This window comes from Desulfuromonas sp. TF (genome assembly GCF_000472285.1).
Taxonomy (GTDB): Bacteria; Desulfobacterota; Desulfuromonadia; order Desulfuromonadales; family ATBO01; genus ATBO01.
The window spans coordinates 322,455-380,125 of the sequence record NZ_KI421421.1 but is presented as its reverse complement, the minus strand read 5'-3'; the positions used below and the strand labels follow the sequence as shown (position 1 = coordinate 380,125).

Below are 57,671 nucleotides of genomic sequence, written 5' to 3'. Positions count from 1 at the left end.
TTTCTTTTACTAAATATAAGCCTAGACCACACCCATCGGATTTTGTTGAGAAATCAATTTGGAAAACCTTATCTAAATAAATGTCAGAAATGCCGCAACCTTCGTCTCTTATTTTAAACTGAATTGTATTTCCGGAACTTTCATACACATGAATGCATATAGTTCCACCGTCAGGCATTGCCTGTACCGAATTCTCAATTAAATTCCTTAAAAGCAAAACTAATAAATTATAATCACAGTATATTTCATCGATACTACTATCGTAATAAATTTTAATTTTTACTTCTTCAAACGATACTATTTCAATGGCTTCATTTAAAATACTTTTTAAACTCGATTTCTTCTTCCTGACAGATAAATTATTATGCATAATAGCTCTTAGCTTGAAAAGATCTTGACCCATAATAGTAGATCTTTTTTCAATGTTTTTGAGATATTTAAACAATCTACTATTTTCGACATCACCTTCAATATCTTTAATCAAAGCACAGGCAAGCTGATGAATTAATGTATTACTATTATTTAGATCATGGATAATTGATCTTGTAAATAACTCAATGTCATTAGGGAGGCTTAAACTGTTCTCAATTTCTTCATTTCGCTTAATAAGTTGATGAATTATCGAATCCTTTTCTTTAATTAATTCTTGATTCTGTTTCTCAATTTGTGAAACATATAGGACGTGTTCTATCCTTTCAATAAGATCTTGATTACTATAAGGCTTTAAAATGTAGTCGCTTGCGCCAGCCTTCATTATGCCAGTTGCAATCTCCTCCGATCCCTTCCCAGTCATAATAATAACAGGGATTAACTTGTTATAGACTTTAATTTTGTTCAGGAGACTTACACCATCCATACCTGGCATCATATAATCAGCTAATACTAAATCTACATTATTCTCTTTAACATAATTAAAAGCTTCAATTGCTTTTGAAAAAGTTATAACATTGTAATTATGTGACCTTAGAACCATTCCTGTTAATTCAATCATTATGCGTTCGTCATCTACTACTAATATTGTATATCTATTTGCCATATAGAATTCCATTTTTTACTTATTTAGGAAATAACCGTATGTTTCTCTATATAGAAAGAAAAAAGCCCCAAGGTCATCTAACTCTTTTAGGGGCTGCTACATACCTAATATAATTTCCGCCACAGACTAGCGGGCAAGCGCTGACGCAAGTATGCCCATGGTTATAAATTCTTCCCTCACTATCAAAACGAACCATATGTTAGCCTCTGCTTCTGCCCAGAAACTCAGGCGGCTCCCCTGCTGGGGCGATCACTTCTCGTTGTGTTCACTTCATACACCTTTATATGGTTCCTGATGCTGCACTGCTTATATGCAGAGCCATTACAATATTGATCTCTTATCCGCATCCAGAGCTCATCCTCAGTGTCCTGGTGCTTCTGGTAGAGCTTGCAGTTATCCAGCATGTCGCATCTTTCCATATTCCCCCTCCTCGTGAGTAGACCAAAAAAGCCCTCAAGATCCACACGGACCAAGAGGGCTGCTACATATCTATTCTGAAGTTTTCATTACGGGCGAGAGTACAAATGCGACCAGCACAAATGCATCTTTCTTTCCCACCTCTCAAACCATACATATGCCAGCCTCCGCTACTGCCCAAAATCCCGGACAGCTCCCCTGCTGCATCACAATGTCTAAACGGCATCCTATTACAAATTAATCTAATTCTCCAGAACTAATTCTGATCTAACTTCGAAATTTGACATAGACTTTATAAATTAGAGACTCGCCCCTATGACTCCTTGAAGATAGTTTAGGATCGGTACCATCCCATTTAAAACAAACTTAAATTCATGATCTTAATGGATTTGCAATTTCATGTATTATCGTATTTAAATTTGCATGTTTCATAAAAAAATTAAATGTAGAATCTACGACTTGCAGTAGCCTTGTATTATTATCATATCCCAATATTGGTGGATTTATATCCTTTTTGTGTTGCAATTCGGCAAGACTATTAAGGAGAGATGTTATATTCCATACCTTGATATCGTCTCCAGAATGGTGAACATCTTTAATTTTTTGATGTAGGGTCTCTCTTGATATTCCTCCATTTACGTAATCATATCCATTCAGCAACAAGACTTTAACAAGGTAATAGTTTAGAAACAATGTTGAGCTATTACTTAATCCTGAAGCCAAGGACTCTAAGGCTCTTTGATGACGTCCTGAATATGCCCTTGTTTTGGTTTTTATCGCCTTTTGTACGAATAGAGGGTTATCTATATTTATAGAGCCTCCAGAGTCATCCAAAACTCCAGATTCACAACACACCTCTTTTAAAAGTTCTTGAAATACACCCACACTGCCAAATGAGGCTTTAGAACACCTTTCGATTATTTCTCTTGAAAAAATGATATTAAGATATTCGCTACCTTTCATAGCTATTTTAAAGAAATCTTTTTCTTCCCATGGCTCAACTGCGATTTCCTCAATCCTATCAAGCAAATCACCATTATATTGAGACATCCTATCCTTTTCGCGCCATACACCAAGAATAATAAATCTTATTCCTATTTCTTGAAATGTCCTCAAATCATACGAGAACTGTTTTTGGACTTCCTCTGACAAATAATGGAAATTCTCCAAGATTATCATTTTTTTGAGCTTGACCTTTTGAAGCAACTCTCCAATGTCCTGTGCCAATTCTAAATTGAAGGCAATTTCCTGATAACTGCTTGAGGTATTTCGGTTAGCAGAAGCCCCACCGACTGCCTCCAATTCTCCAGATCCAAACAGAGCAACAGCAGCCTTGATCTTCGCCTTTATTTCTGACTTAACTTGACTTCCCGTCCCTTCCGTATAAGAGGTCCTCATTATAATTTTTGCTTGCCTAAGAATGCTATGGTAAACGCCTGCCAATTCACTGTTCGGAGCTAGTCTTACAACTATGCTGTCATCGTAATCAACATATTTAGAGACTAATGCTGTTTTACCTTGTTTTGAGGCTCCATATACAACTATTTGCCTATCTGACTGGATAGCCATTTTCATTTTATTGTCAACATCGGTCCGCTCAACATAGGACTTAACCAATGAATTACCCACTCCAAAAACTTCTGTTAAATTGACTGGCAATTTACCCTCCTGTCCTGATCACTCTTAGTGAGTCTGGAATTATAAGATCTTCTGCAACCTCTTAGCAGTAGCAAGCATTAAAAAACCCATCTTCAATACGAAGATGGGCACAAAAGCCTTCTGCATGCAGAAAGATTAGCTTCTCTTCGGCGGCTCGGCTATCCATGTGAATGGATCCGTGGCTCTGCGTCCCTAGATTGCCCTAGGTTTGCTCTTATCGGAAAAACACGTGCTGTGGACCTGTGGCCGGAGCTCTATTGCAAGCCCCTTATAAGCGGCGGGACAAGAATGGGACAGCTCTCCTGCTGGAATTACATGTGCGAAGCATGCTAGTACAAATTCCTCTCATTTTCCAGAACTAATTCCCTTGGGCGTATACACCCGCCTAACAAGTTTCCCGTTGACTCCCAGAGTAAACTGCGCCTACTATTATTGCTGAAGGTAGGTTGTGCTCTGTCCTCCCCCCCCTCCTGGACATCACAGCCTGCCTTCTTTTTTTATCTATCTGAAACCCTTATATTGACAGCCAGGGGATTTCAAATCCTCTAGTTATTACGCTAATACTGCTAGTTGCAAGTTCGTGCTACAGATATGATGTTACTTGTTTGCTGATTTATATATTTTCAATGCTCGGAGGCAGGCATTTCATCATCCCGGTTGGCTAGCGTGAATTGACTTTTTAATTCATGCTAGACAAGCGGAACCCCTGCGTAAGCAGGGCCTGCATTTTATCTGTTGACTTCCACCACTGGAGGGACAGACTCGCCTTCCCCTCACCACCCATATCTCTCATTGCCCACCAGCTGTATTGCTCCTCTCGTGTGATATCACATCCGTCATAGCCACCGGTAAAGCCAGTCAATCAGCCGTTACTCCTCGGATTCCTCTTCCAAAACAGCTACCGCATGTGCCAGCTTACTCGGGTCCAGATGCATATAGATCATGCTGGTAGTAATAGAGGAGTGTCCCAAAAGTTCCTTGATGGTGAAAATATCCACCCCCTTGTTTGCCAGGCGAGAAGCATAGGTGTGCCTAGTAGCCGAGTGAATCACAAACTCCTTGTCACCCTGTAGCCCGATCTGCTTTCGTATCCAGGCCCAAGCCGATTCTGCTTGATGCTCTTTTAAGGTAAATGGCTTCTCTGGGTTGGCTTTCTGTCTTGCATGCAAGATGCTCCTGACCTTCTTGGTCATTGGCACCGATCTCGGCCGATCTCCCTTGTTTCGCCAAATATGAATCATGCCACTTGCATAATTCACATCCAGGTAGAGCAACTCCAAGCCTTCAGACAAACGCATACCAGTTCCAAGAAGTACCTCGACCAGATCTGCAAATTCCGCATAGTAGATCCGTCTACCTCCATGGTCCTGACGCAGAAGCTTCAATACCTCCTGTTCCTCCTCTTTGGAGAGAACCCTTATCCTACCCTTGGGCTCCTTTCTCAAATGGATGAAATCTGTCTGCTGCTTCATCTGCTTGAGGATTGTCTTGAGGGATGCAAGGTAGCGGTTGATAGTCGCGTTCTTACTCCCCCTGCCCTCCAGGTTCCGGGTTAACTGTTGCACAGTGTCCTCGTCTATCTTGCCTACTGGGACGTTACCGATCAGCTCAGCCAGGTTACATGCTCTCCTGTATGACCTGGTTGAATCTTTCCCATGCTTCCACTTCGCCTCGTAAGTCAGTTCGACTGCATCCAGCAAAAGGGTCTTTGATCTTTTCTCCTGAGGTGATTGCCTGGATTCCTTCAAGAGCCTGTGGCGCTCTGTATTCTCTATAGCTTTGGCCTCTCGCTTGGTGGTCATCCCAGTAGACTTGAATACTCGGATGCCATTCAAAGTGAAATTCATGTAGAACACTTTTCCTCGCTTATAGACGCTCATATCAGCCCCCTATCAGCAAAAGAGACAAACTGCCCATCGCCGATACAAAGATGATCGAGTAGCCTTAGCCCGAATAGGTCACAGCACTCCTTCAGCCGAGTAGTAATTTCAAGATCTTCTCTGCTTGGTGTCGGATCTCCCGAAGGATGGTTGTGTACCAGAACAATTGCTGCTGCAGAGGATAAGAGTGCGTTCTTCATTACCTCGCGTGGGTGGACTATCGAGGCCGAGAGAGAGCCTACAGAAACGGTGTCGATGCATTGGATCTTGTTCTTAGCGTCGAGATGTAGGGAGATAAAGTGCTCCTTGGTTTCGGAACTCAGATAGCGGAACAGGTTGAATACGTCGTTAGAACAGGATATGCGCCTGTTCAGTGGGTACTCGGGTGAGCTTTCCTTGATGGTCAGCGTCTCGAATACTGATTTGATGATTTTGAATCTGAGGGTCTTGGGTTTGGTGGTCATGGTGATATCTCCTTAAATGACAAAAGGCGGGAACGCTATCCTGGATGGATAGGGCTCACCGCCTTCAGTTGATGTTGCTGCTGTTGTTCAGTTGTTATGCGAAATCTTGAATTAATCTGCTCAGCAAGGTTGGGAGTGGTAGGGATCTCCAGTTATCTCCTACGCACTCCTCTATAGCCCAAGAACCTTGGAGAAAGATGCTGTCCACGGGATCTTGCTCACTCCCCATGTAGGTATCCAGTCCCACATAATCGAGTCTGCTGTTGATGGTTAACACATAGAGGGTTACTCCGGATTTGAAGCAGTGGATGTTGTCTGCTGTTCCTGCTGAGAGCCTGTAGGAAACGCATCCGTGCTCCAGCATTAAGCCTTGGTGGTAGTAGCCGAACTCCTGTGCTTCTTCCCATGTCATGGTGCGGATAGTTGGCTGGATCTGTGTCATTGTGAAACCTCCTCTCTAAAACGAGAAAAGGGGCTCAGCTTAATAGCCTGCCCCTTTCCCTCCTGTAATTGGATTCTCTTCTTTTTCTAGCCCCTGCCATCCTCCGGAGCGTACTTGATCATCAATGGTTTTCCTCCTCTGTTAAGTTCAAGAACTCCGACCTTTTCGGGTGAGCAGCATCTCCCATGCCTTACCTCCTTTCTGAATGTTACGGGAGGGACAAGTGGTCTTTGCCCCCCCCTTACACAGTGACTTTGTTTCCTTAGGTGGTATAATTACTTTAAATCACTAACAAAAAGGGAGATTTAAAAATTGTCGAATAACCGCCGCGAACAGATAGACATCCTTCTTGGAGAAAGTGACCTCCTGCATGATATTTTTGAATCAACCCATGATGGCATTTTAGTAATAGGTGAGGACGGAATCATTGCTTACAGCAATTTAGCTGCTGAGAAGCTGTTAGGCATTTCTCATGATGCCATGAATGGCGTTAAGGCAGAACAATTGCCTTTAAGAATGCATTACAGATCGTGTAAAGAGATACCACAGGAAAGCAAACCATTTGCTGCAGCATTTAGCAATGGGACCATAAAAGGACCAACACAGGTGATTCTTAAGCGTCCAGATGGAAGCACTCTACCAGTGTTATTCAACGTGCGAAGAAAAGATAAGGGAATTACAGTTGCAGTTCTTACTGACCATAGCGAAATGATGCGCCGACAACAACAAGCAGATGATTACTACAACCTACTTGCACACGACATACGAACACCGCTCACCGTTATCCTTGGCCACGCAGAAATTCTTAAAATCAACATGGGTAAAACTGAGGATCGATCAGTAAAAGCTATTATTGATGCGGTTAAACAACTTGAAGCATTTACAAAAGAGATGAGTGACCGCATGCTACTGGAGAGTGGCAACTTTAAGTTAGAAAAAGAGAATATTCAACTTATTGATGTGATAAAAGATGTGGTTTCCCAGATCGAACCAACCATGAAAAAACATAAAATACATCTTGATGGACCTTCTATACTAACTACTGTAAAGGCTGATAATTATCGATTAAAACGTGTTTTCTTCAACATTCTTACCAATGCAATAAAATATTCCCCAGAAGGTACAACAATTTTCATTACACTATGGGAGAATACTAAGGGGATTATGATAAAATTCACAAATCAAGGTCATGGTATAGAACCTGAAGACCTCAACTACATTTTCGACCCATTCTACATCACTACTGTAGGCAAAAACAAAGGTGGTACTGGACTGGGTCTCTACATTTCTCGTTTGATTATGGAAGCTCACGATGGTCGAATTTACGTTTCTAGTGATAAGGAAGAAACATCCTTCACGATACATCTCCCCAAGGGGTCATAGGTGAATCTCGGCCTCTCCATTATTCAATATGTAATCTGCTGCCCTTTGCGCCTGTCCTGCTGCGATGATAGCTAACTTCTTGTCTCCCTTGAGCACTCGTAACCATCCTTGGATATATGCTGCCTGATTCTCTATTGTCTCCTGCTCGATTCCTGCAATGCCGGCCAACATTGACGCTCCGAACTCGGCAACCAGCTCTTCTTGGGAATAAGCGTGACCGCCGAAGTAGGTAGGATCAGCGATGCCCTTACGACCTATGCGCTTCTCGTGTCCTGTGGAGTGGATTAACTCGTGGAATGCTGTTGCGTAAAAGGACTCTGGTGAGTGGAAGGATTCTCGGGTGGGTAGCTTCACATAATCCAGCATGGGACTGTAGCAAGCTCGATCTCCTCCATACTGGATATCTGGCCTGTTCTGCATATTCTCGATGATCTGCTCTGCTTGCTCGATGGGTGTAAAGGGATTGGATGTGGTTTCTTGCGGTGGGTGTGATATGCCTTCAGTCTGCTCCAGGTTGAAGACGTTGTAGTATCTGAGGAGTGGAATCTTGCCGGTAGTGGATTCTGTGTCTTGGTCATCGTTATCCTTCTTATCTATCCATTTCCAGAATACGATTAACTGGGACTTAGAACCTTTCTTCAGGCTTCCAAATTTGCCCTGTATTTGACGAAAGGTTAACCAGTATGGGGATTGATAGGGTGAGCAGTTAAGTAAGAATTGGTTTATTCCTCTGTAAGGCTTACCTGTTATGAGATTCCTTGCTCCTCCGCTGGATTTCCATGGTTTCAACCATGGGATCTCTCCTTGCTCCAGTAGATGCATGATCTGATTGGTTACGATCTCATAGACTTTGCTCATGATGGACTCCTCCTGTGGAATAGGCGCACGTATCCCTTGTCCTGGATTAGACGCAGTGATGGCGTGTAGTGGCATTAGTTCAGAGGTTGATTGGATGCTTGTTGCTGGAGGGATTTGATGAGGAGATTACTTGGAGGGCTTTGCAGTGAATCTTTCTTTGAGACATGCCTGGACGATTTCAATTAGATGTTGAGATGTTCCGAGGTGCATGCGGGTGGTGATGTCGATTTTTTCTTGTTCTGCCCAGATGATGTTTCGTTTTGCTTGGGTGAGGATGTCGTAAAGCTCAATGTCACTTTTCACTTTTTTAACTCCTTTCTACGTTAGGATTGATGTACGTTATGCAGAAAAGAAAAAAGCCCAACGGCTTTATGCCGAAGGGCTCTGAGAAACAGGGGGTGGGGTTGCTATATAGGCTTGGGAGTCCCGTTTCCTTTATATAGAGGTTGGGTCCCTCTGGAGGATATGGATATGTGAGGTGGGTACAGTTGCTGGGAGGAAATGATTAGGAGAGATCTATCTTGGGGCTTGCCGGTGAATCCTGTGTCTGGACAATTTCAATTGATATTTAAATGTTCCTATTTGCATATTTGACTGCTTAATTTTGTAGGTCAAACTTTATTTCTGAAATGAGCATAATAAAGGTCTCTGCACCCTCAGGGGTTATTTGAAAATCGGTGGCATGAACCGCTTTGTTGCGAACTCGTTTTAATTTTTCAAATCTTTTGAAGTTTTCAAGTGAAATTTTTTCATTCATCATCAATTGTTGCATTATAGTATATGAATCGTATTCAACAATATTACCTCGCATACCTCCAACTCTGCTAACTGGAACACCTTCTTGCACTGCTATTTCTTTTATTAAACTTTCAAATTCAATCCATGCTTCTAATATAGCTCCTCTAGGAGATAGGTCTATTAATTTAGTCTGATTTTCTGTGATAGGTGCTTTGTTCAAGTTTTGTGGTGAAGATAGGTGTAATTCTTCAAGATCCTTAGTGATATCAATTTGTGCATCTTTAAACTTTAGTGTCTTAATATTTTTCAATATTTCTAGTAAAGGTTCTCTAAAGTAGTAGGTTATAGCAACAAGGGTCACAGGCCAAGCCAATGATGAAATGATACTTGCAATAAATTCAAAGAAGTTCATTTATTACGACTCTCAATATTATTATGACAACTGACATCGTGAGCTTTAATTGATATAAGCAGGAGCCAATGTAGCCCAGACTCAACCTCAGGTCAAAATAAAACCCTCAAGCCCCCGCTAAGATCAGGACCTACTTCTTTTTCCCTCTAGCAGCTCTAGCCTTGGCCAGTCCAGCACCAAGATCACGATCGATAGCCATCTGGCGTCTACTTTCGGAATAGTCCTTAGCGGCAAGCTTCTGGCTAGCAGGGATGTTGAATTGTTTCTTATATTCTTTGGGAGTCATGTCGTGAGCACTCCGAAGATGTCTGCCAAGGGTCTTCATTCCTCCGCGACCACAAACTAAGCACACGATTTCTTTTTTACCAAAAGCCTTCTTCATGGACACAGCAGGTTGCTCTTCCGCCGCAGCAGGTGCTTCGGTTACAGCTTCTCCCTTTTCCATTTTGGAGAGTGCGTTATGGACTTCCTGGAGTTCTGCTAGGAGTTCTTCCCGAGTCATTGCAGATGTGGATGCGTGTGCGGATACGATGTTGGTTGCGAGTTCAAGTAAGGTAGGCATCGGTATTCTCCTATGGGCTTTTATTTTTAGGTGATAAGAAAGTTTATCATAGATCAATATCAACAAAATTACTAGTGACCTGTTTGTAAAGAGGAGACCCTTGAAATATAGCCCATATTTTACTTATCACCTTGTCACCTAATTGACCATTACGTGATTCTTTGCGCATGGTAGCTGGATTCTAGTGTTGATTATCTCTCCTGCTGGCTTGCACCGATTTACATAGCGGAATAGCGACTTGAGTTCTCTTGCATTTTGGATGATCGGAGAATTAACGAGTAGGAGAAGGATTACTTGGAAGGAGGTAAACTTGGTGCGTATCAGCCAACGACTGAATCCCTACCTGAGGATTTTGCCTGATATAGCTTTTCATCGAGAGCATGGATAAACCTATAGAAATCATCATTGATTTTCATCTGTCGAACACCAAAGCTAGCGGTTATTCCTGGAAAGTCCGGACAATGGATATCCTTTATTTTGCCTCTAATTCTTTCAGCCAGCTGTCTTGCACCTTCAAGGTCAGTCTCCGGACAAACAACAAGAAATTCTTCCCCACCCCAGCGGATAAGAATATCAGTTGCCCTAATGCTAAAAGTGGCCTTAGTTGCTACATCTTTTAAAACTGCATCACCCTTTAAGTGTCCAAATTTATCATTTATCTCTTTAAAATGGTCTAGATCAAACATAATCATTGATAACGGCCTTCCATATCTTTTCTTCCTAACTATCTCATCATTAATTATTTCATGGCCTCTTCTCCTATTAAACAAACCTGTCAAGCTATCATAATTGGCATACTTCAAAAGTCTTTGTATATCTATCCATCTGCGATATGAGAAAACTCCAAAAGAAACAGCAAGCATAATGGTTATGGATAAAACTATATCATCTAAATTCCATTCTTCATGGGATTTTGAAAACCTGTTAAATGAATCATAAATATTGAAATTAATAGCTAAATATACCGCAAGAGAAGATACGGACCCCAAAATTATGATATCTGTTAATACCCTCTTCTTTTCTCCATTTATTAATCTTTTCACTATGGTTTAATCTCCTTTATTATGGAGAATTTTTATCACAAATAAAAAACACCCACCTTCAAATGTGAAGATGGGTGCTCTGTACTTTCCGCAAAAATACAACGAATAGTAGCGATCACTCTCTTCGGCGGCTAGGCTATCCACATTGGACCCTTGGCTCTGCGTCACTGGATTGCTCCAGTTTTGCTATTGTCGGAAGAGTGTTACATGTTTAATTACCTAAAAATCTTGGCATGCTTTACAAAAAAACACAACCATTTAAATATGTATTCTTTCAGTATTTTCAAGAAATATCCATAGCTGAAAAATATTTGTCTTCATCATTATTATTTACTACATTGCTTCAGTTCAACTTACTTTTAAACGGTCTACCATAGACAGGATTCTTCACCTTAAGCCAATCCTTGGACCTCTTACCCTCCTGATATTTGGAATCGATTCTCTTGGATACGATACCCTCCAACCCAAGCCGACATGACTGCTCATAGACATCGTGGCCGTTACCGATAACGTGATCAGAATAGCGGAGGGTGGAGGTAATGCCGTCGGTCCTGTCCATGAGGATCTGGTGCAGGAGTTCTTTCCGGTGGACCAGCTGTACTCGCGAGAGGTCTGTGTAATCGAGGTGTACGATGTCGAAGAGGTAGAGCATCGGCATGGCTCTCTTCCCTCCCGAGATACACGACTGTAGCAACTCGAAATCTGTTCTCCCCTCTTGATCCATGCATACGAGTTCGGAATCCATAGCAGTGTTCTCAAGGCCAAGATCGTTTATGGCTGATGCAAGGGTCCGGAGCCTGTATGTCCAGTCGTAGCCATTACGAGTCCACAGACAGACTTTGCCATTGCGAATGGTGATGGTCATCCGGAACCCATCGTGCTTTATCTCGTGGAGCCACTGAGAGCCTTCTGGAGCGACTTTGGTAAGCACGGATAAGTGAGGGTCTAGCCGATAAGGAACTGGACCTGGACGAGAGCCTGTCAGAGTAGCAGGATTGATGATGTTCGATTTCTGAAGCATGGCGGAATCATTATACACTGAGTGCAGGGAGGGGGGCGACATGGGCACCGAGGAACAAGGCAGTATCTTAAGGTAGTAAAATAAACCTTAACTACTGCCCCTGGCTTACCCCTGCGTTTTGTTAACTAATTGATCCTGAGGCTATTCTGTGCTTCTGACGGTTAGAATCTTGTTTAGGATTCTGATGGTCATGCTGAGGTAAAGACTTACTGCAAGCCGGAACGAAAAGCCGGGGTTCGGAACTCCTTACGGGACTCCAGTTCCATATCTTCTGTGTTTGGGCCCCTCCGGTTGATGTTCCCTCTCCTCTGGGCAGCCTCCCTTGGGAAACGAGAATCCGCATAAACACTGGGCTAGCTCATATTCGTTATCCTTTATGGAGAAGGAAGGTAGGTGCTTCTCTGCTATGTGGCCTTCACAGTGCTAGAGCACTCCACTATATATACTCTATTATAGGATTGATCTTAACTACGTGATTGATATTACAATCTTTTTTAGCAAGATATAGAAGGTATCTTTTACGATAAGTGCTACCCAAAGTTATTATTGATGAAGCAAACCTAAGTATACCATTGCCCTTCTTTCCATAGTAGCTAATTATACCACCTTTACCTTGTGCTTCTGTTGTTTCTATCTCTTCTAATATTAGTGATAATTCAACTCCTTTAGCTTTTACATATTCGGATACTTTATCTACAAATGCTTGCTTCATTGCTATATGTACAACTTCGGAATCACTATCCTTGCAGATAAAACTGTCATGAACACATAGGATTGGTATCTTTTGTGCTGTCATATTCTTTATAACTTCTTCAGCAATGCTGGAGTCCAGAGCTTGAAGCTTTAAGCCAGTGCTTTTATTTATGAAATCAGATATAGGATCATGGTGTTCTTTCAACTCCTTTAGCATCTGCTCAAGATTTGGTATCTGCTCTGGGTAGTTATCAGGGTCTTCAAGCATCTCATCCGTCAATTGATCTTCTACAGCAGCTAAGCACTCCTGATCACTCTTACAGTTTACGGAGGTTAACATCAGCAGTTTATATATCCTTCTCAGTTTGGCAGGGTCGTTATGCTTCGGTATGATATAAGGTTCTTTATCACCTAATTTTAAGCCTTTAAGAGCGTAAAGCAGATGTATGTGCAATCCACTGAAATCGAACTCCACTACATGCTCACCTTCAATAATGATGCGCCTTCTTAACTCCTCAGGACAGCTTTGCCACCATGGCCCATACCATCTCCCGCCAGATTCAAAATTCTCAGTAAAAACCCTATAGGAGCGCTTTCTTGACAAGTCTATCCGCAACGGATCTAATTGCTTTTCAGATGGTGTATGGCCAGCCTTGAATTTCCTAACATATCGATATCCATGCGTATCGATGTCTATGTAAGTATTGCCAATTAGATTGTTGTAGTCAGTTACTACCTTACGCATTTTGATTGTTAACTTATTGTCGAGATAGTCCTTCTTAGGCTTTAGTTTTACTACTTTTTTACCTATTCTCTCTTTCCTGGTTTTTTCTTTGAGTATTATTACCTCTTCATCACTCCATGTGGTGATCATCTTGGGCTCGATACCATGGTCCTCCAGGAAAGCTATCAATGCTTTTTCGGCCTTCATTTTTGATCCAACACGGAAGTCTGTCTTCTCGTCACGAAAGCCCTTCTTCATTTCAACATAACCAAGCTCGGATAATCTGTCCGTGATATTCTTAACAACCTTAAATGATATGCCAAACCAGTTATACCTTTGAATGCTTTCATAGAAATTAGGATTTCTGTAGAATTGTATATACCTCTTCTTGTCACCCTTGTAGCAGTGGTATAGGTCCAGGATCAGTACCTTGGCTTGTTTCTCAGCCAGATATCCCCTGTAATCCATCAATCCGCAAAGATCCCTTATAGCAACTGCAACACGTCTGTTCTCACTATATCTATGCACGTTCAACGGTCGATAGTTTCTGTATTTCTTACCTTGGGAATCATTAACTTCGATAATTACGCTCTTGCTGCTCATAGTGGATGTCTCACATTAATAAGACCGGAAAACACATGCCGGGGTTACGCATAGTTTCAAAACCCTTTTACCTATGACCTTTTCTCTTCTCATCGCATTTAGCCAATTTGAAATCCATATAGGCTTTTTTCCTAATCTCGAATCTGATCAATCCTCCTCCAGAAAAGTCTATAATCCTCAGGAAATTATTTTGACTTAATCTGATTCACAAATTAGTCTCACGGGCAATTATGTTATTGGGTCATGCCTTTCCCCACCCTCCTGGCATGGCCCTTTTTTTATGCTTTTCCCTGTAAAACAAATCTGGATGTGGGCAATGATTTCCAACTTCTATTCAAGACTATTTCCATCCTTAATAATGTTAGACTTCTTCGTATTGAAGCCTTATAGATACTGGGTTTGAAGGCTATTTCACACGCAAATCTGGACTAAGGGAAAAGGGGGAAAAAGTACCCTTACAAGCTCTACCGACATGTCTGTGATTACAACGTTTACCCACGCCAGGGACAGAAAAGCCCCCATACAAAGTACAGGGGCTCCCTGCCATACCAGTTGTTGTTAAGCCGTATTTGCCTTCTTTTTTTCTTGGGCTAGCCGAACAACCGCTTCATCGAAGGACTTGCTGTAACCGAGAATTTCGACATCCAAGGTTAAGTTCCCTTTTCGAGGAAATTTGACATCATCAGGTATTGATGCCACCCGATGTATATTTGTTTGTCCATCGGACAGGATGATGTATTTGGGCATGTAGTTCTCCTCAGGCCAGGGATGAAAGGCTCAGGGTAACCCCAAAGGCGCAACATTGATCAGTCGGCCTTGGCGATTGCCTTCTTCTTGGCCTCCTTTTCAGCCTTTTTTGCTACATAGGTATCCCACTTCTGTTGAAAGAGATTATTGATATCCTCATTGGTGACATCCTTGAACTCTTTGGTACGACGATAATGAATCATCGCAGCAGTATCCAGTTCCTTACGAGCAGCGGTGTACAACTGACCCCTGACGCGATCCTCAATATCAAGAGGCGCAATAGCCTTCTTGATCCGAGCCTGCCACTTCTCGTCATTCGGGAGCTCATCGCCCTTGGCAAGCTCCACGAGTTCGATAATGAGGTTAGTCATAAGACCAGGAGCAACACCAGCATCCTTGAGCATATTTTCGATATCGGGCATTTTTTTAACCTTTCTCAACGCTCATAGGCGTTGTACCAATCCACCATTCCTGATAGATTGACAATACACATTGTTTCACCCAAATGACCCCTTGCGGCTGTTGGCGCAGCTTCAGGGGGTCGCATCTATTAGGCCGTGCGATTGCACGACTTCCATTCCTGACTCACCTCCTTTCTTATTTAGATATCGAGCCATTCGACACCTGAACCGTCCTTCTCAAGTGCCTTCATTATTTCAATTGCCAATTCTTCCTCCTCCAAAAGCTTCGCAACTGAAGGATAGACTTGATGATAAAATTCCAAATTGTCATCATTTTTGTAGAGGAGGTATTGCCCCTTAAGTGTTTTATATAATGATTGTTGTTCTGGAAAACTGCTCGAATCTTCTTTTCGCATCCTGGTTCCCGAAGCGAGCAATTTTCCCTGAAAGGCTATATATTTACCATCTGGTGCACCATCCTGATTAAACCGATTGCCAATAAACAATTGAACCTTCTCTGTCTTTTTGGCCTCGATATACGGAAGGACTCCCTGCATTAAAATCTCACTAACCTTGTCATTGTGCAGGTCAGCAAGATCTTTTGCCTCTTGGAACTTCTCAGCTTGCTCATCGGTCGCATGTATCGATATTTTCTTACTCATTTCCTGAAACCTCCCGAGTTTGAAACCATCAGTATACCTTGGTATACCACAATCTACCTCAGTGCGTTTGCGCTGTCAACAGCTTTTCGCATCACAGCCCCAAACCTGACAATCGCAGAAATACAGTATTACGAAAGGATTATGCACCAGTAGTAATTAGATCCACCAGATGACCACAGGCTCTCAGCACGTCTACCCCGAATTAGATTTTCTTACATTTTGGAGGAATAGACTTCTTGATTCTTAGCGGCATTCGTGGCAAGATCAGAGAAAATATTTAAACCGCGTTTTGCTACACATTGCGCTGCCGTTGGCATTCTAAGTGCTTGAAATTATTATGCCAGCACAGGCTCCGGCCTTCGGCACCAGTCAGCAGATAAAGGGGATCGGGTCGATAGCCCGATCCCTTCTGCATTCAAACCTCCGCCGTACGATCAGCTTCATCGACAAAATTCCTTTCTGTTAAAATTCTTAAACCTCCAATCATCAAAGCACTGTCCAGTAATGAAATACAGATAAGCAAAGCATGTCATCCACAAAATAAAACACATCAAAGTTCTGAGCCATTAAGGTGGTCAAAATTAATTTAGCACCCATATAATGCGCAATATCTAAACAAATACAATAAAGGATAAGCTACCGATTTATATATACTTTTATCGAAGTTCAAGTTTTTGGCAGAACGCTACTTCCATCACTATTTCACCTATTTACAACCTGAGGATATACCTGTTTTCATGCGTTATCCACAGACGGTGTGGATAACGCTCCTGAAGTCCCGGAAAGTACTTTGTAACCTCAGAAAAGCCTTAATGGTTGAATTATACCGGGAGAATTTTCGCCTGTTCCAGAGGCTCCCGTCTCTTGCTCAAGGACAATTTTCAATTGAACAATGGCACTATATTTGCTTGATTACATTAGAAATGATTTCGATTGCAGGAGGTTTTTTTTGTTATTTGAAAGAGATCTTGTGGTCAAAGAGCGATTGGCCAGGGAATGCTATTGGGTCGGTCAAGAAGGTGAATTCCTGCTTTATGATTCCTTTCACAAACCTATCGAGACCGTGAAGGGAAAAATCGTGAAGCTGATGGATGGGGAAGATTCCCTGTATGCCATTATCGAAACGGAGCGGGGCATGAGGCCTGGGCGGTTGTGCCGTTCCGCCATTCGGCAGAATGGACACTGAACGATTCAGCGGAATGCCGAACCAATGGTTCAGAAGGTTGAATCTTTTTCGGAGGCGTGCTAGATTTGCCCACGGCTTCCGGCGATAACGAAACAGCATTGCGGGCCGGGAGGAGACTCCTGGCCCCTTATCTTTCCGGGCCAAAACCCGGGCCAAAGGAGAAAAACCATGAGCCAGCAGAATCCCGTGGTCCTGATGCAGACGTCCAAGGGTGATATCACCATCGAGCTGGATGCGCAAAAGGCCCCCCTCACGGTGTCTAATTTCCTCGGCTACGTCAAGGAAGGCTTTTATGACGGAACCATCTTCCATCGGGTCATTGAGAATTTCATGATCCAAGGCGGAGGAATGACCGCCGGGATGGAGCAGAAAAAGACGAAAGCGCCGGTCAAGAACGAAGCGGACAACGGTTTGAAGAACAGCCGGGGGACCATCGCCATGGCCCGCACCCAGGTGGTGGACAGTGCCACGGCCCAGTTTTTCATCAACGTGGTCGACAACGATTTTCTCGACCATCAGGCTAAAACCCCTGCGGGATACGGCTATGCCGTCTTCGGGCGGGTCATCGACGGGATGGACACGGTGGACGCCATCCGCAAAGTCCCGACCGGCAGTAGCGGCATGAATCAGGACGTTCCCAAGGAACCGGTGACCATCACGAAGGCGACGGTGGTTGAATAACCTTTCAGATCGAAAGCCGGAGCATTGCGCTCCGGCTTTTTTGATTGATGAAATCACTATCAGTTCATATATTCCAATTCATCATTAATACCTTCGCAACGCGGAAAAACTTCCACCGGGAGATGCCGTGCGCTGGACGGGATGGATCGATCGTCTTTTTAGATCCTATTACTCGCTCAAGTTCTATCCTTTTCGCAAGGAGAGGCTGTCTCGCCGCAAGGAAGGGGTAGCCTCGGGGTTTGTCGGTATCCAGATCGACGGCCTCTCCTGTCCCCATCTGCGCCAGGCATTGGCCATGGGGTACCTGCCCAATATTGAGCGTCACCTTAAGCGGGGCTACGGCCTGCGCGAATACCAGGCCGGACTGCCGAGCACCACACCCGCAGCGCAGGCGGCCATCTTCTATGGGGACGGCAGGGGTGTTCCGGCCTTCCGCTGGTTCGAAAAATCGACCAACCAGCTCATCAGCTGCAACGACCTGCGCCATGTCCAGTATTTTCGTGAACGTCTCTTTCAAGGGCGGGAGGGCCTGCTGGCCGGCGGATCCTCCTACGCCAATATCCTGGACGGAGAGGCGTCCCGCAGCGTATTCACCGTCTCCTCTCCTCATCCGCAAACGCTTTTCGGGCGATTCGGCGGGCTGCGCGTTCTGCTCCTTCTCCTGCTCCACCCCCTCCGGGTCTGCCGCATGGCCGCCGCTTCGGTGGTGGAATATTTCGCCGAACTCTACGACCGCTGGCATTTCCGCAAGAATCGAAGCTGGCAGCTCAGCGAAGGACTCTTCCCTTTCATCCGGATCTTCTGCAACGTTATTCTCAGGGAACTTCAGACCTTCGGAGTCATTGCCGACATCTACGCCGGCGTGCCCGCGATCTATACCACCTACAGCGGCTATGACGAGCTGGCCCACCATTTCGGGCCGGGTTCCCGGCCGGCCCTGAAGAACCTCAAACACACGGACATGCGCATCGGCGAAATCATGCGCATCCTGCGTCACGCTCCAGGCGCCCGGTATGAACTCATCATTCTCTCCGATCACGGCCAGACCCCCGGCTATCCCTTTGAGAAACGATTCGGGGCCACCCTCGGCGATGCGGTGAGTGCGTTTCTGCGACAGAACCAGGAGGCCGCCGTCTCTTCCGGACCCCTGGAATTCACCGGAGTCCAGCTCGGATACCTGCAGGATGAACTGGAGGCGAGACCGAAGGGAATGCGTCATCGCCTGTACCGTGCCGTAATGAGACACCTGCAGTACAGAATTAGACAGATGGTGCCGGAAACTCTCAAGATCGACCCGGAAGGAGGCGTGGTCATCACCTACTCGAGTTCCCTGGCCCATCTCTACTTCACCGGCCGTCCGCACCGGCTGACGTGGCAGGAGATCAGGGAGAATCAACCGCTGCTGCTGCGCTTTCTCTGCAGGCACAAAGGAATCGGCTTTGTCATGGCGAAGGGGGAAGGAGAGAAAATCTGCTTTTTTCATCGAAACGGACAGGTGCAGGTGACCCCCGAGGCGCCGCCCGCGGCCGGGGATCTGTCATTTCTGAGGATATATGGAGAGCCGCACAAGCTCCTGCCCGAGCTGTGCCGATTCGCAGCCGATGACAGCTGCGGCGACCTTATTCTGTTTGGTGTCTATGACGGAAAACAGATCGCCTGTTTCGATGAACAGGTCGGTGGACACGGCTCGGTGGGAGGCGAACAGTCGCGCCCCTTCCTCATTCTTCCGCCGGGCCATCCCCTCATCGGACGCGAAGAGCTCAGCGGCTACGAATTTCTCCACTGGGAGCTGTTCCGCCCCTACGTGCGGCAGTCCACGAAACCATAGGCATTCTGACGCATCAGTATTTTACGCTGATGATGTATTTGAGATAGCGCCCTTCGGGAAAAGTGACCGGATAGGGGAAGTCTTCGGGCTGGGCGGCGACGCGGATGACCCACAGCTCGCTCCCCGCCTGCAGGGCAGCGCGTCGAAGCTCCTTGAGATAGTCGGCCAGATCGACCTTCTGATGATTGGAGGAGGTGATCAGCAGCCCGCCCGCAACCAGCAGCGGCAGGGAGGCTTCCACCAGATCCGAGGTCCCGCCGCGGGTGGTGAAGCGGCTCTGGCGGGTCGTGGAGAAGGAGGGAGGATCCATGAGGATCAGGTCGAAGAGGCGTCCCTGCCGCTGCAACTCCTTGAGCACCGCCAGGCAGTCCCCTTCGATGAATTCGTGCCGTTTGGGATTGAGTCGGTTGACGGAGAAATTCTCCTTCGCCCAGTCGAGATAATGGGCCGAGGCATCGACGCTGGTCACCCTTTCGGCGCCGGCCGCGGCGGCGGCCACGGAGAAGGCGCCGGTGTAGGAGAAGAGGTTGAGAATCCGCTTCCCACGGCAGCGCCCCATCAGGTCACGACGGTTGGCGCGCTGGTCTAGGAATAGGCCGGTATTGAGCTCCTCCTCCAGGGTAACCAGAAAATCAAGGCCGTTTTCGCGGACCGTCACCCGCCCCGGGGCTGCCGTCCCGGCGAGAAGTCGGCTGTACTTCTTGCCTCTGCTTTCCCCCGCCAGTTCGCGCGTCTTCTGCGGGCGAAACTTCTCATAAATTCCCGACGGGGAGAAGACCTGCTGCAGGGCGGAGGTCACCAGCGGCAGATACGGTTTCCAGGCCGCCGAATAGAGCTGAACCATGAGGTGCTCGCCATACCGCTCGACGGTGAGGCCGGGCAACCCGTCTCCCTCGCCGTTCACCAGACGGTAGGCGGTGGTCTCCGTCAGGTCGGCATGGTCGCGGCGCAGGGCCGCGGCTCTCTCGACGCGCTCCTGCACCCAGGGACGGTCCAGACGCATCTTCCCGTGCCCCAACACCCGGGCCACCACCCGGTCCTCCGGATCGAGCAAAGCGGTGGCCAGAACACGGCCCCGCTCATCGGTCAGCTCGACCAGATCCCCGGAACGCCCCTTCGGCCATTTCCTGGTAAAGCGGTCGGCGATGACCCACGGATGCCCGAGTTCCAGCATCCGCACGGTCTCCGGTCCGACGATATAGCCGCCCTTCATATCTGGTGTTCCCTTCGAATTATTATCATCGCTTATTGTTCCCCAAATGAATTTTCGCCCTGATGCATTCTGGAAACGATCACAAGCTTTTCACCGCAAAGACGCAAAGGGGGCGCAAAGAAAAATCTCCTTTTGTTAGAATGTCTTTGCGATCTTCGCGCCTTGAGTGAGCGAAGCGAACGGGCGGTGAGAAACAACCTAGTCAGAAAAATCCGGACCAAAGCAAAACGCCTTCCGCCTTGTCTCACTCCTGTGATAGACTCCCCTCTCTCAAACAGCAGCGATACGGAGTGGAAATGGGCGAGACGGTAAAATCGAAGGGCGAAACGGTCATCGAGCGGATCATGCAGGAGCTCGATCCGGGTTCGGAGCGTTACCAGGTGCTGGCGGTCGCCAAGCGCTTCAAATCCTCCTGGGTGGAACTGGGGGAGCAGCTCATACAGGTCAACAGCCGCGGTCTCTTCCGCCAGTGGGGATATGATTCCTTCGAGGATTACTGCGCCCGCGAGGTGCGCATCCGCAAGCCGACCGCCCAGAAGCTCACCCAGGCCTACCATTACCTGGAAAAAGAGGAGCCGGAGCTGCTCGCCCGGCACGCAGAGCTCAAGCCGCTCCCCGATTTCCGTTCGGTCGATCTGCTGCGCCAGGCGCGGGAGGAGCGTGAGTTCTCCGAGGAGGAGTATGCCGAGCTTCGCCGGGCGGTGGTGGAGGAAGACCGCAGCCACCCCACGGTGCTCAAGCGTTTCAAAGAGGTCGCGACAAATCGGGAGAACGGTCCCGACCAGGTGCAGCTCCTCAGGAGCGGCCTCAGCGCCGCCCGCCGCCTCGAAACGATCATCGACCAGCTCGACCAGGTCTCCACCGAACAGCGCCAGATGGTCGGCGATCTCATCCTTCAGCTTGAGCGCGAGATCGAAAGGAGTCGCTCTCTGGAGGCGGAAGAGTAGAGATGGCGTTGATTCTGTAAAATCTTCAAAATAATTTTCTTATCGCTCCATTTTCAGCCTTGAATTTTTCAATGGCATTCATAGTCTCACTGTTCATCGTTCCATCAGCCGAGCCGGTGTAATAACCCAATTTTTGTAATACGATTTGAACCTCAATGATTTCCTGCTTGGACAATGAAAGCTTTTTAGTACGTATTACCGGATCTCCAGTTTTAATTTCTGAAATAATTTGTTGACTCTCGCCAGACTCATTAAGGCTCTCGATTTTCGGCGCCCTTGCCCCGAATGCTTGAGCTCCTTCAGATGTGATCTCCGAAAATTTCACATACTTGCTATATTCTTCGGCAAATCGATCAATATATTGGTTCCCTCCCCTGTTGGATTTGGCTTCAACATTAAATACAATTCTACCCGGTTCCGTTTCTTTTAGCTCATATTTAAATTCCACGAAATTCGTTGTAAAACTTCTTGAATCACCTGTTGTATTCGTGCTCCGATCGATTCCAGCATCAATCTTGCCGACATCCCTATTTGAACTGTATATGTCTAGATCGCTTTCTTCTATAACACGGTGCGCCATCTGGAAAGACTCATCAAAGCTGGATCCGTTTATTACAAATTCTCTCTTCACTGGAGGGGAGAAACTACCTAATGATAATTCCCCCCCAGCGCAACCTGTTAGAGCAAACACAATCGCAGCTATGGTCATTCCTCTAAAAAATTTGTACATACCTTCTCCTTTGGTTTCCTGAACTTTTCGTTCGCCGCATATTGAATACAATTTATGTGCTCTTGCCAATAAAATTCCAAGATGCAGAAACTTTAAAAGTCAAATGAACCTTTGGCCGCCTGCCAAGACCATGCAAATTTATCTGGATCTGCATCATACGTCAAGCAAGATGGCGCTGCAAAAAGTTTCCCCTGTGAATGACGACATCCCGGATATGAGAAGGGGCCATCGATCTGCCGATTTGATAGCCCCTGTCGATAGTTTTTGCACTTCAGCATGTTGCCCTTTGCCACTCTATATCGGGCACTTGCCGCCGCACACATTGAGCACCTGGCTGCGCCGGCTTTTATCGCGGTAGACGGTTATCCCCTTGCAGCCGAGTCCGTGAGCCAGGAGGAAGGCTCCCTTAACATCTTCCACGGTGGCCTCGAAGGGAAAGTTAATCGTCTTGGATACGGCGTTGTCGACGTATTTCTGAAAAGCGGCCTGTATGCGCACATGCCAATCGGGCGCGACCTGGAGTGCGGTGACGAAAACCTCCGGATCCAGTCCCCTCCCCTCCTCCCGGAGCCGGCGGTAGAGGGGATGGACCTCCTTGAGCACCGTTCCCAGAACGTGCCGTTCGTACTCGAAGGCGAAAACCGGTTCGATCCCGCTGGACACCCCGGCGATCAGGCTCAGGGTGCCGGTGGGCGCGATGGTGTTCACCGTGGCGTTGCGCATCGGAGCGCCCCCCTCCTGCTGGCGGATACTCCCGACGAAATGGGGATAGGGGCCCCTTTCCCTGGCCAGCTCCTCCGATGCGGCCACGGATTCCTGCCGGACAAAGGACATGATTTCTTCGGCGATCCGCAGGGCCGCCTCGCTGCCGTAGGGTATTCCCTGCCGGATGAGAAGATCGGCAAAGCCCATGATACCCAGGCCGATCTTACGGTTTCCACGGGTGATTTCCCCGATGGCCGGTATCGGGTACCGATTCACGTCGATGACATCATCGAGGAACCGGATGCCCCAGCGCACCTCCTCCGCCAGGCGCGGATAGTCGATCCGACCCTGTTCATCGACCAGGCGGGTCAGGTTCAGTGAACCAAGATTGCACGATTCGTAGGGAAGCAGAGGTTCTTCGCCGCAGGGGTTGGTGGCTTCGATTGTCCCGACATGGGACGCGGGATGGGTCGCATTGATGGTATCGAGAAAGATGAGGCCCGGCTCCCCGTTTGCCCAGGCATGCCCGGCTATGTCTTCAAAGACCTGCGCTGCCGGCAGGCGGCCGATCGCTTCGCCCGTCCTGGGGTTGCAGAGGGGGTAATCCTCCCCCTTTTCCACCGCCGCCATGAAGCGGTCGGATACGGTCACCGAGATGTTGAAATTGGCCAGCTCCCCTTCCCGGTCCTTGGCGGCGATAAAGGCCAGAATGTCGGGGTGGTCGACCGCGAGGATTCCCATATTGGCCCCCCGCCGGGTTCCGCCCTGCTTGATCGCCTCGGTCGCCATGTCGAAAACCCGCATGAAGGAAACCGGCCCCGAAGAAACACCCTTGGTGCTTCCGACCACATCTCCGGAGGGGCGCAGGCGGGAAAAGGAAAATCCCGTTCCCCCGCCTCCCTGGTGAATAAGAGCGGCGTCCCGGAGGGTATTGAAGATTTCGGGGAGAGAGTCGTCGACGGGAAGAACGAAACAGGCAGAGAGCTGGCCCAGATGCATGCCGGCATTCATCAGCGTGGGGGAATTGGGAAGAAAAGTAAGCGAGGACATCATGCGGAAAAAACGCCTTTCCGCCTCCTCCGCTCCCTTCTTGCCGGTGTATGGCTCCTCCGCAGCGGCGATCGCGCGCGCCACCCGCATAAAGAGCTCTTCCGGTGTTTCGTTCACCCGTCCGCTGTCATCTTTTCGCAGATAACGGGCTTTAAGGGTCAGAAGGGCGTTTTCCGAAAGGTGAATGCTCATCCGTCTCCCCGCATCTCTCCTGTCCAGCTTAGCAGAGAAATCGGATACCCTCAATCAGACGACCCGGATGATGAATTCGGGACAGGCGGCTGCGCAATACCCGCAAAGAATACACTCTCCCGCGTCAACCGTGGCTTTTCCGTCCTTCACGGCAATAGCCTTGCTGGCGCAGGCGGGAAGGCAATTCCCGCACCCCTTGCAGAAGCGGTCCATTATCCTCAATCGGCGACGGCGGCTCTCCAGTTCCTTCCAGATCCCCTCCTTCGGCGACTCGCCGGAAAAGAGGGCCAGGTTCGCGTTGATCTCTCCTTCCGAAAGCATTCCCACCGCAACGGCATGGACTCCCGGGAGCCCCAGGACGTAGCCGAAGCTGGCCCGGGCCTGACCAATGAGGTTGCCTCCGGCAAGAGCCTTCATGGCGTAAACCCCTTTTCCAGCCTCCGCCGCTTCGGCAATGGCCCCGGCCATGTCTTCGGCCGAGCCGTCGAGGATCCCCATCCCGCCTCGATTAATGAGGGGATGCACCACATCGATCTCAGGGTGGACCGCCGCCCGCTTTATCGCCGATATATAGTGGGAGGAGAGCCCCAGGCAGCGGACCTTCCCCTCCTCGCGCAGTTGCAGCAGCTCTTCAAAGACGGATGCACGTTCGACGAAGGGATCGGAAAGCCGGGCTCCGTGGAGGTGGACGATATCCAACCGATCCACCTCCAGTTCCCTAAGCGCTCGCTCGACATGCCGGCGGGCTTCGGCGGCGCTGTCGGCATGGGTTTTGGTGGCGAGAAAGACCTCGCCTCGATATTCCCGCAAGGCTTCCCGGATATGCGGATAGGTTCCGTAGAGTTCGGCGGAATCGATAAGATTGATCCCCCTCTCCAGAGCATGGCGCAGGAGTCGCGCCCCTTCCCCGGGGGTCAATCCCGCCTGAAGAGGTCCCATAGGCAGGGATCCGAATACCAGCGGATGTATCGCAATTTCGGTTCTTCCCAAGACAACCCTTGGCATGATATCCTCCTGCCGTTTTTGCCTGATATTTACCAATTCCCCTTGCGGGAGGCAAGTTTTTTCCCGATCGAATGTTATAATAGGGGCAATTTAAAAGGAGCCGACCCATGCCCAGTGAGTTTAAAGATAAAGTACGGGAGCAGTTCGGCCGCACTGCGGCCGGATACGTGCAGAGCAAAGGCTTTGCCGGTGGCGCCGACCTCGAGGAGGCCGTGCGTCTGCTCAAACCGACACCCGAGGACTCACTGCTCGATGTCGCCTGCGGCGGCGGTCATACAGCCCTTTTCTTCGCCCCTTTGGTCCGCAGCGTCGTCGCCTCGGACCTGACCATGGCGATGCTCAAGAAGGCCCAGGAGTTCATCAGCGAAGAGGGCCGGGTCGACAATGTGATGTTTCGTGAGGCCGATGCCGAGGATCTTCCATTCCCGGCCGGTTCATTCACCATGCTTACCTGCCGCATCGCTCCCCATCATTTTCCCGATGTCCCCCGTGCCTTGCGTGAATTTCACCGGGTTCTGCGCCGGGGAGGACGCCTGGTGATTATCGATACTCTGCTCCCCGATGATCCCGAGATTGCCGAATTCTATCAGGCCATGGAAAAAATGCGCGATCCCACCCATGTTCGAGCTTATCGAAGGGAAGAGTGGACGGAAATGCTCCAGGAGGCCGATCTCATCCTCCATGAAACCAGGGTCTTTCCCAAAACACATGATTTCCACGATTGGGCAAAAAGAGCCGGTCTGAAGCGGGAAGGCATTCAGAATCTCAACCGCTTCCTGATGGAGGCGCCGGAAAAAGTTCATGATTTCTTCCAGATAGAAACGTTTGCCGGCGAAGTGGAAACCTACACCGACCAGAAGCTGCTCCTCTATGCCAGCCGGCCGGAGAAGAAATAGCCGAATCCTTTCCAGGGAATTGGAGGGGCCGAGAAATCGGCCCCTTTTTTATCTGCATCTGTCTCTGCGGTTAATGCTCTTTGACCATCAACTTAAAAAAAAGGACGCCCCGCGAAGGGCGTCCCCGATGTGAATGTCAGGATATGAAAGAGTTTAGCTGGCAGCCTTCTTCTGGGCAATGCCGGCCGCTTCCTCGAGCATGGAGGTGGTCACGGACTTAGGCCGCTCGATGCCGTAGCCGAGAGCGCGGTCCCAGGTGATGTTGGCGAGGCAGCCGAGGGCGCGGCCGATACCGAACAGCACGGTGTAGAACTCGTACTGGGTCACGCCGTAGTACCACTGGATGACGCCGGACTGGGCATCGACGTTCGGCCAGGGGTTCTTGGCTTTGCCGTGCTCGGTCAGAACGCCCGGGGCGACTTCGAAGATCATCTTCACCAACTGGAACAGCGGGTAGTCCTTGAGACCCGGGGTCTTCATGCAGAACTCACGCTGCGAGGTGTAGCGCGGGTCGGTCTTGCGCAGAACGGCATGGCCGTATCCCGGGATGACCTGACCGCTGTTGAGGGTGTCCCACAAGGCCTTTTTGAGACCTTCTTCGGTCGGCACTTCGCCGCCAAGCTTGGCCATGAAGTTCTGGGTCCAGCGCAGCACTTCCTCGTTGGCTAGGCCGTGCAGGGGGCCGGCGAGACCGTTGATGCCGGCACTGTAAGAATAATAAGCGTCGGAGAGGGCCGAGGCGACCAGATGGGTGGTGTGAGCGGAAACGTTGCCGGACTCATGGTCGGAGTGCAGGATGAAATACATGCGGGCAACGTTGTCATAAGGTGCGTCAATGCCCATCATACGGGCGAAATTGCCGCCCATGTCAAGGTTCGGATCGGCTTCGATGTGGGTGTCGCCCTTGTACTTCATGCGATAGATGTAGGCGCCGATCGGGGCGAGTTTCGCCATCAGGTTGGTGGCGTCTTCATACATATCTTCCCAGCAGGTCATCTTGTTGAACTTGCCTGCGGCATAGTTGGCGGCAAAGATCGAATCGCGCTGCATGGCCAGAATGGCGCTGGAGAACATGGTCATCGGGTGGGAGTCGCGCGGCAGTGCCCGCAGAACGTCAATGACGTACTGGGGGACCTGGGAACGCTGCTTCCAGTCCTCGACCACTTGCAGGGTCTGCTCCTTGGTCGGCACGTCGCCGGTCAGCAGCATCCACCAGAAACCCTCGACGTACGGATAGTCGCTGCCGGGAACCTTGGGCAGCGCTTCGAATGTTTCGGGGATGGTCTTGCCGCGGAAGCGGATCCCTTCCATCGGATCCAGGTAGGAAATGTCGGTGACCAGACACTTGATGCCGCGGGCGCCGCCGATGGCCTGTGCGATGGTCACGTCGCCCAGCTTCACATCGCCGAATTCCTTGACCAGGCGGGTGGTGCGGGGGCGATGCTCATCAATCTTCTTACGCAGGGTTTCCTTCAGTGTCGACATACTCTCTCTCCTTTACTGAAAAAATGAAAACGCGATGGGCCACAAAACCCACCAGACCGAACCGCTCTTGCTTCACAACAAAAAAGCGGAATCCTGCATTTACCGGGCGATACAGACAATGGCGCAAACCTTGTCTGGTCACATTTTCCAAATAATGTTCTAACAACAGAAGTATGGATTGTCAAGCCATTTTGTATACAGTATCCAGTGCTGAATTATATGCATACCCCTTTTTTTTCCCCTTTGCTTTCGGCCGGCCTCCATGGTAGGATGCATAAAATTTGTGCAGGTCGTAAAAATCAAGAATGGATCGCGCCCAGCCCGTGAGAGCTAAAACCGGTTCAGCCGGTTCGTATACATTACTCTACCATCTTTTTTAAAATTTGTTCATTTAATCGTTCGAACCATGAAAATAGGTCGGCTTCAACTCGCCAACAATATCATTCTTGCCCCCATGGCCGGCATTACCGATCTACCCTACCGCCTGGTAATGAAGCGCTTCGGAACGGCCCTGGTCTTCACCGAGATGGTGAGCGCCAACGGGCTTATCCGCTCGGGCCTTCGGACCCGGGAGCTGCTGCGGTCCACCCCTCAGGAAAGCCCTCTGGGAATACAGCTCTTCGGGGATGATCCGGAGGTCCTCGCCGATGCAGCCGGCCTGGTGCAAAAGGACGGAGACCTCCTGGATATCAACCTGGGTTGTCCGGTGAATAAGGTCATCCGTTCCGGAGCGGGAAGCGCCCTGCTGCGCGATTCCCGGAAAGTCGGCAGAATCGTCGCGGCGGTGCGCCGGGCTACCGAGATCCCTCTCACCGTCAAGATCCGGTCCGGCTGGGACAGCGAGTCGGTGAACTTTCTCGAAATCGCGCGCATCGCCGTGGCTGAAGGAGCAGAGGCTGTGACCCTGCACCCGCGCACCCGCAGCCAGGGGTTCGGCGGTCGGGCCGACTGGGATCAGATTCGACTCCTCAAGGAAAACCTGTCTGTTCCGGTCATCGGCAGCGGAGACATCTTTACGGCCGGGGACGCCCTGACGATGCTTCGGGATACCGGCTGCGACGGAGTCATGATCGGCCGTGGCGGGTACGGAAACCCCTGGCTGATCCGCGACATCATCACCCTTCTCGCTGGAGATGAAGCGGCTCCGCCTACTCCCGAAGAACGACTGGAAATGGCTGAACTGCACTTCGACCTTTTTACGCGATTCTTCGGGTCGAGGAAAGCCGTTTTCGACATGCGCAAGCATCTTTGCTGGTACGCCCGCGGACTTCCAGGCGCCGCAGCCTTCCGTTCCCTGGTCAATCAGGTCCAGTCCGAGGCGGAGCTGCGCAGGGCCATGACGGATTTCTTTGCTTCCGCTCGGGCTTTGGAAAACACAACATGAAGAATCCCATGGATATCGTTGATGCACAGCTCTATGTCCGAATTCTGGAAAACGTCGACCGTGCCGTGGTGGCGATTGACAGCGAAGGACGCATCGCCCTGTTCAACCCCGCCGCGCAGCTCTATACAGGGCTTTCGGAACGCCAGAGCCTCGGCCGCCATTTTGAAGAACTTTTTTCCGGACAGGCGGCCCTTCTCTACCTGGTCCGCACGGCGGTCCAGGATGGAAGGTCCATTTCCGATGACGAAAACATCCTGCTGCATCGCCCTTCCGCCGCGCCTCTGCCGGTGAGCGCCTCGGTTTCGCCCATTTATACCGAGGACGGCGACCAGGAAGGAGTGGTTCTCATCATCCGCGATCTATCCCGGGTCTGCGAATTGGAGGAAGCGGTTCGACGGTCCGACCGGCTCTCGACCCTCGGCACCCTCGCCGCGGGCCTCGCCCACGAGATCAAAAACCCCCTGGGCGGAATCAAGGGGGCGGCGCAGCTCCTGGCCATGGAGCTGCCCGAGGGGAGCCATCTCACCGAATACACCGGAGTCATGGTCAAGGAGGTGGAGCGGGTCAACGGGATCATCGAGGAGCTCATGGATCTTGCCCGTCCCCGGGCGCCGGAGCTGACCGAGGTGAATCTGGCCAAGGTGCTCAATGACATCGTTCTCTTCCAGAAGGAAGCCCATCGCGGAAAGGACGTTCAGTTTTCCCTGCAACTCGACCCCAGCATCCCGCCGATCCAGGGGGACGAGAACCTGCTCACCCGCCTGTTCCTCAACCTGATCAAGAACGCCGGCGAAGCCATCGACAAAAAGGGAACGGTGCAGATCATCACCAAGGTCGCCTCCGAGTATCATCTGAACCAGCCGGGAGAACGTCCGGCCCCGCTCATCGTGGTGGAGATAAGGGACAGCGGTCGGGGGATGCGGGAGGCCGAACTCGATAAGATCTTCACACCCTTCTACACCACCAAGAGCAGGGGGAGCGGGCTGGGCCTCGCTACCTGCCAGAAAATCGTCAGCGAGCACCGGGGATTTCTCAAGGTGGAAAGTACCCCTGGCAAGGGGACGGCTTTCTCCGTCTGCCTCCCCTTCCTTCGCTGAAGCAACTGACACGAATTATACGTTCAAACGGTTACCTAGGAAAGGCGCACAGAAATCATGTCCATTCGACGCATTCTCGTAGCGGACGACGAGGAGAGCATCCGCTGGGTCCTCTCCAAGGCACTGACAAAGAAGGGATTTACGGTCGATCTGGCTACAAGCGGAACCGAGGCCCTGACCATGTCCCGGCAACAGTCTTATGATCTGGCGGTGCTGGATATCAAGATGCCGGGGATTTCCGGGCTGGAGCTCCTCAGCCGTTTTCAGGAGGAACATCCCCATCTGCTGGTCGTCATCATGACTGCCGAGTCCTCGATGAAGAACGCCGTGGAAGCAATGAAGCGGGGAGCGTACGACTATATCACCAAGCCTTTCGACCTGGATGCTCTCGACGCCATTATTCTCAAGGCCCGGCAGGCGGCCGAGATTACCGAGGAGGTGCAGCGGCTCAAGGAGGAAGTCAAGGAGCATTACCATATCGATCGCCATATCATCGGCTCCAGCCAGCCGATGCAGGAAGTGTACAAGCTTCTGGGAAAAGTCGCCCCCTCCGATGTCACCGTACTCATTACAGGCGAATCGGGCACCGGCAAGGAGCTGGTCGGTCGCGCCATTCACTTCAACAGCCCCCGCCTGGGCAAACCCTTTCTGGCCCTGAACTGCGCCGCGATCCCCCGGGAACTGCTGGAGAGCGAACTCTTCGGTTTTGAGAAGGGGGCCTTTACCGGCGCAACCGAACGCAAGATCGGCAAATTCGAACAGGCCGCAGGAGGCACCCTTTTCCTCGATGAAATCGGCGACATGCCTCTGGAACTTCAGGCGAAGCTGCTGCGCGTGCTTCAGGAGAAGGAGATCACTCGAACCGGGGGCGCCGGCACCATACCGGTCGATGTGCGCATCGTCGCCGCCACCAATCAGGATCTCAAGGAAAAAGTCCGCAACAAGGAGTTCCGCGAGGACCTCTATTACCGCCTCAATGTCGTACCCATTTCCCTGCCCGCTCTACGGGAGCGGCGCGAGGACATTCCCCAACTTGTTGAATTCTTCATCCGAAGGGCCCATCAGGATTTGAAGGTGGCCGCCCGGGGCTGCACCGAGGAGGCGATGAACCTGCTGAAGCGTTTCGAGTGGCCGGGGAATGTACGTGAGCTTGAGAACACCATCCAGAGAGCCGCCCTTCTCTCTCCCGATCAGCTTCTTACCCCAGCCGACTTTCCCAGCTTGACGGCCGAAGGAATACGGGAAAATGAAGGGTCGCTGGAAGCCATCATCGCCGGCAAGCTGCAGAGCTCCTTGGCCCAGATGGACGTCCAGGAACTCGACAATCTCTACGACATGGTCCTGCATCAGATGGAGCGTCCCCTGATTAACATCGTGCTGGATAAAACCCGCGGCAACCAGGTGCGGGCCGCCGAGATTCTCGGCATCAATCGCAATACCCTGCGCAAGAAGATACAGATCCTGGGGATCGATCTCAAAAAGAACTGATGCGACTTCTCCGGCAGACCTGGAAAATTGACAAGGCCCGGGACGATCGTCCCGGGCCTTGCTTTTGAGGTCATTTCCATCGAGAGGATAAAAATGTCAATACCCGTCCTCCCGCCGTGACTGGTTCTCGAAGCGGGTGAACTGCCCCTGGAAGGTCAGGTGGACCGTGCCGATAGGACCGTTGCGCTGCTTGCCGATGACGATCTCGGCATCCTTCTCGTGCCCCTTGTCGCAGGAGTTGTCGCGCTTCTTGCAGGCTTCGCAGTACACCGATTCGCGATAGACGAACATGATCACGTCGGCGTCCTGTTCGATCGCTCCTGACTCGCGCAGGTCGGCCATGATGGGTCGCTTGTCGGTGCGGTTCTCAAGAGAGCGGTTGAGCTGGGAGAGGGCGACGACGGGAACGTTGAGTTCCTTGGCCAGGGCCTTGAGGGAGCGGGAAATCTCGGAAATCTCCTGCTGCCGGCTCTCGGAGTTTCTCCCCTGCATCAGCTGCAGGTAGTCGACCATGATCAGCCCCAGGTTCTTGTCGGCCTTGAGACGGCGGGCCTTGGCCCGCAATTCCAGCACCGATATGGCGGGGGTATCGTCGATATAGATCGGCGCTTCGGAGAGCAGACCGGCGCCGTTGGTAAGTTTGGGCCAGTCGGACTCGCCGAGATGGCCGGTCCGCAGGCGGCTGGCATCGACCCTGGAAATCGAGCAGAGCATACGCTGTACCAGCTGCTCCTTGCTCATCTCCAGAGAGAAGATGATGGTGGGAACGGGGGTTTCGGCATGAACCGCGGCATTTTCCACCATGTTGACGCAGAAGGCGGTCTTTCCCATGGAGGGGCGTCCCGCCACGATGAGCAGGTCGCCGCCCTGCAGGCCGGCGGTCATCTGGTCGAGCTCAGTGAAGCCGGTGGGAACGCCGGTGACCAGCTCCTTCCGGTCAAAGAGCTTCTCTATGGTCTTGAAGGTGTCCTTCATGATCTCACGGGTGGAGTAATAAGAAGGACGGCTCTTCATGCCGGTGATTTCGAAGATCGATTTTTCAGCCCAGTCGAGGGTGTCCTCGACGTCGTCTCCGGAATAGCCCTTGGTGGCGATTTCAGTGGCAACGGAGATGAGGTGACGGCTGATCGACTTCTCCTTCACCATGCGGCAGTAGTATATGATATTAGCGGCGGTGGGGACGTAATCGACGAGGGTGGCCAGATAGCTGCTCCCTCCGACGGCGTCGATTTCCCCCTGTTTCTGCAGGGCGGATGTCAGGGTCACCAGGTCGGCCGGCTCCCCTTTTTCGGAAAGATCGATAAGGGTGGAGAAGATCTTGCGGTGACTGTCGCGATAGAAGTCCTCGGGACGCAGGATCTCAAGCGCCTTGTTAAGGGCCCCGTTCTCCAGCAGAATGCCGCCGAGTACGGACATCTCTCCCTCCAGACTCTGGGGCGGAAGACGATGAGAGGAAACGTTGGACATAAACACCCTGGCTGAGGCTAAGCTCACAGTCGAAGGCCAGAATAAAAGGCTAAAAGGAACCGGCAATCGCCGGCTCCTCCTTTAACCTTTATCCATAACCTGAACGTGTTGGCCCTGCCTGATTATTCCGCGGCGACGACCGAAACCTTGATGTTGGCGACGACGCCGGCATCGAGCTTGACCGGCACTTCGTATTCGCCTAGTGACTTGATCGGCTCCTCAAGCTGGATTTTTTTGCGATCCACCTCGACTCCGGCATCGGCGAGTTTGGCGCCGATCTCCATGGTGGTCACTGAACCGAAGAGTTTGCCGTCCTCACCGGCCCGGAGGGCCAGTAGGCAAGTCACGGATTCGACCTTCTTCTTCTGCAGTTCAGCGGCCTGGGTCACCTTCTGCATCTTGCGCTCCATCTGGCGCTTCTGATGCTCCAGTTCCTTGACATTGCGGGTATTGGCGACAACGGCCAAGCCCCGCGGGACAAGATAATTGCGCCCGTATCCGGGCTTGACCTTGACCTGGTCCCCGATGGTGCCGAGACCTTCCACGTTTTCCGTCAGAATGATTTCCATCGATCTCCTCCAAAAAAGATCTACGATTGTTTTTTCTTGATCTTAGGATTCCTAAAGTCTGCCCAAAGGTCGAAAACGCCGACGGCGACAACCATTAAAGGCAGAGGATTGAGCACGGTCAGCAGCAGATATCCCAACCCCCGGAAAAAAGGTGGGATCCCTCTTTTCTGAAAATAATGGGTGACGACAGCCAGCCCCTGCATGAAATATAACGGCAGCAACAGGGTCAGCACGTTCAAGGAAACTTGCTCCGCCAGTCCCTGCGCGTACATCATTCCGAAACCGCCAAGGATCAAGGGCCAGACCAACAGCTCCGGTGCTTTCCAGGACCGAAAATGCCCCCCGGGCATCTCGTAGCGGCCCCGGGAGAGAGCCGAAAGCATCAGAACGTTGATCAACAGAACGCCCGCCGTGGCAACGGTCATCAGAGCAGGCCATGCACGGAGCAGAAAAACGGCCATCTGCCGAATCGTTGCCTGAAGTTCCTCGAGCTGATCCTCCGGCAGATTCGCCTGCTGATAAATAGCGAGAGCCGATTCCACCTCGCTGTCCAAATACTGTCCGACCAGTTCGGTGACAGGCAGACCACGGGCACTGCTGTATGCCGTCAAAGTGATCCCACCGACCGCAAGCAGAACCACCAGAGTGCCGGCAACCGCCCGGTCCCAGGGCCAATTCCGCCTCAGAAGAAAAGGAAGAACCATGGAAGCGAGGCCGAACTGCAGCAGATAGGCGAGCACACCCGCCTGATCACCGGCAGCCAGCAGAACGGCCGCTGCCAGTATGACCACCCCGCATCCCGTCAGCGGGCCGCGTCGCATATGAATATAAGCGGCGGGCAGAGGAACCGTCAGATTTATCAGTGCGCCAGCCGGTCCCAGGGCGCCTGCTGCCCACAGAAGCAAGACAGTTGCCAAGGCGCCTGCGGCCAGAGAGAGCGCACCCTGGCCGCTCGCTATCCTCTTGGGTCGCTGCAGCAAAGCTTCCAATTAATCGAAGGAATGACCGGAAGTAAACGGCAACAGGGCGATATTACGAGCCCGCTTGATCGCCTCGGTAACCTGGCGCTGATGGCTTGCGCAGTTTCCGGAGATGCGGCGGGGAACGATTTTACCCCTCTCGGAAATGAAGTAGCGAAGGTTGCGCACTTCCTTATAATCGATCTTCATCGTCTTGTCTCCGCAGAAGCGGCAGCCTTTGCGCCGGGTAAAGCGACGGCGGGGGGCAGCGGGCCGGGCGGGTTTTCTTTCAAAAGCCATATTATTAATCCTCCCTTGAACTAGTCGGTTAAGCGGTCTCTTCGGTGGACTCTTCAGCCTCGGCGCCCTCATCCGAAGCGGCTTCGCTCTCTGCGGCCGCCGGGGCGACATCAAGACCCTTTTCCAGATAGATTGTCTGGAACTTGATGATCGACTCGTCGATACGCATGCGGCGTTCGAATTCGGCAACGACCTCGGGGCCGGCCTGATAGGCAACCAGCACATAGGTTCCGCGGCCCTGCTTCTTCACCTGATAAGCCAGTTTCCGGGTCCCCCATTCGTCGACCTTGAGAATTTCGGCGTCCTGATCGGTCAGGATTCCTTTAAACTTATCGACTGCCGCGGCATACTGATCACCGACGACATCCGGGTGGACAATGAAAATCGTTTCGTAGGTACGCATCTATTGAACCTCCTCACGGGTTTGTAGCCCCGGTCCGACCGGAGCAAGGAGCGGGCGTTCAATACGCCCGGTAAAAAGAACTATGTTTATTATCACACTTCTGACGGAGTTTCAATGTTTTTCACTTCTTTTCCCCCGTCAGACATTGAAACGAAAATGCATGATGTCGCCGTCGCGGACCACGTACTCCTTCCCCTCAAGACGCATCAGGCCTTTTTCCTTCGCGCCCGCCTCACCCTTGGCGGCGACGAAGTCCTGATAAGCGATCACTTCGGCCCGGATGAATCCCTTTTCAAAATCGGTGTGGATGACGCCTGCGGCTCCCGGCGCCTTCGTTCCGACGGGAATGGTCCAGGCGCGAACCTCTTTGACCCCGGCCGTAAAATAAGTGATGAGGCCGAGCAGGTGATACCCGGCGTGGATCATCTGGTCTAGACCCGCCTCGGGAAGGCCGAGTTCCTTCAGGAATTCTCCCTTCTCCTCTGCGGGAAGCTCGGCAATTTCCGCTTCGATCTTGCCGCAGATGCTGACCAGTTCGGCCCCCTCGTTCTTGGCGACCTGGCGCAGCCGGGCGACAAAAGGGTGATGACCTTCAAGATCGTCCTCTGAGACATTCGCAACATAGAGAACCGGCTTGGCGGTGATAAGGTGCAGATCACGCAGAATGGCCTTTTCTTCCGTAGTCAGATCGGCATTCCTTGCAGGGCGCCCTTCGTTGAGACAGGAGCGCACCTTGGTGAGCACCTCAAGTTCGGCCTTCATCTGCTTGTCGCCGCTTTTGGCCTGCTTTTCCGTACGCACGATGCGCTTTTCCACGGTCTCCAGGTCGGCGAGATTCAACTCGGTCTGGATCACCTCCACGTCGCGCACCGGATCGACCGAGCCGTCCACATGAACAACGTTTTCATCCTCGAAGCAGCGAACGATGTTGGCGATGGCATCGACCTGCCGGATATGACCGAGAAACTGGTTTCCAAGTCCCTCGCCCTTGCTCGCCCCCTTGACCAGGCCGGCGATGTCGACGAATTCCATCGTGGTGGGAAGAACTTTCTGCGGCTTGACAATGGCGGCGAGCTCATCGAGGCGAGGATCGGGGACCGCCACCACCCCGATGTTGGGCTCAATGGTGCAGAAGGGGTAATTTGCAGACTCCGCTCCGGCAGAAGTGATGGCGTTGAAGATGGTCGACTTGCCGACGTTGGGCAGTCCGACGATACCGCATTTGAATCCCATGGAAAATCCGTTATCCGTGATTGGTGATTGGTTGAGCCCCTGATCCCTGGTCCCGTGACTCGGGACACTGAACCATCCTTTACAAAGAACGATAGCCGGGGGCATACCCCGGCTATCGAATACGCCAATGATACTCTCTGATCAGACCAGCAGCGGAGCAATAACCAGGGAAACCACGCTCATCAGCTTGATGAGAATGTTCATGGCCGGACCGGAAGTGTCCTTGAAGGGGTCGCCGACGGTGTCGCCGACGACGGCGGCTTTGTGTGCCTCGCCACCTTTCTTCTCGCCGGGCAGTTTGCCGCTTTCGATGTACTTCTTGGCGTTGTCCCAGGCGCCGCCGCCGTTGGACATCATCAGGGCCAGCAGAACCCCTGCCAGAGTCGCCCCGGCCAGCATGCCCCCAAGGGCTTCCTTGCCGAGAACGAAACCGACCAGTACCGGCGCGACGACTGCGACCATGCCGGGAAGGATCATCTCCTTCAGAGCGGCTTTGGCCGAAATATCGACGCACTTCTCGGGTTCGGGCTTCACTCCGGGCTTGCCTTCGAGCAGTCCTGGGATTTCCCGGAACTGGCGGCGGATCTCATCGACCATCTTGCCGGCGGCACGCCCGACGCTGGTCATGGTCAGGGCGCCGATGAAGAAGGGCAGCGCCCCGCCGACGAGTAGTCCGATGACCACCATGGGGTTGATCAGGTTGATCGTCTCAAGGCCGACGGTGGTCGCATAGGCCGAGAAGAGAGCCAGCGCTGTCAGCGCCGCGGAGCCGATGGCGAAGCCCTTGCCGATAGCCGCGGTGGTGTTGCCGATGGCGTCGAGGCCGTCGGTGATCTTGCGAACGTCGGCGCCGAGGCCGGCCATTTCGGAAATCCCGCCGGCGTTGTCGGCGATAGGGCCGTAGGCGTCGACCGTCATGGTGACGCCGACGGTGGCGAGCATGCCGACGGCGGCGATCCCGATGCCGTAGAGACCGGCTGTGTAGTTGGCGACGAAGATGGCGCCGCAGATGATCAGGATGGGCAGGGCGCAGGACTCAAGGCCGACAGCCAGACCGTGGATGATGTTGGTGGCAGGACCCGTTTTGCTGGCCTCTGCGATGCGGAACACCGGGGCATGGGCCGTGTAGTATTCGGTCACCTGACCGATGGCGATCCCGGCCAACGTTCCTGCAAGAATCGCCCAGAAGACGCCGTTGGAGATGTCAAGTCCCCGGATCACGAAGAAGGCGGCGACGAGGAATCCGCCGGCGGCGACGAAGGTGGTGGCATGCAGCGCCTTGGCCGGATTCATCGACTTGAGAACCTTCATCGAGGCGATGCCGATGAGGGAGAAAATCAGACCGACCATGGCCAGAACCAGAGGCAGGAGCATGGCGCTGGCCTGAACATTAGCGCCGCCGCCGAGTTGGGTCAACAGTTCAGGTCCTGCCGCGGCCGCGATGGCGATGGTGGCAATGATCGATCCCACATACGATTCAAAAATATCCGCTCCCATTCCGGCGGTGTCACCGACGCAGTCACCGACGTTGTCGGCGATGACGCCCGGATTGCGGGGGTCGTCCTCGGGGATGCCGGCTTCAACCTTGCCGACCAGGTCGGCGCCGACGTCGGCCGCCTTGGTATAAATGCCCCCGCCGACGCGGGCAAAGAGGGCAATGGAGGAGGCACCCATGGCGAACCCGGTGATGTATTGAGCCGTAATGGGACTGCCGCCGAAGAAGATATAGACGATGCCGACCCCTACCAAACCGAGCGAAGCGACGGCCAGACCCATGACCGCGCCACCGTTGAAGGAGACCTCGAGTGCCTTTGCCTGACCGGAAGCACGGGCCGCCTCGGCGGTGCGCACGTTGGCGCGGGTGGCGGCCTTCATCCCGATGAAACCGCAGGTCATGGAGCAGACCGCCCCGCCAAGAAATGCCAGGGCCGTCTGAATGTTCATGCCGAAGGTGATAAGCACGAATACCACGACGATGAAGACGGCAAGGACGCGGTATTCACGGCCGAGAAAAGCCATGGCGCCGGCGTGGATATCCTCGGAAATCTCCCTCATCTTCTCATTGCCAACAGGTTGGGCCTTGACCAGAGTGTACATCACGATGGCGATGACAAACCCGATCACACCCAGAATCGGAGCATACATCTGCAGTTCCATTTGACTTCTACCCTCTCTTTTTACGTTGAAATATCGCGGTTATTGAACTCGTTCATGGCAATCGGCACCCCCTGAAGGAGGATGGTCTCCACCGCCTTTGCCGAGTTGTCCACCACATTATCCAGCTTGCCGCGCTCTTCCGCGGAGAAAACCTTCAGTACATGTCCAGCCACGTCGCCGCCGGCTTCAGGGCGTCCGACGCCGACCTTGACCCGGATGAAATCGCCGCTGCCGAGAACCTCGCGGATGCTGCGGATGCCGTTATGGCCGCCGTGCCCGCCTCCGGTTCTGATCTTCAGGACTCCGAAGGGCAAATCGATATCATCATGAATCACAATCAAATCGCCGAGATCGACAGCAAGAGATTTGCAAGCCGAACCGACGCTGACGCCGCTCAGGTTCATATAGGTCTGGGGAAGCAGAATGGTAGTCTCGCGGCCTGCAACCCGGCCGACACCATAAATGCCCTGATGCCCCTTTTTCTTTAAGGCAATTCCGTTCCCTTGGGCCAGCCGCTCGGCTACCATGAAGCCGATATTGTGCCGGGTTCCGGCATATTTGGAGCCCGGATTGCCCAGCCCTGTTATAAGCTTCATGCCGATGCCGGTTCCGCTCAGGCCTCTTCGGCCTCTTCTTCAGCAGCCCCTTCTTCACCTTCGGCTTTGTGGCCGGTGACGGTGATTACGGTGAAGTTGACTTCATGGGGCACTTCAACCCCGGCCGGAAGGACAAGGTCTTCCACGTGCAGAACATCGCCTATGCTCAGGGACGTCACATCCACCTCGATGGCGCCGGGGATGGACGAGGGCAGGCAGGCCACTTCGAGTTCGTGGCGGATGACCTGAAGGCTGCCGCCAACCTTCTCCCCTTCCGATTTCCCCACCGGGTGAACCGGCACCATGACATGGACCTTTTTCTTCAGGTCGATGACCTGGAAATCCACGTGCTGCACGTCGCGGCGGATGGCATCGACTTGCATGTCTTTCAGGATGACGACCTTGCCGCTGAAAGCCCCCTCCCCTTTCAGGGTGATCAGGGTGTTCCAGCCGGATTCGGTGGCAATAGCCTTTTTCAGAGCCTTGGGTTCCACCGTAATGGCGCAAGGCTCCAGCCCCCTGCCGTAAACGACGGCCGGGACGAGATTCTGGCGGCGAAGCGTCCGTGCGCCGCCTTTGCCGATACCGTCACGCAACGTAACATTCAATTCTGTCTCTGCCATGTATCATTCCTCCGAATGTTGTTTAATATCTTTATCAGGGACCATCTATAGTTGCACTCGCAAAAACTCAGAGGATGGCTAAGCGCCATCATCTACACAAAAAGGGAACTCACCGATTCGTCGCCATGAATGCGCCGGATGGCTTCCGCCAGCAGTTCCGCCACCGAAAGACAACGAAGCTTCGCACACTCTTTTACCTTATCCTCGACGGGAATGGAATTGGTGACCACCACTTCCTTGAGGGGACTGTCTGTGATCCGTGCGAGGGCAGGACCGGAAAGGACCGGGTGCGTGGCATAGGCGCAGACCTCCTTGGCCCCATGCGCGATCAGGGCCTGCGCTGCATTGCAGAGCGTGCCGGCCGTATCGATCATGTCATCGACAATGATACAGCTTTCGCCTTCGACCTCGCCGATGATGTGCATGACTTCAGACACATTCGGTCCGCTGCGCCGTTTGTCGATGATGGCCAGCCCCGCATCCATCCGCTTGGCGAAGGCGCGGGCGCGCTCGGTGCCGCCCGCATCGGGGGAAACAACCACCACCCGACCGGGGAAGCGGGTCTTGATGTCGTCGAGAATCACCGGAGCGGCATAAAGATGATCCACAGGGATATCGAAGAAGCCCTGAATCTGGCCGGCATGCAGGTCGATAGTCAATACCCTGTCCATCCCGGCGGTGGCAATCAGGTCCGCAACAAGTTTGCTGGTGATCGGGGTTCGGGGCGCCACCTTACGGTCCTGCCTAGCGTAGCCGAAATAGGGGATAACCGCGGTAATGCTCGCAGCGGACGCTCTCTTGAGCGCATCGGTCATCACCAGCAGCTCCATGAGATTATGATTGGCCGGAGCGCAGGTGGACTGAATGACGTAGACGTCCCGTCCGCGTACGTTTTCGCCGATCTCCACCATGATTTCGCCATCAGAGAAGGTCCGGACATTGGCGCTGCACAGAGGCACGGCCAGATTCCCGCATATCTCCCTGGCCAGGGCGAGATTGGAATTACCGGCAAAAATCTTGAGCTTATCCACTGCGACTCCTTGCTGCTCGGCTTGGAAAAACTGTAGGTCATGGGAACCCATGACCTACCTGGAAAAGAGGATTTCTTAGGTCTTATTTAAGATCGCCTGCCGGCGGTGCCTGTCAAAAACCGCAGACCGATAAATTTTGATGGCTGGGGCGCCAGGATTCGAACCTGGGAATGCCGGAATCAAAATCCGGTGCCTTACCGCTTGGCGACGCCCCAACAAATGCAGATCCAAGGCTCAAGCCCCATCTCGCGGGCCGGACTCACACAGGCTGGACGACAAAAATCTTCCAGCCGGACTCTCCGGAAAACGCTTCCGCGGCCCGGCGGGCCGTCCCTTCCTCGGCAAATACTCCGAACACCGTCGGCCCGCTGCCTGACATGAGCGCACCGGCCGCTCCGTTATTCAACAGCCGGGTTTTTATCTCTTCGACCACGGGATACCTGGAGACGGTAACCTTCTCCAGATCGTTGCGGAGCAGCGAGGAGAGGTCCCCCGCGGTTCCGGAAAACCTCGGCAGTCTAGCCGCTCCCCCACCTGATGTCAACCCTAAATTTTGGTAGACCCAGGCCGTGGAAACGGCTATCCCAGGGTTGACAAGAACGTACCAGACGGATGGCAATCCTTCAACTTTTTCCAGGACATCTCCAATCCCTGTGGCCCAGGCGGCGCCCTCAAAAAGGAAGAACGGCACATCCGCTCCAAGCCGGCTGCCCTCAGCCATCAGCGTCTTTCGAGAAATACCGAGTCCGAGCATTTCATTCAGGGCCTCAAGGACCGTCGCTGCATCGGAAGAACCGCCTCCCAGACCGGCCGCGACAGGAATCCTCTTGTCGATGGAGATTTCCACTCCGCACTCTTCGCCGGACAGATCGAGGAGCCGCCGAGCAGCCAGGGCGGCTATGTTTTCGCCTCCCGGAGGCAGCACCACGCCTTCGCAGGAGACTCGCACCCCCGGCGTTTCGACCAGCGCAAGCTCAATGCGATCATACAGGGAGACACGCTGCATAATCATGCCAAGCTCGTGATAGCCGTCGAGGCGCTTGCCCATAACCTGTAGATACAGATTGATTTTGGCCGGGGCCAGATACTGACGGATCATGTCGATATCCTCAGAGAACCAACTGAGATGCTTTCGCAACAAAGCAAAAAAGCAGATGGCTAAGCAAAAAGCGCCAAATGCAAGGCGCGCAATTGTCGAGCAATGAGTTGTACTTACGTACGTCGAAGCAGCGAGAGCAATTGCAGCTCGCCTCTTGAGCCAGCGGCAATCATCGAAGAAGATCACGGGAATGTCAAGCGGCGGAATGCGGGTTTGCGGGATAAGCCCGCCAAGGAGAATAAAGATTTGAAAAATACCTTGATACCTGCAGAAAAGAAAAACCCGGGAACTACCCGTCTAAATGGAATAGTCTAATGCGTGGCGGAACTGACGATACCACACACGGGGGATGCCATCCTGGCGGAGCATGACACCCCTGCAGATTTCGCACATCGCCTCCCCCGCTCTCTCCGGATGCTTTGCTCATCGCTACTGGAAGAATCGGGAAGCCAGGAAAGCCAATGCCGGCCAGGCGATCAGAACAGCTGTGATCAGCGCGAAAATTCCGCTCACCAGAAGGACGAAAACGGTCCATCCGGTCTTCACTTTGTCGCCAAACCCGTTTTCCGCTGAGAAGTTGAGAGATCCCATATGTCACCTCCTCTGAATGTTGCCCGCCTTCACTGACATTATATCATTGTTATTAATTTTTACTAACTGCAAAAGGACAAATTTCCCTCCTCCGGGGATAACCATCGATCACTACTCCCAACGGTCATCCTTTTTGTTCAGCTGGATTACTTCGAAGCTGCCCCGGTCGCCGATCAGGGTGGTGAGGAGGGCGCTGACAACGCTGATGATGACGGACCCGAGAACAGCCGTCCAGAAGCCGCGCACAAAGAATCCTCCGATCACGCCGGAAGCCATTATCAGAATCAGAGCGTTAATGCAAAGTGAAGAGGCCGAGGTCATTCCATGGATTGAGATCGGCGGCATACCCGTCTAAAATTAAATCAGGGTATGATGCCTTCGCAAAAACGCAGAGGAGGGCCATGTCAGAACGGCTGCGCATCGTAAAAAACTGGCTCCCGCGCTATACCGGAATGCCTCTGGGAAAATTTGGGGATTATGTCCTGCTGACAAATTTTTATTACTACGTGCGAGATTTCGCAGACAGGTTCCATTGCGACATCTACGGCGAGGACAGGCCGATGCAGGCCGCAACCAACAACAACGGACTGACTATCATCAATTTCGGCATCGGATCGGCCAATGCCGCCACCATCATGGACCTGCTCAGCGCCCGAAAGCCCTCGGGCGTGCTTTTTCTGGGCAAGTGCGGCGGCTTGAAGAAATCCGCGGAGATCGGGAAATTTATTCTTCCGATTGCCGCCATTCGCGGGGAGGGGACAAGCAATGATTATTTCCCTCCCGAAGTCCCTGCGCTCCCCTCCTTCAAGCTGCATAAATTCGTCTCGGAGAAGATTGTCGAACACGGCCACGAATACCGCACCGGCGTGGTCTATACGACCAACCGGCGACTGTGGGAGCACGATCTGCAATTCGTCGACCGCCTGAAAAGAGTGACCTGCATCGCTATCGACATGGAGACGGCGACCATCTTCATTGTCGGCCATCACAATGAAATCGCCCGCGGCGCACTGCTCCTGGTCTCCGATATCCCCATGACCCCTGAGGGAATCAAGACAGAAGTTTCCGACCTGCTGGTGACGGAAAAGTGGTCCAGAATACATCTTCAGATCGGCATCGAAGCCATGACCGAGATCGGCGAGAAGGGAGAAAAGATCAAACACTTCCGGTACTGAATTTTGATGACATCGCCATCCTCTAAGGCATCGGAACTTTTCCCGGCACAGAGGAGGAGCCCTGCGGAAAAGGAGATGGGGAGGCGGGTCGAACGGAGGATAATTTCAGAACCCCTGGGCCTTTTTCCGGGTGACCTGAAGCACCGGAATGCTTTTCAGCGCATCGCCCTGTTCGCTGGGTGATTTCTTCAGGGACACTTTTTCCGGAAGATATCCGACGACCTCCAGAAATTTCACGGCTTCGCTCAAGGCCCTTTTATAGTCTTCATTGTTCCGGATGGGTTTTGCCGGTGAATAGATCAGGTTCAGACCGCTTTCCGAAAGGGCAAAAACCACATGCACCTGCCGGGATTTTCCTTTTTTCAAGCCGACGATCCAGGCTAAACAGTGCTGGCCGTGATATCCCTCCAGACTGAGTTGAGCCGTGTTCATCGACTGGTGGACCTCCAGAATATCTTCGGGAGATTCATATTCAACACTGCCCAGATCCCAATCCACATGAAAAAAGGCGTCCTTGGGCGGTGGACGACGGACAATGCGGGGCGGAGGGTCGGAAGCCGCACCGTGCCTGGAAGGATGTTGACCTCCGGCGTCGTCCTTTTCGGCAGTTTTCCGGAGCGCTTCTTCCAACTCCAGAATCCGTTTTTCGAATGATGTCCGCTCCGTTTCCAGTCGCTGTCTTTCGGCTCGTTCGGTTTCCAGTTGGTTCCGGGTCTGGCCGGCGGCAATTTCCATCTCTGCGAGCCGCTTCTCTATTTCCAGGCGATGACCCCTTTTGGAGGTCTCCGGAGGTCCTGCGTCGCCTGCCCACCCTGTTTCCAGTTCCTCGATCCGCCGCTGAGCTGCCGCTTTTTCCCGCACCAGCAGTTCACGCTCGAACCGCTCGGCCTCGGCTGTTTCCCGCGCTTCGCTGACTTCCTGTTCGAGTCGGGCAATCCGCTCTTCGGCCTGCGTCAGGGCCACCACTGGCGGGCTCTGAGTTTCCTCCTTCGATGCCGCTTCCGAAAGGGCGTTTCCCAATTCCAGAATCTGTTTTTCGAGAGCCTTCTTTGTCCCGGCCCACTCCTTCCCACGCCCCTTTTCCACTTCGAGTTCTTTCCGGACCTCGCGGAGCGCCTGCTCAAGATCGGTAATTCGCTTCTCGCCGGCCTCCTTTTCCCGAGTAATCCTTTCCTGTCCGGTCCGCTCGACCTCGACTTCTTTCAGGTCTTTGTCCACCTCAGCTTCAAGTTCGGCAATCCGCCTCTGCGCTTCGGCCCTGTCGGTTTCCGCCTGCTCCTTAAGACGACTGACAGTTCTGGCCAGTTCCGCTGCTCGTTTTTCCAACGCCGTATTTTCCTCTCGCAGCCGTTCGCTTTCGGCACGATCGGCATGAGCCACTTCGGAGCCATTCGAGTGCAGAAGGAATTTCTGAACCAACTCTCCGACCGCGGCAGCCTTATCTGCGGCGATTTTCTCCTGGGCCAGCTTCCGAGCGGCGGCATTTGCGGTGTTTTTTCGGGTCTCCACGGCACTTTTCATCTTCGCCTGTCTTCCAGGATCGGATTGTTCCGTCGCATCATCCGGCTCCTCTGCGGCCTCTGCAACCAGCCGATTCAGCTCTGACAGCTCGGTTTCTTTTTCATTTCGGGTTCTTTCCAGATTTTCAGGAGAAAGCAAAACAGGAATGCTTCGCAGAACCACTTCACGCATGGCTTTGCCGTATTTCAAATTCACGGCTTCCATGCTGAACCCCATCGCCTCAACGAAGGCCAGGGCTTTTCCCGGATCTGAGGATCTCGACTGTTCACCGGACGGTTCGACAACATAGATCAGATTTCTTTTGATCTCCCTGACATGAAGCGCCGCAAAGACATGATGCCGTTGATCCCGTTCGAGGATGCAGACGAAAGCCTCGCAGGAGGGCAGGGATTCCTCGACTGCTATGGAAACGGGGGAGGAGGAGCGATAAACCGCAGCCACTTCCGATTCTTCAGCCTGAATGCAAAACGATTCGGAGTCGAAAATCAGCATGGTCGTTCCCAATGGATTTTAAAGACCCGGATGCGAAAATAAAAAGCCGGGCTGCCGAAATATTCATGATATTTCGGCAACCCGGCTGTCTCTGGGAGACCCATGGGCTTTCCGTCCCATCCTCGCGGATGGTTTAGTATTATCGTCTATCGATAAAATTTGGGTTCTGGTACAGGGCTTTTCAGCGTATCTACAACCTAATCCGCCACTGCGGCGGTGTCAACGGTTTTGTCGTGCGTTCGGACATGATCGACAGGGCCGTCAGCGGTCGGGACGGATCTCGTCCAGCACCTTAACCTTGGCATCGATCATCTGGCGATGGGAGAGACGCAGCAGCGTGGCCAGCTGTCGCACCAGGTAGTCTTCATACTTGTCCAGCACGCCATCGGCATAGATGATCCGCCAGAGGACATCCATCACCTCGAGTTTTTCATCCAGAGTGAAATTCTCATTGATCTGCTTGGCGAACTGGTAAAGGTCGAGACTGGCATCCCGCTCCTGCCGGGCATACTCCATCAGCTCGTCCATCGCTTTTTCCGAAAGGTCGAACTTGTGCTGCAGGAGGTCCTGGATGAGGGTACCCTCCATCGAATGAAACTCTCCATCGGTGTGGGCCATCTCCAGAAGCAGCACGCAGGTCGCCACCTGGATACGTTCATGCTCGGCCTCCGGTTCCGCCGAGGAGGCGGCAGCAAGCAGGGTCTTGATTCGGTTCAGCATGGTTTTATTCCTGTCCGTTTCGAGGGAAGGCCATTCCCTTTTTTCACTTGGAGTAGCGGATCACCCGAACCTTCTCCAGGGTGATCATCCCCCCCGAGAGCATCACGTCGAGCCGGGGGAGAAGGGCATCGATTTTTTCCTGACCCTCCACCACCTCGATCACCACCGGCAGGTCGGCGGAGAGGCGCAGCAGCTTGTCCGTATGGGTGATGCTGCGGGCGCCGAAACCCATTGCCCCCTTCAGCACCGTCGCGCCGGCAAAGCCTTCCCGGCGCAGAAGTTCCACCAGGACCTCATAAAGAGGTTTTTTTTCCCAACGGTCGCTCTCGCCGATGAAAATCCGCATAAGGGTCTGTTCGCCTTCGAGCTGCGGCATGTATCCTCCGTGTTGTAAAGGCGAGGCATGCCTCGCCGCTACATTTATATCTGCCGTCCCAGAATGATGCCCAGGGCGGCAAACGCGATGCAGACAACGACATTGAGCAGCACGTTTGCTCCGGCCTGAAGCAGACTGCCCTCCTCCAGCAGACGGATAGTTTCAAAGGAGAACGTGGAGAAGGTGGTGAAGCCCCCCATGAAACCGACGGTAATCCCCATGCGCATCTCGGGAGACAAAAGAGTGCTGCGCAGACTCGCTTCCATAACCAATCCAAGCAGGAATGATCCCACAACATTGACCGCCAGCGTGCCATAGGGAAGACTCCGCCCGAACAGGCCATAGGCCCAGCCGGAAACGAAATAACGCGACAGGCACCCGAGGGCGCCGAACACTCCAATATAAAGAATCTGCATTGAAAATTTCCCGGTCTCCAAGGAATCGGCCGGATCGAACCGCGGCTTCCGGTCATTATGGTGACCGCGGCAGCCGCTGTCAACCAATCACCAAACCCCGCTCAATGATTTTCTCTTGCACCAGCTCATATGCTTTGCTATATATATTTAGCACTCTCAACCACAGAGTGCTACTGAATTGATAAAATAACGTTTTCTGGAGTACTACAATGAGCACGCCTCACCTGCCGGTCGTCACTGACACCCTTGAGCTCTACATGGCTCAGATCAACCGTTTCACCCTGCTCAGCCGCGAAGAAGAGGTGGAGTTGGCCCTTCGGTATCGCCGCCAGGGGGACCTGGAAGCGGCCCATCGACTGATCTGCGCCAACCTGAGATTCGTGGTCAAGATCGCCCATGAATACAGGTCCTATGGCATGAAGGTGCTTGATCTCATCCAGGAGGGGAATATCGGTCTGATGATGGCGGTAAAAAAATTCGATCCCGAGAGGGGCATCCGCCTCATATCCTATGCCGTGTGGTGGATCCGGGCCTATATAAACAACTTCATCGTCAAAAGCTGGTCGCTGGTGAAAATCGGCACCACCCAGGCCCAGAAAAAGCTCTTTTTCAAACTCAACCAGACCCGCAATGCCATCAGGCGCCTCACCGGAGGGGAAGATACCGGAGAGATCGCCAGGGAGCTGGAGGTACGCGACGACGAAGTGGAAGAAATGGCGCGGCGCATGGCTGCCCGCGACTCCTCCCTCGATCTGGAATTGAACGAGGGGGAAAACTATACCCTGATGGATTCCCTGGCCGACGATCGGGAGAACCAGGAAGACCAGCTCCTGCTGAAGGAGGAGGATCGTATTCTCACCGGCCAGGTTGCCGCGGCCCTGCAGAAACTCAATGATCGGGAAAGACGGATCGTCCACGACCGCATCCTCCAGGACCATCCCCGCACCCTGCGGGAGCTGGCCGACGATTATGGAATCAGCCGGGAGAGGGTACGGCAGCTGGAAAAGAATGCTCTGGCCAAACTGAAGGGGGTACTTTACCCGATCGCCCCTGCCTGACGGGAACTGGACGGACTCTCCACTCACCAGGCTGCCGTCCTGCAGCGAAATGCCGTTGACAAATCGCGGTCTATCCCTTAGTTTCATCAAGCCAACCTTATAATTATCGTCAAGCAAGGAATCCTCAATGAAACTCCTGCTCTCCCTGGTCTGCCTGCTCCTTTTGAGTGTCGCCTGCGCCTCGACAAAGGACCCGTCCACCCCCACGGCCGCTTATTACCTCAAGGAAGGGGAAAAACTTTTTGAAAAAGAGCTCTACGAAGAGGCCATCACCATGTGGGAGAAGGCGCGCGACAGCTATTATTCACCTGAGCTCAACACCCTCGCTGAGATGAGGATCGCCGAGGCCCACTTCATGGGAAAGAACTATATTGAAGCGGCTGCCGCCTACGAGGATTTTCTGAAGCAGCATCCCGACCATGAACGGACTCCCCAGGTTCTCTACCGACTGGGACTTTCCTACTACGAACAGATTCTCTCGATTGACCGTGACCAGACCGCAACGCGCAATGCCCTTGCCACATTTCAGAACTTTCTGAAGCGCTTTCCCAATGACCCTGATGCCGAAGAAGCGAGAACCTACATCGCACGGTGCACAGACCGGCTTGCAGAGCATGAGCTTTATGTAGGACGTTTCTATCTTCGCGCCGGGCACTATGAAGCCGCCGTCAAGCGCCTGGAGGATGTTTTCGTTCACTACCCCGATTATGACGGTCGCGACCGGGCCTTTCTCTATCTCGGCCAGGCCTATCTCGCCGCCGGCCATCCCGATGCGGCCATGAAAGCGTTCAACTCCCTTTTCGAAGAGTTTCCCCGCAGCGAACACGCCCTTAAGGCACAGAAACTGCTGGAAAAGCAGAACTGACAGAGAAATTTCTTCAAAAAAACGCCCTTCCGCAACGGAAGGGCATTTTGCTTTTAGTATCCATGAGTGTTCCTGCGGGGGCGGCCTCCGTTTATCACAGATATGATAAAAGCGATCTTTTTGCTTGACTTGCCGTTTACGCCATTATATAAAAAGTTCAAATTCATATAACGGAATTTTAAAGCAAGGATCGGGCCTTTCTAAATCCATAACTTTCCTTGTTTTTTTCCGTCCGTATACCTGATATTCTCCAACATTTTTAAGCCTTCTGAATTCCTTCAGGGGATTTTTCACACTGTTCTAATTTGAGAGAGAGAGCGAGTAAATTGGAGCGCACCCTATGTGCGCTGCCAATCAACTACAGAGGAGGAGAGAGATGTCTACACTGGAAAGTCGCATTCGCCGCAAGTCCATGATGAGCAAGGTCGTTCAACCCGAGGAGCTCATCCCGCTTTTCAAAGACGGAATGAACCTCGGCTGGTCCGGGTTCACCCCCGTCGGCTACCCTAAGGTTATGCCGGTTGTCCTGGCCGATCACGTGGAGCAGAACAATCTGCAGGGCAAGCTTCGCTTCAACCTGTTCATCGGTGCCTCTGTCGGCGTCGAGACCGAAGACCGCTGGGCCACTCTCGACATGATCGACCGCCGCTGGCCTTACCAGACCGGAAAGAACATCCAGAAAGGGATCAACTCCGGCAGGATCCGCATGGGCGACAAACATCTCGGCCATTTCGCCCAGGACGTCGGTTACGGCTTCTACACCGAGAACGGCCGGATGGACATCTCCATCATCGAGTGCACCGACATCACCGAAGACGGCAGTCTGGTCCTCTCCGGATCCTGCGGCATCTGCCCCGAGCTCTGCCAGATCTCCGACAAGATCATCATCGAGCTCAACACCGAGATGCCCTCCCATGAGGGACTCCACGACATCATCGAGCCGATCAAACCGCCCAACAGGCTCCCTTACCTGATCACCCATGCCGGATCCCGCGCCGGCTCCCCCTATGTCCGGGTCGATCCCGACAAGATCGTCGGCATCGTCCAATCGAAGAAGCTCGACAACGGCCGCCCTCTCGGCCCCCCCGATGAGATTTCCGAGCAGATCGCCGACCACATCATCGATTTCTTCCAGAACGAGGTGAATCGCGGCCGTCTGCCCAAAAACCTGCTGCCGCTTCAGTCGGGCGTCGGCAACATCGCCAACGCCGTCGTCGGCGGACTGGTCAAGGGCCCCTTCCAGAACCTCACCGTCTACACCGAGGTCCTTCAGGACACCATGCTCGACTTCTTCGACAGCGGCAAGCTCGACTTCGCCTCGGCCTGCTCCCTGTCCTTCTCCAACGAGGGTTTCAAGCGACTCTACGCCAACTGGGACGAGTACACCAAGAAGATCGTCCTGCGCCAGCTGTCGATTTCGAACCATCCCGAACCGATCCGCCGCCTGGGCTGTATCGCCATGAATACTCCGGTCGAGTTCGACATCTACGCCCATGCCAACTCCACCCTGGTCGGCGGCACCCGGATGATCAACGGTCTCGGAGGCTCGGGAGACTTCCTGCGCAACGGCTATCTGAAGCTCATGCACACCCCCTCGACCCGGCCGAGCAAAACCGATCCCAACGGCATCACCTGCGTCGTGCCGAAGGCCCCCCACGTCGACCACACCGAGCATGACCTCGACGTGCTGGTCACCGAGCAGGGCCTGGCCGACTGCCGCGGCCTGGCGCCGAAGGATCGCGCCCAGCTCATCATCGACAAGTGCGTCCATCCCGACTACAAACCGATCATCCAGGAATACTTCGACATCGCCAAGAAGGAAACCCTGGCCAAAGGCGTCGGTCACGAGCCCCAGCTGTTCGACCGCTGCTTCAAGATGCAGCTCAACCTCGAGCGCAACGGCACCATGAAGATCGACAACTGGGATATCAAAGTCGAGTTCTGATCCAGTTGAAAATCTGTTTCTTTTCCTGCGCCCCTCCGAATTCGGAGGGGCGTTTTTTTCTTTCCATGACGTGAAAGGACCGAACCTGGAATTCATTTCTACCAAAGGCATTTCCTATTCCGTTGAATTTACATCCCTTCCCCCAGCAATTCTCCTCTGGCACAATCTTTGCTCTATTTTAAATAAATTCCCTTTTTAAATTGCGCAGTTTCATAAAATGGAATATCATCTTGACAGAAAATAAAACAGGGGTTTAAATTGGCTCTTTAATGAATAGGATGCAGAGGGCCGGTCGGAACCTCTATTTTCCTTTGACTTTTTCAAAAATTTTCGACTTAATATATTGTTTAGAATACTAAATTTAAAATCCTCTCCGATAATAGCAAAGCCGGGGCAACCCGGTGACGCAGAACCACGGGCTCGCACACATACGAGCAGCCGAGTCGCCGAAGAGAGGGCCATGAAGATTCCCTGTGTATCCAAGGGAATTCTTACGCCCATTTTTCCCGACGAGAAAAATGGGCGTTTTTGTGATGTAAAGATGATTTGTTTATATGTTGATGAACATACTTAAACATATGAAATTGCTTTTTGTGGAAGATCAGAAACTCCTGCGCAAGGCCGTGGGAGATCTTCTGTCTCCCCATTGCCGCAAAGTGCTCATCGCCACCAACGGGCGTGAGGCTCTGGATCTTTTCCTCAAGGAAAAACCTGACCTCGTGCTCACTGACATCATCATGCCGGAGATGGACGGCATCGCCTTGACTGAACAGCTACGTCGGCTCAGTCCCGAAACTCCGGTGGTCTTTTTCAGTGCCTTTTCCGATGTTCCCTATTTGCTTCGCGGCATCGAACTCGGTGTCGCGGGATTCGTTCCGAAGCCGTGCGAAGACGACAAGCTGATCTCCACCCTTGAGAAGGCGGCGCTGCCGGTTCTGCAGAGAAAACAGCTGCTCGGCCTCAACAGCGAACTGCGCCAATCCGTCGAGCAGATGCTCGGCAAAGGGCCGAAACTGAAAAAAATCGCCGGCCAAGTGGTGCGGATCGCCCGCAGCAACTATGCCGTTCTGGTCCAGGGCGAGACCGGTGCCGGCAAATCGAGGCTGGCGTCGATGATCCACGATCTCAGCCCCCGCGCCGACAAACCGTTCGTGACCGTCCAGTTGGGCGCCATTCCCGAATCGCTGGTAGCCGCCGACCTGTTCGGCCATGAAAAGGGAGCCTTCACAGGTGCCGAACGAAAGCGGGAGGGTCTGGTCACCGCCGCCAAGGGCGGGACCCTCTTCCTCGACGATATCGATGCCGCCCCACCCGCCGTGCAGGCGCTGCTCCTTCAACTGGTAGAGGAAAAAAGCTATCACCCCCTCGGCAGCAACCGCAAGGCGCACGCCGATATCCGCATAATCGCCGCCAGCAACAAGGACCTGGCGGCCGAGGCCGCGGCGGGCAACTTCCGTCAGGACCTTTATTACCGTCTCGCAACCTTCATGATCGAGATGCCCCCTCTTCGCGTCATTCCCGAAGACATTCCGGCTCTGGCCGGGAAGTTTCTGCGCGAAGCCTGTCATGAAATCGGCAGGCCTCCGCTGGAGATTTCCGCGGACGGCATGACCATGCTGCAGTCCCATTCATGGCCCGGGAATGTCCGTGAGCTGCGCAATGTCATCAAGCACGCCGCGATCATGGCGGACGACGTGATCTCCCCCGCCATCCTGCAGGGCATCCTCGGAGAGATCGACCCCGCGGCGAGAATTTCCGCCGCCCAAGGTCAATCATTCGAAGTTTCCCCGGACGATCTTCCCTTCAAAATGGCCGAAGTTGAAAAATGGGCACTGAAGCGCGCATTGGCCGCGGCGGGAGGGAAAAAGATGGTCGCCGCGCGTCTTCTTGACATGAATTACTACACTTTCCGCCGCCGGATGGCGCGGTATGGGATGGATGACGACTCGGATGATTGATTTATTTTGGATATCCAAAATGGATACTCGATACTCAATGCTTTTCGCCGGAACCCACTATATTACTGAAATACAGCATTAATTTTTTGGCACAAATCGTGGATATTTAATGAAACGATAAATCCGATGTCGACGTCATTACCAGTTCGTTCGACATTAACTGTGCTTCTTTTTTATCTTTGGCGTAATGCCGGTTGCCCAGGAGGGAACCCGCCCCGCGGCTTCCCCCGTAAGAAAAACCCGCAACATCACATTTTTAACCCCACCATACTCCGATAATGGCAAACTTGGAGAAATCCAGGGACGCAAAGCCACGGGCCCTCCTCCGACACGCAGGCGGAAAAGGCAGCCGGGCTACCGAAGAGAAGGGGAGTATGGACAAGCGCAATTGTGCGCCCGGCCCATGCTTCCCGCTGAGCATGGGCTTTTTACTGTTTTCTTGCGGCTTGATGCCGCTTTTTCAGGAGGGAACCCGCCCCGCGGCTTCCCCCGCAACAACAAAACCCGCGCCACAACATTTTAACCCACCCATACTCCGATAACGGCAAACCTGGAGAGATCCAGGGACGCAAAGCCACGGGCCCTCCCCCGCCGACACGCAGCAAAGGCGGAAAGGGCAGCCGGGCTACCGAAGAGACGGGGAGTATGGATTAGCGCACCCGTGCGCCCAGGCCCATGCTCCCCAAGCATGGGTTTTTTTCATTTTAGCTGCGCCACCGGACGGAAGACGGACATGAAATCAATAAACCCCAATTGCCTTCTTCGCGCCGGTTCTTCCTTGCAGGAAAGGACCTCTGCGAACAGTCGGCCGATCGATTCGCAAACCACTCAGGCTTTTCATCAGCTTCGGCTGCACGCCGAAGAGCTGGCCCTCGAACTGGCGGCGCGCCTGCGGGTTCTCGGAAAAAGCCTGACGGCGGCCTGCCAGGGTCCCTGGGCGGCGGACGGAAAAACCGGAAGCCCCTCCGCCTATGCAGGCATTCGCCGACAACTGGACGGCTTTTTCGGATCGCTGCTCGATGGCGACTTTGCCGGCCATCGCTACGTCCCCGTCGTACGTGACTACATTCAGAAAAACCTGCCGTCGGAGCTGAACGGCTGTGGCAACGCAAATACATGTCGCATTGAAATTGTGGAAAGCGTGATCTCCCTTCTTTCGGAGTGCGCCTGTGAACAGGATGCGTTCGCGGAAGGGCTGATGGTTTCGTATTCCTCCTGATTGTTTATGCCGGATTGTGCTTTTGATCGCGATTCTAAGCTGAACGCCATTGCTGAAGAGATATGACTTGAAGATTAACCGCATCAGGAAAAACATCATCACAAACGCAACTATCGCCATCTTGCTGTCGCTCGCCTGCCAGCTTTTCAGTATGGCTGCGGCTTATGCTTATGGCCCGAGCCAGTGCGCGGCGGAACGATTCGGCTCCAACCTGAACTGCACCGCCAATGATGTCTCGATCACAGGCATAACGATTGTCCCGGGCGGTCCCACGTCCTGCGTCGGCGGCGAGCCCGTCACTGTCGACCTGGATGTGACCGTCAATTTCGCTTCACCTGACCGTTACGATGTCGGCATTTTCTTCGCCAAGGATGGGAAAAGTCCCGCAACGCATCCGTCCGACGGGGGATCTACAGGCTGTACCGTTTCCATCCTCCCGCCTGCCAGCCCGTTCTTCGATCTCGAAGGCTCCCCGGACACCTGCGGCGACGGCAACAGTGGCATCGGCGGAGGTACGGGCTCCGGCGTGGTGCGAATGACTGGAGTCCCGGTGTCCTGCCAAGCCGTCAACCTGAGCGGGGGGAGGCTTTTCATTCCATTCGTCACGAGTTGGGACAATCAGAGCGGAAATCTCTGTGAAACTGCGGAGCATCCGGTTCCCAATACAAAATCCAAATGCAACGTCCCTGACGGCACGGTGGAGGCGGACGTCCTCAAGAGCACTGTGAGCCTAGTAGTTCTGCCCACCATCAGCAAATCGGACGGCATCAACACCATCACCGCCGGTGACGGCACCACGTATTCCGTCACCATCACCAACACCACGGGCGCTACTCTGAGCAATGCGATCTTTCAGGATCCGGCGGTCGCCTACCTGACGGTCGACAGCCTCGGCTGTTCCGCCGCCGGTGGGGCGACCTGCCCGGGTTCTCTCCCCATCTCCACCATGCAGGGCGGAGGGATCATCATTCCCTCCATGCCGGTGAACAGCAGTGTCACCTTCACCATCGGCGCCACCGTGAGCGCCTCCGCCCCTGCGGGACCGCTGACCAATACGGCCATTGTCACCGTCGACGCTGAAAACAATTCGGCAGCCGACGTCAACGACGTCGTCACCAAACTGGTCGTCTCAAAGTCCTTCGCCCCGCCGTCCATCTCCGCGAACGGGGAGACGGCCCTAACCATCACCCTTCAGAATACCAATCTTGCCGCGGCGACAGGAGTGACGTTCACCGACACCTATCCGTCCGACCTCTTCAACGCCGCCGTTCCCGGCGTCACGAACTCCTGCGGCGGCTCAGTGACGGCGGTCGGCGGCGGCTCGTCCCTTGCCCTCAGCGGCGGGACGATCCCTGCCGGCGGAAGCTGCACGATCACGGCGAAGGTGACCAGCGCCGTCGACGGAGTTTATAACAACAGCACCGGAACGGTCACCAGCGCCGAAGGCTACGTCGGCGATACGGCCTCCGCATCCCTGGCGGTGGGTGTATCGAATCTTTCCACCTCCACCAAAACCTGGCAGGACGGCAACGGCGGCGAGTCCGATCCCGGGGACGTCATCCGCTACACCGTCACCCTCAAGGAAACCGCGGGGGTCGAGGCCACGAACGTTTCTCTCACCGACGCGGTCTCCAGTGACCTCAGCGGACTGACGGTCGTCTCCTGCCCCGCGGGCGCGACCTGCGGCTTCTCGGGCCAGACCCTTTCCGCCACCGGCGTCACGGTCCCGGCCGGCGGTTCGGTATCCGTCGTGTTCGACGCGACCATTCCGATGGGCACGTCGGCGGGCACGACTATCAACAACTGCGCCTCCATCTCCAATCCCGGCGGAATCGGCGCTTCCCCCTGCACCTCCACCCTCATCGTTTCCCCCTCGGCGATTGCCGGGGCGGGGAACAAACTGCTGTATCTCCATGACGGCGCCGCCTCCTACAAGCTTTCCCGCTCGAAACCCGCGGGCGCCCAGAGCTCGGTGACCATCGGCCAAGGCACTTCGCGAACGTGGGCCCTTAACCCGGCCCTGGCCTCTCCGGTGACGATCAGTCCGGACGTGACTCCCCTGGCGATCATCCCCGTCAACCTGTATCTGGCCAGCAGCGCCGCAAGCCAGAGCCGGACCGTACAGGTCAATGTCGCCTGCTCCGGCGGAGGACCCACCTACTCCGAATCGAAGATCTTCGACGGGACCGCCGTCAACAATCCGTATCTGCCGACCACCCCGACCCTGGTGTCCTTCAACAACCTGACGGTCCCGGGAAACCATTTCTGCGGCGCCGGTCAGACCTGGAACCTCACCGTGAACAATACAGGCACCACCGGCAGCGTCCTCGTCTATCCGACGAGCGGAGGGAACAACTCCTTCATCTCCCTCCCCTCCCTGAACGTCATCAACGTGGACAGCGTCACGGGCTACAGTGCGGCCTATCCTTCGACGGCCACTCCCGCCAACGGCTACATCGGGGGAGGACAGCCGGTCTACCTCAGGGCGGTGGTGAGCGATCCCTTCGGCAGCTTCGACATCACCTCGGCCACGATCACCCTCAAGAACCCCAACGGCACAACCGTGGTAAGCGATGCCGCCATGACCCAGGTGGCCGATTCGGGGACGCTGACCAAGACCTTCGAGTACGCCTACCCCGCTCCGACCGCGGGTCCGACAGGGACCTGGACGGTCACCGTCACGGCCGAGGAGGGGACGGAAGGGACTATCTCGGACGATGGCGCGGGAATATTCAACCTGGGGCTGCCGGACATCACCCTGGTGAAGATGGTACAGACCTTCTCCGACCCCGTTCACGGCACCACCAACCCCTATTCCATCCCCGGGGCGGTGATGCGCTACACGATCTTCGCCACCAACACAGGATATGGTTCCGCGGACGCCGACTCGGTGACCCTCTCCGACCAGATTCCCGCCCAGACCGACCTGGTGGTAAACGGCAGCCCTGTCACCTTCATCGACGGCGCCATATCCAGCGGCCTGACCTTCAACGGGGCCGCCGACGTCGTCTACCGCGACGCGTCCGACAACCCGATTTCGCCCAGCGCCGACGGCAACGGCGTCGACCCGGCGGTGCGCAAGATCATCGTCAACCCCATGAGCACGTTTCTCCCCTCGGACGGCACCAGTCACCCGAGCTTCAGCATCGTCTTTTATGTCCGGGTGCGATAACCCGCCATTGAATGAAAAGGAAAAAACATGAATCCGAAAAGCCTCGGAAAACAGACAGGAAACTTCAGAGATCCCTCTGCGCAAAGGAAAGGAG

Annotated in this window: 52 protein-coding genes, 1 tRNA gene and 6 riboswitches (1 of these 59 only partly in view); of the genes, 15 read left to right on the top strand and 38 right to left on the bottom strand. The window is 53.1% G+C overall.

The annotated features are described in order from the left end of the window. The 5 genes from DTF_RS0113045 to DTF_RS0113010 all read right to left on the bottom strand — a co-directional run. Positions 1-1,048 carry the 5' portion of a hybrid sensor histidine kinase/response regulator gene (locus DTF_RS0113045; RefSeq protein WP_081702960.1) on the bottom strand. The gene continues 92 nt to the left of window position 1, outside the view, so 1,048 of the gene's 1,140 nt are visible here — the first part of the coding sequence; its start codon is at positions 1,046-1,048; the stop codon falls past the left edge of the window. Positions 1,049-1,825: 777 nt separating this feature from the next. Beyond that, entirely contained in the window at positions 1,826-3,112 is a 1,287-nt protein-coding gene (locus tag DTF_RS0113035; RefSeq protein ID WP_027715677.1) for a hypothetical protein, read from the bottom strand. 145 nt (positions 3,113-3,257) lie between these two features. Continuing rightward, a riboswitch (cyclic di-GMP riboswitch) is annotated at positions 3,258-3,335 on the bottom strand. Between the two features lie 646 nt (positions 3,336-3,981). Continuing rightward, on the bottom strand, positions 3,982-4,992 hold the full coding sequence (locus DTF_RS0113020) for a site-specific integrase (protein ID WP_027715675.1): 1,011 nt from the start codon (positions 4,990-4,992) through the stop codon (positions 3,982-3,984). Beyond that, positions 4,989-5,456, bottom strand: a complete 468-nt coding sequence (locus tag DTF_RS0113015; protein WP_035057019.1) for a RadC family protein — start codon at positions 5,454-5,456, stop codon at positions 4,989-4,991. Before DTF_RS0113015 ends, DTF_RS0113020 begins: the two co-directional genes overlap by 4 nt. Positions 5,457-5,550: 94 nt before the next feature. Further along, entirely contained in the window at positions 5,551-5,898 is a 348-nt protein-coding gene (locus tag DTF_RS0113010; RefSeq protein ID WP_027715673.1) for a hypothetical protein, read from the bottom strand. A 312-nt stretch (positions 5,899-6,210) separates the two neighbouring features. Here DTF_RS0113010 and DTF_RS0113005 point away from each other — a divergent pair, with 312 nt between their 5' ends. Then, positions 6,211-7,281: a PAS domain-containing sensor histidine kinase gene (locus DTF_RS0113005; protein ID WP_027715672.1), complete on the top strand. Its 1,071-nt coding sequence runs from the start codon at positions 6,211-6,213 to the stop codon at positions 7,279-7,281. On the opposite strand, the gene DTF_RS0113000 is transcribed toward DTF_RS0113005, so the two are convergent. From DTF_RS0113000 to DTF_RS0112955, 10 genes are all read right to left on the bottom strand, one after another. Next, the gene (locus DTF_RS0113000; protein WP_027715671.1) at positions 7,276-8,139 is read right to left on the bottom strand and encodes an ArdC family protein; all 864 of its coding nucleotides are present in this window, start codon (positions 8,137-8,139) and stop codon (positions 7,276-7,278) included. The genes DTF_RS0113005 and DTF_RS0113000 overlap by 6 nt on opposite strands. A 126-nt stretch (positions 8,140-8,265) precedes the next feature. Further along, the gene (locus DTF_RS26605; protein ID WP_155890813.1) at positions 8,266-8,442 is read right to left on the bottom strand and encodes a hypothetical protein; all 177 of its coding nucleotides are present in this window, start codon (positions 8,440-8,442) and stop codon (positions 8,266-8,268) included. Between the two features lie 295 nt (positions 8,443-8,737). Next, the gene (locus DTF_RS0112990) at positions 8,738-9,289 is read right to left on the bottom strand and encodes a hypothetical protein (RefSeq protein ID WP_027715670.1); all 552 of its coding nucleotides are present in this window, start codon (positions 9,287-9,289) and stop codon (positions 8,738-8,740) included. A gap of 130 nt (positions 9,290-9,419) precedes the next feature. Next, the gene (locus tag DTF_RS0112985; protein WP_027715669.1) at positions 9,420-9,851 is read right to left on the bottom strand and encodes a MucR family transcriptional regulator; all 432 of its coding nucleotides are present in this window, start codon (positions 9,849-9,851) and stop codon (positions 9,420-9,422) included. A 320-nt stretch (positions 9,852-10,171) separates the two neighbouring features. Further along, entirely contained in the window at positions 10,172-10,894 is a 723-nt protein-coding gene (locus DTF_RS23460) for a GGDEF domain-containing protein (protein WP_155890812.1), read from the bottom strand. A gap of 123 nt (positions 10,895-11,017) precedes the next feature. Then, a riboswitch (cyclic di-GMP riboswitch) is annotated at positions 11,018-11,092 on the bottom strand. A gap of 145 nt (positions 11,093-11,237) precedes the next feature. Beyond that, entirely contained in the window at positions 11,238-11,915 is a 678-nt protein-coding gene (locus DTF_RS23455) for a hypothetical protein (protein ID WP_051361284.1), read from the bottom strand. 436 nt (positions 11,916-12,351) lie between these two features. Continuing rightward, positions 12,352-13,935: a hypothetical protein gene (locus tag DTF_RS0112970; RefSeq protein ID WP_155890811.1), complete on the bottom strand. Its 1,584-nt coding sequence runs from the start codon at positions 13,933-13,935 to the stop codon at positions 12,352-12,354. Between the two features lie 558 nt (positions 13,936-14,493). Further along, entirely contained in the window at positions 14,494-14,682 is a 189-nt protein-coding gene (locus tag DTF_RS0112965) for a hypothetical protein (protein ID WP_027715667.1), read from the bottom strand. Between the two features lie 59 nt (positions 14,683-14,741). Further along, on the bottom strand, positions 14,742-15,104 hold the full coding sequence (locus tag DTF_RS0112960) for a hypothetical protein (RefSeq protein WP_155890810.1): 363 nt from the start codon (positions 15,102-15,104) through the stop codon (positions 14,742-14,744). Positions 15,105-15,283: 179 nt separating this feature from the next. Continuing rightward, positions 15,284-15,745, bottom strand: coding sequence for a hypothetical protein (locus DTF_RS0112955; protein WP_027715665.1), 462 nt, complete (start codon positions 15,743-15,745; stop codon positions 15,284-15,286). 1,354 nt (positions 15,746-17,099) lie between these two features. Between DTF_RS0112955 and DTF_RS0112945 the strand changes: the two genes are divergently transcribed. Then, a complete protein-coding gene (locus tag DTF_RS0112945) occupies positions 17,100-17,612 on the top strand; it encodes a peptidylprolyl isomerase (protein ID WP_027715663.1) in 513 nt (170 codons plus the stop codon). 127 nt (positions 17,613-17,739) lie between these two features. Then, positions 17,740-19,440 (top strand): alkaline phosphatase family protein, encoded by a 1,701-nt coding sequence (locus DTF_RS0112940; RefSeq protein WP_027715662.1) that lies wholly within the window; start codon positions 17,740-17,742, stop codon positions 19,438-19,440. 13 nt (positions 19,441-19,453) lie between these two features. Here DTF_RS0112940 and DTF_RS0112935 read toward each other — a convergent pair whose 3' ends face one another. Further along, entirely contained in the window at positions 19,454-20,653 is a 1,200-nt protein-coding gene (locus DTF_RS0112935; protein ID WP_027715661.1) for a class I SAM-dependent rRNA methyltransferase, read from the bottom strand. Between the two features lie 296 nt (positions 20,654-20,949). Here DTF_RS0112935 and DTF_RS0112930 point away from each other — a divergent pair, with 296 nt between their 5' ends. After that, positions 20,950-21,600: a hypothetical protein gene (locus tag DTF_RS0112930; RefSeq protein WP_027715660.1), complete on the top strand. Its 651-nt coding sequence runs from the start codon at positions 20,950-20,952 to the stop codon at positions 21,598-21,600. Between the two features lie 25 nt (positions 21,601-21,625). Here the strand turns inward: DTF_RS0112930 and DTF_RS0112925 are convergent, their stop codons facing one another. The 3 genes from DTF_RS0112925 to DTF_RS0112915 form a co-directional block, all read right to left on the bottom strand. Beyond that, entirely contained in the window at positions 21,626-22,330 is a 705-nt protein-coding gene (locus DTF_RS0112925; RefSeq protein WP_027715659.1) for a peptidoglycan-binding protein, read from the bottom strand. 294 nt (positions 22,331-22,624) lie between these two features. After that, positions 22,625-24,277, bottom strand: a complete 1,653-nt coding sequence (locus DTF_RS0112920; RefSeq protein WP_035057013.1) for an adenosylcobalamin-dependent ribonucleoside-diphosphate reductase — start codon at positions 24,275-24,277, stop codon at positions 22,625-22,627. Between the two features lie 54 nt (positions 24,278-24,331). Further along, the gene (locus DTF_RS0112915) at positions 24,332-25,282 is read right to left on the bottom strand and encodes an aldo/keto reductase (RefSeq protein WP_027715657.1); all 951 of its coding nucleotides are present in this window, start codon (positions 25,280-25,282) and stop codon (positions 24,332-24,334) included. A gap of 107 nt (positions 25,283-25,389) precedes the next feature. Between DTF_RS0112915 and DTF_RS0112910 the strand changes: the two genes are divergently transcribed. Beyond that, positions 25,390-26,178, top strand: coding sequence for a class I SAM-dependent methyltransferase (locus tag DTF_RS0112910; RefSeq protein ID WP_027715656.1), 789 nt, complete (start codon positions 25,390-25,392; stop codon positions 26,176-26,178). 153 nt (positions 26,179-26,331) lie between these two features. On the opposite strand, the gene DTF_RS0112905 is transcribed toward DTF_RS0112910, so the two are convergent. After that, positions 26,332-27,663 carry a citrate (Si)-synthase gene (locus tag DTF_RS0112905; protein ID WP_027715655.1) on the bottom strand — a complete coding sequence of 444 codons (1,332 nt, stop codon included), beginning with the start codon at positions 27,661-27,663 and terminating at the stop codon, positions 26,332-26,334. 406 nt (positions 27,664-28,069) lie between these two features. On the opposite strand from DTF_RS0112905, the gene dusB reads away from it, so the two are divergent. The 3 genes from dusB to DTF_RS0112885 are packed head-to-tail and all read left to right on the top strand — an operon-like array spanning position 28,070 to position 31,632. Continuing rightward, positions 28,070-29,047 (top strand): tRNA dihydrouridine synthase DusB, encoded by a 978-nt coding sequence (gene dusB, locus DTF_RS0112895; RefSeq protein WP_226989332.1) that lies wholly within the window; start codon positions 28,070-28,072, stop codon positions 29,045-29,047. Then, positions 29,044-30,144 carry a nitrogen regulation protein NR(II) gene (locus DTF_RS0112890; protein ID WP_155890809.1) on the top strand — a complete coding sequence of 367 codons (1,101 nt, stop codon included), beginning with the start codon at positions 29,044-29,046 and terminating at the stop codon, positions 30,142-30,144. Before dusB ends, DTF_RS0112890 begins: the two co-directional genes overlap by 4 nt. Before the next feature lie 57 nt (positions 30,145-30,201). Further along, positions 30,202-31,632, top strand: coding sequence for a sigma-54 dependent transcriptional regulator (locus DTF_RS0112885; RefSeq protein ID WP_027715652.1), 1,431 nt, complete (start codon positions 30,202-30,204; stop codon positions 31,630-31,632). Positions 31,633-31,728: 96 nt separating this feature from the next. Here the strand turns inward: DTF_RS0112885 and dnaB are convergent, their stop codons facing one another. From dnaB to DTF_RS23450, 14 genes are all read right to left on the bottom strand, one after another. Beyond that, the gene (gene dnaB, locus DTF_RS0112880) at positions 31,729-33,099 is read right to left on the bottom strand and encodes a replicative DNA helicase (RefSeq protein WP_027715651.1); all 1,371 of its coding nucleotides are present in this window, start codon (positions 33,097-33,099) and stop codon (positions 31,729-31,731) included. Positions 33,100-33,221: 122 nt separating this feature from the next. Next, complete coding sequence (gene rplI / locus DTF_RS0112875; protein ID WP_027715650.1) at positions 33,222-33,668, bottom strand: 50S ribosomal protein L9; 447 nt, start codon at positions 33,666-33,668, stop codon at positions 33,222-33,224. Between the two features lie 20 nt (positions 33,669-33,688). Then, positions 33,689-34,585, bottom strand: coding sequence for a DUF2232 domain-containing protein (locus DTF_RS0112870; protein WP_162148642.1), 897 nt, complete (start codon positions 34,583-34,585; stop codon positions 33,689-33,691). Between the two features lie 72 nt (positions 34,586-34,657). Continuing rightward, positions 34,658-34,927, bottom strand: coding sequence for a 30S ribosomal protein S18 (gene rpsR / locus DTF_RS0112865; RefSeq protein WP_027715648.1), 270 nt, complete (start codon positions 34,925-34,927; stop codon positions 34,658-34,660). A 28-nt stretch (positions 34,928-34,955) separates the two neighbouring features. After that, positions 34,956-35,330: a 30S ribosomal protein S6 gene (gene rpsF / locus DTF_RS0112860; protein WP_027715647.1), complete on the bottom strand. Its 375-nt coding sequence runs from the start codon at positions 35,328-35,330 to the stop codon at positions 34,956-34,958. Positions 35,331-35,468: 138 nt separating this feature from the next. Beyond that, the gene (gene ychF, locus DTF_RS0112855) at positions 35,469-36,563 is read right to left on the bottom strand and encodes a redox-regulated ATPase YchF (RefSeq protein WP_027715646.1); all 1,095 of its coding nucleotides are present in this window, start codon (positions 36,561-36,563) and stop codon (positions 35,469-35,471) included. A gap of 141 nt (positions 36,564-36,704) precedes the next feature. Then, positions 36,705-38,720: a sodium-translocating pyrophosphatase gene (locus DTF_RS0112850; protein WP_027715645.1), complete on the bottom strand. Its 2,016-nt coding sequence runs from the start codon at positions 38,718-38,720 to the stop codon at positions 36,705-36,707. Positions 38,721-38,740: 20 nt separating this feature from the next. Then, on the bottom strand, positions 38,741-39,316 hold the full coding sequence (gene pth, locus DTF_RS0112845) for an aminoacyl-tRNA hydrolase (protein ID WP_035057008.1): 576 nt from the start codon (positions 39,314-39,316) through the stop codon (positions 38,741-38,743). 17 nt (positions 39,317-39,333) lie between these two features. Beyond that, positions 39,334-39,939, bottom strand: a complete 606-nt coding sequence (locus DTF_RS0112840; protein ID WP_027715643.1) for a 50S ribosomal protein L25/general stress protein Ctc — start codon at positions 39,937-39,939, stop codon at positions 39,334-39,336. A 92-nt stretch (positions 39,940-40,031) separates the two neighbouring features. Continuing rightward, positions 40,032-41,021, bottom strand: a complete 990-nt coding sequence (locus DTF_RS0112835; protein ID WP_051361283.1) for a ribose-phosphate pyrophosphokinase — start codon at positions 41,019-41,021, stop codon at positions 40,032-40,034. An 89-nt stretch (positions 41,022-41,110) separates the two neighbouring features. Beyond that, a tRNA-Gln gene (locus tag DTF_RS0112830) sits at positions 41,111-41,185 on the bottom strand. A 44-nt stretch (positions 41,186-41,229) separates the two neighbouring features. After that, the gene (gene ispE / locus DTF_RS0112825; protein WP_027715641.1) at positions 41,230-42,069 is read right to left on the bottom strand and encodes a 4-(cytidine 5'-diphospho)-2-C-methyl-D-erythritol kinase; all 840 of its coding nucleotides are present in this window, start codon (positions 42,067-42,069) and stop codon (positions 41,230-41,232) included. A gap of 429 nt (positions 42,070-42,498) precedes the next feature. Beyond that, entirely contained in the window at positions 42,499-42,660 is a 162-nt protein-coding gene (locus DTF_RS26600) for a hypothetical protein (RefSeq protein ID WP_155890808.1), read from the bottom strand. A gap of 111 nt (positions 42,661-42,771) precedes the next feature. Next, positions 42,772-42,936, bottom strand: coding sequence for a hypothetical protein (locus tag DTF_RS23450; protein ID WP_369798568.1), 165 nt, complete (start codon positions 42,934-42,936; stop codon positions 42,772-42,774). A 125-nt stretch (positions 42,937-43,061) separates the two neighbouring features. Here DTF_RS23450 and DTF_RS0112810 point away from each other — a divergent pair, with 125 nt between their 5' ends. After that, the gene (locus DTF_RS0112810; RefSeq protein ID WP_027715640.1) at positions 43,062-43,835 is read left to right on the top strand and encodes an AMP nucleosidase; all 774 of its coding nucleotides are present in this window, start codon (positions 43,062-43,064) and stop codon (positions 43,833-43,835) included. 105 nt (positions 43,836-43,940) lie between these two features. On the opposite strand, the gene DTF_RS0112805 is transcribed toward DTF_RS0112810, so the two are convergent. The 4 genes from DTF_RS0112805 to crcB form a co-directional block, all read right to left on the bottom strand. Continuing rightward, the gene (locus DTF_RS0112805; protein WP_027715639.1) at positions 43,941-45,848 is read right to left on the bottom strand and encodes a hypothetical protein; all 1,908 of its coding nucleotides are present in this window, start codon (positions 45,846-45,848) and stop codon (positions 43,941-43,943) included. Between the two features lie 72 nt (positions 45,849-45,920). Then, a riboswitch (cyclic di-GMP riboswitch) is annotated at positions 45,921-45,996 on the bottom strand. Positions 45,997-46,109: 113 nt separating this feature from the next. Next, positions 46,110-46,568: a TerB family tellurite resistance protein gene (locus DTF_RS0112800; RefSeq protein ID WP_051361281.1), complete on the bottom strand. Its 459-nt coding sequence runs from the start codon at positions 46,566-46,568 to the stop codon at positions 46,110-46,112. Between the two features lie 43 nt (positions 46,569-46,611). Next, the gene (locus DTF_RS0112795; RefSeq protein ID WP_027715637.1) at positions 46,612-46,944 is read right to left on the bottom strand and encodes a DUF190 domain-containing protein; all 333 of its coding nucleotides are present in this window, start codon (positions 46,942-46,944) and stop codon (positions 46,612-46,614) included. A gap of 44 nt (positions 46,945-46,988) precedes the next feature. After that, on the bottom strand, positions 46,989-47,360 hold the full coding sequence (gene crcB, locus DTF_RS0112790; RefSeq protein ID WP_027715636.1) for a fluoride efflux transporter CrcB: 372 nt from the start codon (positions 47,358-47,360) through the stop codon (positions 46,989-46,991). 209 nt (positions 47,361-47,569) lie between these two features. On the opposite strand from crcB, the gene rpoH reads away from it, so the two are divergent. The 6 genes from rpoH to DTF_RS0112760 all read left to right on the top strand — a co-directional run bounded on the left by rpoH (position 47,570) and on the right by DTF_RS0112760 (position 57,577). Beyond that, on the top strand, positions 47,570-48,418 hold the full coding sequence (gene rpoH, locus DTF_RS0112785; protein WP_027715635.1) for an RNA polymerase sigma factor RpoH: 849 nt from the start codon (positions 47,570-47,572) through the stop codon (positions 48,416-48,418). A 127-nt stretch (positions 48,419-48,545) separates the two neighbouring features. Continuing rightward, a complete protein-coding gene (locus DTF_RS0112780; RefSeq protein ID WP_027715634.1) occupies positions 48,546-49,283 on the top strand; it encodes an outer membrane protein assembly factor BamD in 738 nt (245 codons plus the stop codon). A gap of 376 nt (positions 49,284-49,659) precedes the next feature. Beyond that, positions 49,660-51,228: an acetyl-CoA hydrolase/transferase C-terminal domain-containing protein gene (locus DTF_RS0112775; RefSeq protein ID WP_027715633.1), complete on the top strand. Its 1,569-nt coding sequence runs from the start codon at positions 49,660-49,662 to the stop codon at positions 51,226-51,228. Between the two features lie 371 nt (positions 51,229-51,599). Further along, positions 51,600-51,679: riboswitch (cyclic di-GMP riboswitch) on the top strand. A 127-nt stretch (positions 51,680-51,806) separates the two neighbouring features. Further along, positions 51,807-53,186, top strand: a complete 1,380-nt coding sequence (locus DTF_RS0112770) for a sigma-54 dependent transcriptional regulator (RefSeq protein WP_162148641.1) — start codon at positions 51,807-51,809, stop codon at positions 53,184-53,186. Positions 53,187-53,456: 270 nt separating this feature from the next. Beyond that, a riboswitch (cyclic di-GMP riboswitch) is annotated at positions 53,457-53,548 on the top strand. Positions 53,549-53,719: 171 nt separating this feature from the next. After that, positions 53,720-53,819: riboswitch (cyclic di-GMP riboswitch) on the top strand. A 100-nt stretch (positions 53,820-53,919) separates the two neighbouring features. Next, positions 53,920-54,405, top strand: a complete 486-nt coding sequence (locus DTF_RS0112765; RefSeq protein WP_027715631.1) for a hypothetical protein — start codon at positions 53,920-53,922, stop codon at positions 54,403-54,405. A gap of 67 nt (positions 54,406-54,472) precedes the next feature. Further along, positions 54,473-57,577: a DUF11 domain-containing protein gene (locus tag DTF_RS0112760; RefSeq protein WP_027715630.1), complete on the top strand. Its 3,105-nt coding sequence runs from the start codon at positions 54,473-54,475 to the stop codon at positions 57,575-57,577. Positions 57,578-57,671 lie beyond the last annotated feature (94 nt).

What these genes read in the sequence shown, in the direction of transcription:
- DTF_RS0112965 (WP_027715667.1), bottom strand. Translation starts at nt 14,682, where the DNA reads ATGCCCAAATACATCATCCTGTCCGATGGACAAACAAATATACATCGG.
- ychF (WP_027715646.1), bottom strand. Translation starts at nt 36,563, where the DNA reads ATGGGATTCAAATGCGGTATCGTCGGACTGCCCAACGTCGGCAAGTCG.
- DTF_RS0113010 (WP_027715673.1), bottom strand. Translation starts at nt 5,898, where the DNA reads ATGACACAGATCCAGCCAACTATCCGCACCATGACATGGGAAGAAGCA.
- pth (WP_035057008.1), bottom strand. Translation starts at nt 39,316, where the DNA reads ATGAAGCTTATAACAGGGCTGGGCAATCCGGGCTCCAAATATGCCGGA.
- DTF_RS0112955 (WP_027715665.1), bottom strand. Translation starts at nt 15,745, where the DNA reads ATGAGTAAGAAAATATCGATACATGCGACCGATGAGCAAGCTGAGAAG.
- DTF_RS0112915 (WP_027715657.1), bottom strand. Translation starts at nt 25,282, where the DNA reads ATGCCAAGGGTTGTCTTGGGAAGAACCGAAATTGCGATACATCCGCTG.
- DTF_RS0112985 (WP_027715669.1), bottom strand. Translation starts at nt 9,851, where the DNA reads ATGCCTACCTTACTTGAACTCGCAACCAACATCGTATCCGCACACGCA.
- DTF_RS0112960 (WP_155890810.1), bottom strand. Translation starts at nt 15,104, where the DNA reads ATGCCCGATATCGAAAATATGCTCAAGGATGCTGGTGTTGCTCCTGGT.
- DTF_RS26600 (WP_155890808.1), bottom strand. Translation starts at nt 42,660, where the DNA reads ATGGGATCTCTCAACTTCTCAGCGGAAAACGGGTTTGGCGACAAAGTG.
- DTF_RS0112800 (WP_051361281.1), bottom strand. Translation starts at nt 46,568, where the DNA reads ATGCTGAACCGAATCAAGACCCTGCTTGCTGCCGCCTCCTCGGCGGAA.
- DTF_RS0112930 (WP_027715660.1), top strand. Translation starts at nt 20,950, where the DNA reads ATGGGCGAGACGGTAAAATCGAAGGGCGAAACGGTCATCGAGCGGATC.
- DTF_RS23450 (WP_369798568.1), bottom strand. Translation starts at nt 42,936, where the DNA reads ATGGCTTCCGGCGTGATCGGAGGATTCTTTGTGCGCGGCTTCTGGACG.
- DTF_RS0112835 (WP_051361283.1), bottom strand. Translation starts at nt 41,021, where the DNA reads ATGGGTTCCCATGACCTACAGTTTTTCCAAGCCGAGCAGCAAGGAGTC.
- DTF_RS0113020 (WP_027715675.1), bottom strand. Translation starts at nt 4,992, where the DNA reads ATGAGCGTCTATAAGCGAGGAAAAGTGTTCTACATGAATTTCACTTTG.
- DTF_RS0112925 (WP_027715659.1), bottom strand. Translation starts at nt 22,330, where the DNA reads ATGTACAAATTTTTTAGAGGAATGACCATAGCTGCGATTGTGTTTGCT.
- crcB (WP_027715636.1), bottom strand. Translation starts at nt 47,360, where the DNA reads ATGCAGATTCTTTATATTGGAGTGTTCGGCGCCCTCGGGTGCCTGTCG.
- rplI (WP_027715650.1), bottom strand. Translation starts at nt 33,668, where the DNA reads ATGGAAATCATTCTGACGGAAAACGTGGAAGGTCTCGGCACCATCGGG.
- DTF_RS0112945 (WP_027715663.1), top strand. Translation starts at nt 17,100, where the DNA reads ATGAGCCAGCAGAATCCCGTGGTCCTGATGCAGACGTCCAAGGGTGAT.
- DTF_RS0112805 (WP_027715639.1), bottom strand. Translation starts at nt 45,848, where the DNA reads ATGCTGATTTTCGACTCCGAATCGTTTTGCATTCAGGCTGAAGAATCG.
- DTF_RS0112885 (WP_027715652.1), top strand. Translation starts at nt 30,202, where the DNA reads ATGTCCATTCGACGCATTCTCGTAGCGGACGACGAGGAGAGCATCCGC.
- rpoH (WP_027715635.1), top strand. Translation starts at nt 47,570, where the DNA reads ATGAGCACGCCTCACCTGCCGGTCGTCACTGACACCCTTGAGCTCTAC.
- rpsF (WP_027715647.1), bottom strand. Translation starts at nt 35,330, where the DNA reads ATGCGTACCTACGAAACGATTTTCATTGTCCACCCGGATGTCGTCGGT.
- DTF_RS0112850 (WP_027715645.1), bottom strand. Translation starts at nt 38,720, where the DNA reads ATGGAACTGCAGATGTATGCTCCGATTCTGGGTGTGATCGGGTTTGTC.
- DTF_RS0112920 (WP_035057013.1), bottom strand. Translation starts at nt 24,277, where the DNA reads ATGAGCATTCACCTTTCGGAAAACGCCCTTCTGACCCTTAAAGCCCGT.
- DTF_RS0112775 (WP_027715633.1), top strand. Translation starts at nt 49,660, where the DNA reads ATGTCTACACTGGAAAGTCGCATTCGCCGCAAGTCCATGATGAGCAAG.
- DTF_RS0112970 (WP_155890811.1), bottom strand. Translation starts at nt 13,935, where the DNA reads ATGAGCAGCAAGAGCGTAATTATCGAAGTTAATGATTCCCAAGGTAAG.
- DTF_RS0112990 (WP_027715670.1), bottom strand. Translation starts at nt 9,289, where the DNA reads ATGAACTTCTTTGAATTTATTGCAAGTATCATTTCATCATTGGCTTGG.
- DTF_RS0112770 (WP_162148641.1), top strand. Translation starts at nt 51,807, where the DNA reads ATGAAATTGCTTTTTGTGGAAGATCAGAAACTCCTGCGCAAGGCCGTG.
- dnaB (WP_027715651.1), bottom strand. Translation starts at nt 33,099, where the DNA reads ATGTCCAACGTTTCCTCTCATCGTCTTCCGCCCCAGAGTCTGGAGGGA.
- DTF_RS0112810 (WP_027715640.1), top strand. Translation starts at nt 43,062, where the DNA reads ATGTCAGAACGGCTGCGCATCGTAAAAAACTGGCTCCCGCGCTATACC.
- DTF_RS0112795 (WP_027715637.1), bottom strand. Translation starts at nt 46,944, where the DNA reads ATGCCGCAGCTCGAAGGCGAACAGACCCTTATGCGGATTTTCATCGGC.
- DTF_RS23455 (WP_051361284.1), bottom strand. Translation starts at nt 11,915, where the DNA reads ATGCTTCAGAAATCGAACATCATCAATCCTGCTACTCTGACAGGCTCT.
- DTF_RS0113000 (WP_027715671.1), bottom strand. Translation starts at nt 8,139, where the DNA reads ATGAGCAAAGTCTATGAGATCGTAACCAATCAGATCATGCATCTACTG.
- DTF_RS0112935 (WP_027715661.1), bottom strand. Translation starts at nt 20,653, where the DNA reads ATGAAGGGCGGCTATATCGTCGGACCGGAGACCGTGCGGATGCTGGAA.
- ispE (WP_027715641.1), bottom strand. Translation starts at nt 42,069, where the DNA reads ATGATCCGTCAGTATCTGGCCCCGGCCAAAATCAATCTGTATCTACAG.
- dusB (WP_226989332.1), top strand. Translation starts at nt 28,070, where the DNA reads ATGAAAATAGGTCGGCTTCAACTCGCCAACAATATCATTCTTGCCCCC.
- DTF_RS0112890 (WP_155890809.1), top strand. Translation starts at nt 29,044, where the DNA reads ATGAAGAATCCCATGGATATCGTTGATGCACAGCTCTATGTCCGAATT.
- DTF_RS0112765 (WP_027715631.1), top strand. Translation starts at nt 53,920, where the DNA reads ATGAAATCAATAAACCCCAATTGCCTTCTTCGCGCCGGTTCTTCCTTG.
- rpsR (WP_027715648.1), bottom strand. Translation starts at nt 34,927, where the DNA reads ATGGCTTTTGAAAGAAAACCCGCCCGGCCCGCTGCCCCCCGCCGTCGC.
- DTF_RS0112840 (WP_027715643.1), bottom strand. Translation starts at nt 39,939, where the DNA reads ATGGCAGAGACAGAATTGAATGTTACGTTGCGTGACGGTATCGGCAAA.
- DTF_RS0112780 (WP_027715634.1), top strand. Translation starts at nt 48,546, where the DNA reads ATGAAACTCCTGCTCTCCCTGGTCTGCCTGCTCCTTTTGAGTGTCGCC.
- DTF_RS0112910 (WP_027715656.1), top strand. Translation starts at nt 25,390, where the DNA reads ATGCCCAGTGAGTTTAAAGATAAAGTACGGGAGCAGTTCGGCCGCACT.
- DTF_RS0113015 (WP_035057019.1), bottom strand. Translation starts at nt 5,456, where the DNA reads ATGACCACCAAACCCAAGACCCTCAGATTCAAAATCATCAAATCAGTA.
- DTF_RS0112905 (WP_027715655.1), bottom strand. Translation starts at nt 27,663, where the DNA reads ATGTCGACACTGAAGGAAACCCTGCGTAAGAAGATTGATGAGCATCGC.